Here is a 57,671-nt window from a genome sequence, read left to right as displayed (position 1 = left end):
AATGGGGGAACATTTCTCGTTTATTGTTTCTGAAAATGAAAAAGCTCTTTTGAAATATGAGGAAGAGTTAGCATCACCACTTTCTATTTCAGAGGTAGTTGAAAAGAAGGAAGAGTTAACGGAAGCGAAAAATCGTGAGGCAAGTAAAGAGTCTCATGTGAGAAATGAATTTATAAAAGGCCTACAAGCTATATTAGATAACGCGTATTTAATGCCATTTGAAATGAGAGAATTGGCAAATGCGTACTTAGAAACGAAATTAACAAAGTTTAAAGTCGGTTTGCTATTTGCGAAAGGAAAGACGGAGCAAGAAAAACAAAGGCGTGTAGAGGCGTTTTATTCTGCCCTTCAAAAGACTGTTGAAACGCAGCTTGATTTTCATGTGAAGGAATTTATTGTAGCCTTCTTAAAAGAAGAAGGATTGTTCACGGAGGAAATTGGGAAAGACATATATGGGTTAGAAATTGCTTTCGGACCAGAAATGTTGGCTGAGGTAATTAAACAAGGCGCAGGTTTCACAGGTGATTACTTACTTCTTTATACAGCGGATGTAGCGAATGAACTAAAGAAGCGTTATTTTATAAAAGCGCAGCAAATTTTTGATAAAAGTGCGGTCGTTTTAAAGCAAAAGGTGAGAGAAGCAGTTGCTCGTATTGAAGAAGAGATTGAAACACATACGATGCTGCAAACGGCGAAAGAAACACAATTACAATACAGTAACAATTTGGAGGCATATGAAGACTATTTACGAAATGTTTGGCACGATCATGTTGCTATGCCTGAAGGGCTGCAAATAGATGAGATATTGCAAAGGGAAAAGCAAATTGTTAGTGAGAAATTTACACTACAAGAGCAGGAAATCGTAAACGATAACGTAGCGGTTCATGAAGAAGAGCTGAAAGGAACGGCGGCTTTAAATATTCAGCGGATATTAGAGAAAGTGAAAAAAGCTGAAACGATATTAGAGCCATTGCCAGCGCTGAAACATGTACAGCAAGAGGTAATAGAGAAAAGAAGACGTGTGGAAACAAAACAATTTACAGTAGCGTTATTCGGGGCATTTAGTGCTGGAAAATCATCATTTGCCAATGCCTTACTCGGTGAGAAAGTACTTCCTGTATCACCAAACCCGACGACGGCAACGATTAATCAAATTTTGCCGGTTACAGAGGAAAAACCACACGGAACAGTAATGGTTCAATTTAAATCAAAGCAAGCTTTATTAGAAGATATGAAAGCTGTTTATAAGCTATTTCATTATGAGATTACTACGTTAGATGAAGCGTTAGCACAAATTGATAAAGTTATGAAGTATCCTTCACCAACTGGAAAGCAAAAAACAACATTTAGCTTTTTACGAGCGGTACAAAAAGGGTATGATACGGTTTCTTCTCATTTAGGAGAGCAAGTACAAGTTACATTAGAAGAGTTTTCTGATTATGTAGCGAATGAAGAAAAATCGTGTTTTGTTGAGTACATGGAGCTTTATTATGATTGTGCATTAACAAGGCAAGGCGTAGCGCTTGTAGACACACCTGGAGCGGATTCTATCAATGCTCGCCATACGGATGTTGCATTCCAGTATATTAAAAACGCAGATGCTATTTTATTTGTAACATATTATAACCATGTATTCTCTCGTGCTGACCGTGAATTTTTAATTCAGCTTGGTCGTGTAAAGGATACTTTTGCCCTTGATAAAATGTTCTTCTTAATTAATGCGGCGGATTTAGCAGAGTCTGAAGAAGAACTTGAAATGGTAAAAGGTTATATCGCAGATCAGCTACTGCAATACGGTATTAGAAATCCGCGTTTATTTGCAATTTCAAGTTTATGTGCGCTTGAAGAGAAACAAGGAAAGAATGTTGAAAAAGAGAAGTATGGTATTTTACAAAACTCTGGGATTACTAAGTTTGAGGAATCATTTACATCCTTTATGATGAGAGATTTAATGCTTGTTTCTGTGCATGCTCTATATGGTGCGTTGCAAGGGGCAAATCAGCTTTTAGTAAACATGATAAAGGGTGCAAAGCAGGGAAATGAAGAGAAAGAGAAGCAAACGAAAAAATATGAAGCAGAGCGTGATCAACTACTTCATATCATTTCTTCATATAGTGTACTTGCTGAAGAACAGGCGATGCAAAATGAAGTGAAAGAGTTGCTTTATTACGTGCAACAGCGTCTATTCCTACGCTATAACGATGTGTTTACTGAATTTATTAATCCGGCGTCACTTCGAACGGATGGAAATGTGAAAACACAATTGCAACAGTGTGTTATGGAATTAGTAGCATTTATTCAGCATGATTTATTGCAAGAAATGCGTGCGACATCATTACGCCTTGAAAAATGGATAGATGAAGCGATGAAGCGTGCAAAGGACGAAATTGTAGTGAACTGTAAAGTAGAAAATGAATCAATTTCTATGAATGGAACAGTGGAGTATGAATATAAAGATATTACACATAAAGAACCGTTTCCTTCAGTTGAAATAAAAGATTTCAAAAAAGCATTGGCACATTTTAAAAATGAGAAAAGCTTTTTTGAAAAGAATGACAAAGCTTTTATGCAAGAAGACGCTAAATCTGTATTAGAACCGCTCGTATCAAACTATGTAGCTGATGAAAAAGATTTATTTGTTCATCATTATAAGCAAGAGTGGGATATGAAGTGGAACTTATTCCAAAAAGTGATGCAGCAAGATGTGATGAACTATTATGAAAGTATATTGTTTGCACTGGCTGAAACGATTGATGTATCTCTATATGAACAAAGTAAAGAACAATTGCAAAAGCAGTTAGTAGAGATTGAAAAAGAAATTTATGTTATATAGTCGTTAGGAGAAAAAGATTCGTTCAATTTTCTTTTGCAGTACAGTATCTAAAGATTTTACAAATCCAGCAAATTCATCGGTAGAAATCATATGAGTAAGAACGAGTCGTCTGCCATCTGGTGTTTCACCGCATAAGACGAATGAAGAAAATTCATATGTTTTGTTTTCAACTACTAATTTTGGATAGGAATACGTGTCGCTTTTCTTCTTCTTTCCATCAATAGAGATGACGTTGCATTTTTTCTCATTGTTGTCCATGGTGAATCCCTCCTTTCTATTACTTATGGTAGACAAGGAGGGTTTAGAACAATAGAGAAGGGGGAATTTTTTATGTCTGTTGTAATAGAACGTATTCCAAAAGAGGCTATACCGAAGTCTCTATTGTTACTTGCTGATCCAAGTGAACGGCAAATAGCTACGTATGTACAAAGAGGATTAACATACGTAGCTAAGCAGGGGGGAAGCGTTATCGGTGTATATGTTCTTTTGGAAACAAGGCCAAAGACGATGGAAATCATGAATATTGCGGTTGCAGAGTATTTGCAAGGAAAAGGGATTGGGAAGAAGCTATTAAGGCATGCTGTAGAAACTGCTAAAGGATACGGTATGTCAAAACTTGAAGTTGGTACAGGCAATTCTAGTGTTTCACAACTTGCTTTATATCAAAAATGTGGATTTCGTATTTTTTCTATTGATTTTGATTACTTTTCGAAGCATTATGAAGAAGAGATTATTGAAAATGGGATTGTATGTCGTGATATGATCCGGCTTGCAATGGAATTGAATAAAAACGTATAACTATTTAGGGGGAAGAGAAGATGGAAGTACATAAAGCAATTACAGCACATTCTCGTAAACAAAATGAAAGTGTAAAAGCATGTTTACAATTAGATGCACAGCGTGAAGCAGCTATTGAAGCAGCCGTATCTCTTGCGTCAAATGGGAAAGAATTTTCGGTTGATGTCATTAATGTTGTAACGAAGCAAATTAATGATCTTGCAAAAAATGGTGTTACCTTGCAGCGTAAATATGTTACAGAAGAAATGGTTATGGAGTATGTAAGTCGTTTGAAAGAGAAAGAAGGTCGTTAAAGATGATAGTTACAGTCGAATGGTTACGTGAGCATATAGAAGATGAGAATGTCCGTATAATCGATTGTCGTTTTGATTTAGCGAATCCTAATTGGGGTAGAGAAAAGTATGAAGAAGGACATATTCCTCATGCGTTATATTTTGATTTGAATTTAGATTTATCAAGTCCTATAGCAGAACATGGTGGCCGCCATCCTTTACCAGATATTGAGGAGTTTGCAGACAAGCTTTCGGAGGCTGGTATTGATGAGCATACGACAGTAATTGCGTATGACAGTCAAGCCGGTGCAAATGCTGCTCGTTTATGGTGGTTATGTAACTATGTAGGACATGAGAAAGTATATATATTAGATGGTGGTTTCCCGGCTTGGAAAGAGAATGGACTACCGACAACAGCGGAAATTCCTGTTGCTATACGAAAAACATTCAAAGCTAATATACAAGATCATATGCTTGTAACGATGGAAACGGTCAGAGAGAATATCCGTGCAGGTGCGGATGTTACATTAATTGATTCTAGAGAGCCGAAACGTTATGCTGGTGTAGAGGAACTTGTCGATCATAAAGCAGGACATATTCCAACAGCGGTAAACCATTTCTGGAAGGATGGAATGTTGCAATCAGGACAATTTAAGAATGAAGCTGGGCAACAAGAACGATTCCAAAATCTGTCGAAAGATAAGGAAACAATCGTATATTGTGGTTCTGGTGTTACGGCATGTCCAAATATCGTTGCATTAAAATTGGCTGGATTCCAAAATGTAAAATTGTATGCAGGTAGCTGGAGTGATTGGATTTCTTATCCAGAAAATCAAATTGCAAAAGAAGAAGATTAATCACTTGCATGCAAAAATAATTTGTATTAAAATAAGGTCACAAGCAAGAGATTGCTCGAAAAACTTTGTATTTTACACATTAGAAACAATGTGATAATATAACGACAAGTAAATAATACATCCTGCGGTGTGCGTAACTTATTTATGTCTAAAACCGATGTTAGTTATACGGAAGCTCAATATTTAGCGACCATCATCAAGCCTTCCTTGTGGAGGAAGATGTACGGTAACTGTGAGGGCATCCACCTGCGAGTAGCGGGTTTTTGGACATTTACGAGGAGCGGCACGTGCGGGGGTCTTATTTCAACTAACCTTATATAAAATTCCTACGGTGTACGTAGCTTATGCATGTCTTAAACCAATAAGTTTAATATGGAAGTTCAATATTTAAATGTAGCTAACATGCCATCTTTTTAAGAAGGAAGTTACAAACATTTGTGAGAGCATCCACCTGTGAGAGCAGGTTTATGGACATCTAGAGAGAACGGCATATGTGGGGCTATATAAAAACCTTACGTTTTATACGTAAGGTTTTTTTGTTGCATAGATATATCAATATTATCTTGATTCACCTGTGAAGTTTCCGTAATAAATGTAGCACTTTCTGTCTTCATCAATCTCTCTTGAATCTAAGGAGAACTCCATAGACATGCCGTCTCGCTGAATATATATAATATCTGAATGAAGAGATGGTAAAATTTCTTCATAGTTCCATACATCTTGACTATCTACTATGTTTGAACTCGTTTCACTTAGTTCTCTAATTTCAAAACCGATGTAGGAGTATGTAGGGTCTGAAGGGTCATTTGTGAAAACTTCTTTTTGAATATAAATAACTGCTGTTCCGTCTGGATCAACCGAAGTTGCAGTAACAACATAAGTATTTTTCTCTTTAATAAAATATTCACAAGTCATGCGTGCGATAATTTCAGAATTAGAAATATTGGCGTAGTTCCATAAAGCAGGATACCCTTTTGTTTCATCATTAAGTCGATATTCTAAGCGCATTTAATCCCTCTTCTTCCTTTTTCTTCTACTTTATCATGCTATCCTATATAATAGGAATAGAATTTAAAAAGGGGAGTGCGAAGGTGACAAAAACGAAATGGCTAGTAGGTGGTGTCGTAACGTCTTTAATGACTGGCACTTTATTTGGTTGCGCACAAGATCTTCCCCCAAAACCGAATGATAATAGTTGTTCTGATTGGGATTGGGATGATGAACTTGGGGTATGGCAGTGTGATGATAGTAGTTCAGGTTATCGTGGGCATTACTTCTATGGTGGGCGATACTATCAAAATAAATCCACTTTTAAAAATTCATCGGCGTTTAAATCGTATCAATCGTCTGCTGAATTTAAAGGTGGAATTGGAAGCGGTTCAAAGGGAGGATTTGGGGGCTAAAATATGTCGCAATACATAAGGGATCGAAAAGAATTTTATTTAAAATATCCGAATTTTTGGTCGGATTTATATGAATGTGAGTATAGTTTGTTTCATGTTTTTTCTATAACAAATCAGACTTTGGAACAATTACACTTAGCGACTGAACGAATGGGTAAAATATTTTTTAAGACTGCTAGACTTTTGCGAAATTTAAGTGACGAACAGCTTCTTGAGCTTGGTTTTCCTCCTGCGAGCTTATCATTCATTAGAATGAAAGGGCTTTATCCTGAATCTGTAATTTCGCGATTTGATTTTGCCGTAACAGAGGATAACCAAATCAAAATGCTTGAGTTTAATAGTGATACACCAACTTTTATTATGGAATGCTTTCAAATGAATGGGAAAGTATGTGAAAATCTAGGCTATGATGATCCAAACTCGGATCAAGAACGATTGCTATCTTCTGGTGTAACGAAAGCAGTAATGGAAGCGACAAAGGGATTAGATAATCCAAATGTTGTTTTTACAGCACATCATGAACATATCGAGGATTGGAATACCATTATGTATTTAAGTCAGCTATGCCATGTTGAAAATAAAGTAGTGCCAATGTCAGAACTTAGAATTACAAAGGATGCTCTAGTCGATAAAGATGGGGCGAAGATTGATGTTTTATATCGCCAAACATATCCGATAGAAGATTTAATTGAGGATCAAGATCCTGAAACAGGAGATTTGGTAGGTGTGGAATTGTTACAACTTGTAAAAGCCAGAAAGCTTTTTATAATAAATCCTTTGTCAGCATTTTTACTTCAGCCAAAATCAATTCAGTGTCTTATTTGGGGGTTAGCAGAAGAAGAGGCCTTTTATACAAATGAGGAACAACAGTGGATTAAAGAGTATATGTTACCTACATATTTAGAACCAGATTTATTTTTAGGAAAAGGTTCTTTTGTTCAAAAACCTTCATTTGGGAGAGAAGGAGATACAATTACGATTCGCGATAAAGACGAAAATATTATGCTTCAAAATGCACACCAAACATATAAAGCGTCACTGCCGATATTTCAAAAGTATATCGAACTGCCAGTCGTATCCTTGGAAACAGAAAAAGGGATCGAGAAACTGTCATATGTGTTTGGTTCGTTTTTAATTGCTGGAAAAGCGAGTAGTATCGGTATTCGTGCGGGAGAAAAGATTACAGGAAATGAATCGTACTATTTACCGGTAGGTATAAAAAGGAGGGGAAAAAATGATTAATTTTTTATTATATTTAGTAGTAACACTCGGCCTTTTATGTATAGGTCTGTTCTTGATGGAAGTGACAACGAAAGTAAAGGAATTTAAATTAATGGCTCAAGGAAATAAGGCGGTAAGCTATGTGCTTGGAGGACGATTACTTGGGTTAGCTGTTGTTTTATATTCGACAGCAGCTAATTCAATTTCACTTCTTGATATGATTTCGTGGGGAGCAGTTGGGATTTTGGCTCAAATTATCGTCTTTTATTTAGCTGAGTGGCTTACACCACGCTTTAATATAAACAAAAGTCTCGAAGAAGATAATCAAGCAGTCGGTCTTTTTCTTATGTTTTTATCGCTTTCAATTGGGATTGTAATCGCTGGTTGTATAACTTATTAAAAACTTTACGTTTAAACGTAAAGTTTTTTATTTTATCCCGTAAAAGCCCGATTGGTGAGGGCTGATTAAAGTTTCACTTTATATATGTTAGTTTGCCATACCTTTTGAAAAAATTGTAGGCTACGGTTGACATCTATTTTAAATAAGAGTAACATTTTCAATGTAATGAAAATAAGTCTCTGTTAGGTGAGGCTCCTGTATAGAGAAATGCTACTGCCCAAAAATGTCGAGAGACGCCAATGGGTCAACAGGAATGATCGAATTAAGGTTTTTCTTAACGTAGCTGGTAATGTACCTATGCTATACAGTGCTAAAACTCGGTGAGGGAGAGGTCCGTAGATTTCTAATTATATTAGAAATCGTTTATTTGTGTATGTAATGGCCGCTACTCTCTTAAGGGTAGGGGCCTTTTTTGTTACCAAGCTATGAGTAATTTCATAGTATAAACTATAAAATTAAACGAGGAGGTGAGGAGCATGTCAAATTCTGACTCGGTTCCGTTACCCATATACTTCAAATCAAAAATATATGATGTAGGCAGGAAACGATTTGTTCCTCCCTCTATATTTATCACAATGTAGCGTTTATAAAGCGCGAGACACTTTCACAGTAAAGTGGATAAATTGAGAAACAAAGCGTTTCTTCCTATGTTCTAAAGGAGGAGACGATAATATGTTATATGCAAACAAAACTGTGGGTAACACGTCATATAAACTAAGTAAAAAATCAATAAAAGAACAAACAATGCTCCAAAAAAATAAAGATTTATTAATTGAAATTGCAACAAGAGATGTAAAATCTGTATTTGCATATTTTAAAACAACAAGAGACGGACTATCAATGAAAGAGGCACAAAAACGTATTCAAGTATATGGCCGAAATGAACTAACTTCAAAAAGAGCACTTCTTGCAGAAGTAATGATGAAGCTAGGTGGCATGATTCCAGGTTTTTCAAAACAACGTGTGTGTGATGAATTACAACGTGAAACGATTACTGTATCTAGAGTAGAATGTTCTAGTAGTACAGGGCTAAATAGTGAACTGAAAATGATGGAGATACCTGTGCAAGAACTTGTACCTGGAGATATGATTTTTCTTTCGGCTGGAGATGCTGTGCCAGCTGATGTACGTATTATTTATGCAGATGATTTATTAGTGAATGAGTCTGTGTTAACGGGAAACGAAGCGAATATAGAGAAGTTTGAGAGCTGCTATCACCTTGAACGTAAACGATTTATTCCATTAAAACGGATGAAAGATTATAATCCACTGGAGCTTGAAAATGTATGTTTTAAAGGTTCGCATATCGTTAGTGGAAATGCAAAAGCTATCGTTGTTTCTACTGGAAAAAATACGTATTCAGGCATCTTGCATACCTGTTGTAGTAGAACGTCTTAATGTGTTAATGATGCTAAATATACAAAAACAATGTATAATAGACAAAGTTGAGCAAAAACGTAGAATGGTAATCTATTTATATAACCTTACGTGATAACGTAAGGTTATTATTTTTTTAATAGGAGAGGAATTATGAAAAAAGTATTATTAGTTGATGGTATGGCACTATTATTTCGTGCTTTTTACGCAACAAGTGTCTACGGACAATTTATGAAACGACAAGATGGAACCCCTACGAACGGGATTCATGGTTATATGAAACACTTATTAACAGCTACGCAAGCGATCGAACCAACACATATCGTTACATGCTGGGATATGGGAAGTACGACATTTAGAACAGAATCGTTCTCGAATTATAAAGCAAATCGTGCAGCGCCACCAGAAGAATTAATTCCTCAATTCGATTTAGTGCAAGAAATGACTGCGAAATTATCCATTCCAGTTATCGGTATGAAAGGCTACGAAGCCGATGATTGTATCGGTACGCTTGCAAAACAATATTGCAATGAAGCTGAAGTTTATATTTTAACAGGTGATACGGATTTACTTCAACTTGTTGATAAGAACGTTACAGTTATGCTTCTGCGTAAAGGAATTGGAAATTACGAATATTACACACCGGAGAAAATCATGGAAGAAAAAGGTGTAGAGCCGTGGCAAATCGTCCATGCAAAAGCTTTCATGGGAGATACAAGTGATAATTATCCAGGTGTAAAAGGTATCGGTGAAAAAACAGCGTATAAGCTTATTCAAGAGCACGGAACAGTATCAGCTGTACTAGAAAATGTAGGATCATTAACAAAAGCGCAGCGTACGAAGATTGAAAGTGATTTAGAGAACTTAAATATTTCGTTACAATTAGCCCAAATTCACTGTGAAGTTCCAATTTCATGTTCACTAGAAGAAGGGTTACACACAATGGATGAAGAAAAACTTAGATTTGTTTGTGAAGAAATGAATTGGGGAAGACCTGAAATATTAATAAATATGCTATAAATAGTTTGGAAAGAGGGATGTTGCATAAGTCGAACTTTGACTTGGTGACACCTTCTTTTTGTTTTTGTAAACAGTATTATAGTAAATAAAATTATGTCGAACTCAATTTTAAATATATAAATGTTTCGACAAGATATAATGATAAAAGTTGATGAAAATAGTAACTTTTATAATGAAGTGAATTAATTTTAACATAGTTTTATATAATCACTTTTTTGTGTTCACAAAGTTGTCAGAAAATAAATGGAATTTTCATATGAAGTTCAAATAGAATTCACAACAATCAATTATTATAAGAACACACAGATAATTCTTTATCTTTTATATAAATCATCCCCCAAGGAGGACAATGAAAATGAGAAAAAAAGTGAGAAAATCTTTTAAACAATTATTAATTGAAAATAAACAATCACTATTAAATAATAAAGAAAATATGAAAGAAATTGAAGAGAGAATTGAGAAACGACATGTAGCATATAGTGGTGCCAGTAATTAAATAAAATAAAAAAGATAGCCTATGTAGGCTATCTTTTTTATTTTATATTGAAAAAACGCTATTCAGCTCTTTAATTTTGTAAATATGCAAGATATTTTTATAGCGTTTTTCTATCAATATTACTCATTTTTCGAGGTTGAAATTGGTATATACCAATTTTTGAGATTCGCTATTCATAATATTACAAAAAATGTTACAATACACTCAAATTTATACTATAAAATCATTTTAATATGAAAAATTGGAATGAAAAGAAAGGAGAGGAATATGAATAAAGATGTCGCTTTGAAATGATTATTATCATTTCATTAGGAGTTGATGTAAAACGATGAAGAGATACGAAGAATTGGACTCTATAAGAGGGATTTCTTCATTAGTAGTAATGATTGGTCATCATTTAATGATTTTTTCAGCATTTCAAAATTACAGTTATGAAGATAATAAACCATTTGTTGTGTATCTATTAAAAGAAACGCCTGCTCGTCTAATTTTTAGTAGTGGTAATGAATCTGTTATTATCTTTTTTGTTTTGAGCGGATTTGTTTTGTATGAATCTATTCAAAAAAACTATAGTAGCTATGGATCATACCTTTTAAAACGTATATGCAGAATATATATTCCTTATATTGTGGCAATAATTATAGCTATTATATGCCAGGCTACAATTAGTGAAAATGGTATTTCTTATTTAAGTGAATGGTTTAATCGCTCATGGACGATTGAAAGCTCTTCAAGCTTAATGGCACAACATATTTTATTGGTTGGGAAATATAATACAGATGCATATAACGGTGTGATTTGGTCACTTGTCCATGAAATGCGAATATCAATAATTTTTCCGTTAATTTTGATGATTTGCTTACGAAAAACGTTGAGGTGTTCATTACTATTATTGTTTAGTTTTAGTATATGTTCTGTAGTAATATTATTTTTGTTTCGCTCGGGCTTAACATTAACAAGCTATGCATTAACATTGCATTACACGGTGCTGTTTTTACTAGGAGCACTAGTTGCGAAGTATAAAAATAATTTAATAGTTTTTTATAGTAATTGTACTAAAAACACGAAAATTGCATGGTTTTTATTTGCGAGTTTACTTTTTATGTATGAAGGGCTTATTGGAGAAATGAAAGTGCTCAATAATTTTATATTTCGAGACTACGTAGTGGCGATAAGTGCAAGTCTATTTGTCATATTAAGCTTGTCAATATCAACTTTGTCGTCCTTGCTACGCAATAAATACTTGTTATATTTGGGGAAGATTTCTTACAGTCTTTATTTATACCATATTATATCGTTGTTTTCCCTTATATACATGCTCCATGAAATATTACCGTTGCCTATTATTTTAATTTTTTCACTTGTTTTTTCGTTTATACTTGCAATGCTTTCGTATGTATATGTAGAAAAGTTTGCATTCGGAGTTGGAAAGTATGTAACAAAACAAGTGGATAGAAGAGAGAAAGGGTTATCTGTAAAGAGTGAATTGCAGGATGTTATTCAGAAAAGGGCGGTGAAATAATTGAAGCAAGAAATGAGTATAAAAGATTTTCAACAATTATTGAAAAGAAGATTCGTAACGATTATTTTAACGATGTGTTGTTTAACCGCTTCTTTAGTTCTTATCTCTATGTATGTTTTAAAGCCGTCATATCAATATTCAACGCAAATTCTTGTTGGGAATTTAGATGAATTTAATAAGGAAAATTCAACAAATAAAACACAAGAGAATAAGCAACTAGTAACATCGTATGTTGATATTTTAAAAAGCCCATTAATTATTTCAACAGTCAAAAAAACTTTGAAATTAGAGCAATCAAGTCATGAATTAGCACAAAAAATCTCGGTTGTGAATACGGACAACTCACAAATTGTAACTGTTACAGTAAAAGATTCCAATCCGAAAATCGTGAAAGACATTGTAAAGACATTGGCAGAGCAATCACAACAAAGTTTTCAACAGTACACAAATGTACAAGGTGTGAAAGTGTTGACGGATCCTCAGTTACAGGAACAGGCTGAAAAATTGTTTCCTAAATTTCAACTGATCATTCCTATTTCTTTAATTGTTAGTTTTTTTGTTGGGATAGGTTTAGCTGTATTTCGAGATTATTTTGATGAACGTATATACACGGAACAAGATTTAGAGAAAATAACAACAGTCTCTGTTATTGGTCACATAAATATGAAACCGAATAGAAAAAAGAAACCTACAGATGTTGATAAACAATCATCTATATATCGAGGTGAACATGTCGATGTTTAGGACAAAGAAACAGCTGCAATTCGATCTACATGATGATCTGATGAAAGAGCAGTTTTATACGGTGTATCACGAGCTGAAAAAATCTGGGAAACAACTGTTCACAGTTAGTTCAACGAAGGACAGAGGGGTTGTTGCCTCGCTTATAGTAAATATGAGTCTAGTGTTTGCGGAAATGAAGAAAAAGGTGTTACTTATTGATGTGAATTTTTCTGACCCTAAATTACATGTATTATTACAAAGTGATCACATGATAACAGTAAACGATATAATAAGCTCTTCCCCCTGCAATTATGAATCTTTTTCTAGTAATTTGTCTAAATACTTATATTGTATTCCTGCAAAAAAAACAGTACACACAGGGACGCCCTTAGTTGCTATGGATGAATTTGATAATGCGATTGCTAAGTGGAAAGAAGATTTTGATTACATTTTCGTTTATTCTTCTGAAGTATTTGAACTTCCTGCTACGCACATAATTGCAGGGAAATGCGATGGGGTGGTTTTAGCAGTTAAAAAGCGAAAAGATTCACTACGTACAGTGCAAAAAGTAATAGCGGATATAAATAGGAAAGAATGTGAATTAATAGGTATAATTTTATATTCTTGAATGTGGGGGTAACGATCCATGATTCGTGAAACAAATCAAGCCAAGTTGTATACGATTCCGGCTCAAGAAAAGCCTAGCATATTGAATCGAAGTGTAAAACGCTTGTTTGATATTATATTTTCAATCATATTGTTACTATTAACAATACCAATTATGTTGTTCTTTTGTATTATGATTACCTTAGAAACATCAGGGGCTCCAATATACTTTCAAGAACGTTTAGGTATAAACGGGAAGAAGTTTAATGTATTTAAATTAAGGTCGATGGTAAAGGATGCTGAAATGAACGGACCACAATGGGCAAAAGAACATGATCAAAGAATTACAAAAGTTGGATTGTTTATAAGAAAAACGAGAATTGATGAATTACCGCAACTTTTAAATATTTTAAGAGGAGATATGTCTTTTGTAGGCCCTAGACCAGAGAGAGAGTTTTTTTATAATGAGTTTGATGCGTATATTCCAGAGTTTAAGGAACGTTTAATAGTAAAACCAGGATTAACAGGATGGGCACAAATAAATGGAGGGTATAATCTTGATCCAAAGGAAAAGTTGAGGCTGGACATGGAGTATATTGAAATGAAAACATTTCGGATGGACATCCGTATTTTATGTAAAACCGTTTTAATTGTATTGAACGGTAATGGTGCAAGATAAATATATATGTAAACAAACAACATATGTAAGTAGGTTACTTGCAAAGGAGAACTTGTATGGGTAGATCTATTCTAAACAATATTATCCATCTATTTTATAGTACGATTTTAGCTAACCTTCTTCAGGCCGTCAGTTTAATTGTTTTAGCAAACTTTTTTAACGCACAACATTATGGGATGTTTAGTGTTGCCATAGCAGTGACGTTTGTTATGTTATTCTTTACAGACTTAGGACTTAGTAATACGTTTCTTCGAGAAGGGGCAAAGGATGGAGCAGATTTAGAGCAGATTTTATCATCGTATATAAAAATAAGGATGATTCTACTTATTTTTATTTCTATCATCGGTTATATTGCTATTCATTATATGTATGCGGATAAAAATTTAATTTATATGATGATAAACGTAATGTTTTTCATGTTAATAGGATTAACTTGGCAAAACATAGGGATTGCCTATTTTCAACTGACGGAACTTATGAAGTATATAGCGCTCATAAAAGTTGTATCAGCATCAGTTGTCATTATAATTACATGTTTTTGTATTTTCGGAGAGTTACCGGTGTATGTAACAGCTCGCTTATATGCTTTTGGGTATATGATCGGTGGTTTATTCAGTATATATATCATGAGAAGAAAGACGAAAATGAATATGAAAGTCTTAATTCATAAAGCGTTATTTTGGCAATTAACTCCCTTTATTATTAGCGGTTTTTTAATAATGAGTACGCCACAATTAGCGCCTATCTTGCTTAACTATACATTGCCATTAAGTATGGTAGGTATTTTTGCAGTGGCGTACCGGATGCCGGCAGCTTTATATCAAGTACCAGGGGTAATTGCAGGTGCATTTTTTCCGGTGCTCTTTAAGCATTATAACCAGAATAATATAGAAGAGCATACGAAATTAAATTTGCTTCAAATTAAATCAATGGCGATTGTAGGAATATGTATGACGATCGGTTTATATCATTTAGCACCATACTTTATTTCTATATTTTTTCATGAAGAATGGAGCAATGCAGTAGAACCACTCCAAATATTATCATTTCTTATTGTGCTACAAAGTTTAAATATTGCCATTGCTGACGGTTTAACGACGAGTGGATGTCAAAATAAGAGGACTGTTGTGCAGTGTGTAGCGTTGGTGATAGGTGGGGTTATGCTTTATAGCTTTAGTAGTCTTGGTGGAGTGATAGGAGCGGCATACGCTATGGTTTTATTTGAAATAGTCGCTTTAGTGGGATATATAGCGGTAAGTGTAGTGAAGAAAAAAATTATATTCCAAATTGTAATACCGTATACACTTTATTTTGGTGTAACCTTTATTGGAGTGCAATATATATTGCATACATATCATTTAATTGCGCTTGTTCTTAATATACTAATTGTAGTAGCAGCCATATTCCTATATGATTATGAGCTAAAAAAACTTCTTCTTTCTTTTATAAGAAAAATACGCAAAAAGGATTATATTACGAAACAGGGGATATAGCCTATGGAAAATAATATGAAAGTATCGATGGGATGGATTATTCTTCTAATATTATTTGTTATGTTAAGTAAATACAATTTATATATTGGATTTTCATTGAAAATATATATGATTTTTTTAGTCATATATTTTTGTTTAACAATTAAAGACTTTCATATTCAAAAGTTATATTTTCATGAAGTTATATTTTTACTGTTTTATTTCATTTATTGTTTAAGCGGAATTCTTTCTATGTATTTAAATGCTAGTATTCGTATGATTTTTGGCGTGCTACTCGTTTTAGGATGCTATTTTATAATGAGAAATTTATTGGGGAATACTGAAATAGTGGTACTTGAATCATCTATTGCTTATGTAGGAATAGTATTTAATGTTGTAAGTCTACTACTCTATATAATCGGTTTACAATACTTTAGTTTATACGGTGGAGAAGAGAGAGAAATTTTTGCTGGATTATTAGTTGATAGAGGATATCCACGGTTAATTGGATTGCTAGATGATCCTAACATTTTTATTTTCTATAATACAATATTTTTTATGTACTATATGACGAATTTGCAAAATATCACTAACATCTTAGGGTTAATTTTATGTGTTACGACGAGTCTATTAACCTTTTCAAGAGGGGGAATATTAGCGCTTGTGCTTGTCATTTTTGTATATATAAGTATGTCTAGTTTCGCTAAAAAAATAAAAATAATTATGAGTTTAGTATTGTTTAGTGTAGTTATTTTTAGTTTATCGAATAGTGTAATGGGGGGCCAATTAGATGACATATTAAATAAACGAATTTCTGATTTTTCCCATGATAATGGAAGTGGTAGATTTACATTATGGGAAGCTGCTTTTAAATATTATTTATCCAATCCATATATCGGAATCGGTGCGTTTAACTTCTCGAATTATTATGAGTATCAATTTAATGAAAAATTATATGTACACAATACATTTTTAGAAATTTTGTCTGAGTCGGGTACAATTGGTTTTCTTCTATATAGTGCGTTTTTATTCATATTAATGTTTAAGTTAGCGCAGCATACTTTGTTTCGTGAAAAACCATATCTTCTATTGACTATGATTGCATTTTTATTTCAGATGATGTCATTGTCACTCATTATTAACGAAGTGTTCTTTTTATTTTTAGCAGTTGTTGTGAAGTATATTTCAATATATGAAGGAAGGGGAAAGATAGATGGTAAAATGTCTATCAGCACATAATAAGCCGCCTTATGTTTCTGTAATAACACCTTCTTATAATAGTATACGATTTATAGGTGAGACAATTTTATCTGTACAGAATCAATCGTATGAAAACTGGGAAATGATTATCGTTGATGACGGTTCAACCGACCAATCTGCGGAAAAAATTAAAGAGATAATAGAAGGAGACTCACGGATTAGGTTATTATCATTAAAAGAAAATGTTGGTGCTGCTAAAGCTCGGAATTTAGCGATCCAAGAGGCGAGAGGAAGGTACATTGCCTTTTTAGATAGCGATGATATATGGTTGCCGCATAAATTGAAGACACAATTGTTATTTATGGAAGAAATGAATATTGCTTTTTCATATGCGTCGTATAGTTTAATTGATGAAAACGGTAATGAATTAAATCGTGAAGTGAGTGCACCAAAATCTGTTGACTATCATTATTTAGTAGGAAATACAATTATCGGTTGTTTAACAGTGATGATTGATCGTGAAAAAATTCCATATGTCGAAATGCCTAGTATACAGCCGGAAGATACAGCGTTATGGCTGAACTTATTACATGAAGGGTATGAAGCAAAAGGGATACAGCAAGTGTTAGCAAAATATAGAATTGTTACAAATTCTGTTTCTAGAAATAAAATTAGAGCAGCTTTCCGGTATTGGAAATTGTTAAGGGAACAAGAACGACTGAATTCGGTGCAAATTTTTTACTATTTTAGTAAGTATGCTTATCATGCTTATAAAAAAAATAAAATTAATGTAGTTGGGAAGACGCAATTATGAATATACTGTTGATGACAGATAAATTGATAACTGGCGGAGCCGAGAGCTATTTTTGTAAATTGGAAAGTAATTTGCGTTATGATGATTTTAAGATTTATACAGCTGCAGGTGATGGAGAACTATATGAATCTCTTACTAGAAAAGAAAATTTTATATTACTTAGTCGATGGAATCATTTGAGAAATATTTATTATTTACGAAACGAAATTTGTAAACGAAAGATAGAGCTTATTCATGCAAATAGTTTGCGAATGGTATTATATGCTTTTCTAATTCAAAAGTTTATTAAAAAAAAGATGAAAATTGTTTATACGAAACATAATGTAACGATATTAGAAAAGAAAATGCCAACGCTTTTTCGTTATTTCATGAATAAATATGTGAACAATATTATTACAGTAAGTGAGTTTGAGAAGAATAATTTAATTTCAATTCATGTAGCAGAAGAAAAAATAAATACAATTTATAACGGTGTCGATATTGAAAAGTTTTTATTCCAGCAGAAAAAGAAAGAATCTACATATAAAATAGGGATATTAGCTAGATTATCCAAAGAGAAAAACCATCAACTATTTGTCAAAATTGCAAATGTGTTGAAAAAGAGAAATGATTTTATGTTTTATATTGCTGGTGATGGACCAGAGAAAGAATCGATTATGAAAGAAATAGAAAAATATGGGTTGCAACAGAGTGTAAAGATGTTAGGGAATATTTCAGAACCACATGAGTTTATAGGGAATATGGATGCCTTACTTTTATTATCTTTTCGTGAAGTGTTTCCAATGGTAGTAATTGAAGCGATGGCTACAGGGACACCAATTGTTTCAATAGATGTTGGTGGAATACATGAAGCGGTAATAGATGGAGAATCAGGTGTTTTGATATCTGAATATTGCGAATCGGAATTTGCAAGTGCGCTTGAGGAACTACAAGGTAATGAAGAAAAGGTAAATGATATTAGATTGAAAGCACGAGAGAAAGCAGTGAGGTATTTCTCGTTAACTAAAATGATAGAAGAAACGAAAAATATATATGAATTAAACAAATGACCGGGTAGGTCGTTTGTTTTTTTTATTATAGAAACTTTTAAGAGAGAACTCACATATTATATGAAAAAGGTAATATGAGGAGTGAATTTATCTTGTCAGAATATATTTCTTCCCAAGAAGATTGTGCGCCAGAAGGTAGCGTTCACATTGATTGTTTTGGCGCAGTTCCAAACTCGGGAAATGATAGCTCATTAGCAATTCAGCAAGCTATTGATTATTGTGTAGCGAATCGAATTTCGACGGTTAGAATTACAGGGGTAAATACGTACAAAATTGTAAAGCCGATTGTTATTAAATCAAACGTAAGATTAGAGTTAGATCCTACCGTAACGCTGCAAATTGATGGGGATTTTAATGCATTTGAGCTACAAAGTAACGCTTCGATAGTTGGTGGTACTATTCAAGTTATAAATTCATTGTTTCAATCTGCTGTTATTTATGTTTCTGGTTCACAACAAATCGAAGTACCTAATCAATCTGTTATATCGAATATAAATATAATAAATACAACTCCATCGTATAAAGGAAAAGGTATACATTTTTATTGTCAAAAGGCATGGGATTATATTAGTTTCTTTCAAGTTAAATTTATTCAAATTAAAAACTTTCAAACTGCAATATATTTGAAAACAGAGTATATAGATGATATCAATACACCTTGCTGGATTAACGCCAATGTATTTCAATCAATATTTATTGATGGATGTGTGTATGGGATTGAAGTAGATGGAAATAGTGATTTGCCAAATGAAAGTTCAGGAAATACGTTTCATGATATTCAAGTGCAATGTAGACAACAAACGAAAAAAGCAATTCGTTGCTCAGGTGCGTATAATACATTTGATTGTATGATTTGGGATACGTACCGGATGAGTAGTGAACAGATTGTCATTGAATTTTCTTCTAATTCGCATCGTAACTACCTTTTTTCAAATTTACTTTCTACAACTATTGTAGATAAAGGACAGTACAATGTTTGTAAGTCTACCTATGAAGAATCTCTTCGAATTCAGTTACCGATTACGTTAAATAAACCACATTTAATAGGGAATCAAGATGATATTTTAGTAAATGCTCAGCAGAAGTATACGATTAAGCAAGTAAGTGGGAAAGTGCCTTACGGGGGGAATCTCGCAAATTGCTTTAATTTAATAGATGAACAAAGTGTAAACTATATTGACGTTCCAGATAGTAATCCAGTTGTAATTGAACTGGATTTTACGAAAAAACCAATACAAATGTTAAATTGTTTTGGAATGTATTTTGGGTGGGGAGAGAGCCCAAAGAAAATTAAAATTGAATATGCATTAAGCGCAACTGGAAGTTGGGTTATCGCGTTGGATGTTCCATTAAATGTTGGCGATACAATTATATCGAATATGAAGGCGAGTCAGTTATATAAAGTTAGAATTACATTAAGTGGTTATTCTCAAGATCATAAGCGTTTTCGAATTAATCGTATTTTTGCAAGGTCTTCTATGGAAAACGGGAACGCTTGGTTAGCGACAACTGGTGGAAGAATGTTTGGAGATATTGAAATAGAGGCAAGTAAAGGTATAATCATGAAGACTGCTAGTGGAGTGAAATGGAAAGTTACTATTAATGAAGCTGGCCAACTTATTACGACTAAGATAACTTGAGATGTTGTTTAATTGTATATCCTTGGACGAGTTACAACGTAGTGGGATATAGGTAATGAAAAAGAGATTGTAATTTGGTTTCAACCAAACTACAATCTCTTTTTTGTTTCAATTACTTCCACCAAATCCAAGTCCAAAGGTAATTTCGTACATTTCGAGGAGTAATGCGAATGAAGCGTTCACCGTCAAAGAAGCAATTTAAATTTGGAAGTGTTTCATCTGGATTTTCTGGAACAAAAGTGACGATGTTTTCGTTACTTGTAACGGTTACTGTAATTGGTGGGTCGGTAGGCGAGACTTGAAGTTGTAACGAAATATTGGCCGTATTTTTAAACTCATTAGTAACAGGTGGACCTATTACTTGTACTGTGAATAACACGATAATTGTTTCGTTTGGTTCCAAATTAGTAGCGACTAGGAAACCGAAATTCGGATTCGCTAGTGGAGAGCGTTCGCCATTAATGAAGACAGTGCCATTTATAAATTGTAAACCTGCTGGAATGGTATCTTGTAAAGAAATATTTGAGAGTGAAATTTCGGAAGTATTTGTAATACGCACCGTGTAATCAAAATATTGATTTAAATAAGCTGAGCTGACGGAAGCACCTTTCGTGACGGTTGCAGTTACAAATTCAACTGGTATACGAACAATATTTGAATTAACAATGAAAGTAATAATTGGATCCTGTGGCGTCAACTGGAAAGCAGCGGTAACTGTTGCAGAATTTACAATTGTACTGTTTGAAGGAATAGAAGTTACGAGAACTTGAAATGTTATAGTTGCTACTGAATCTGCAGGTAAAGAGCCGATATTAATACCAGTGTCTGGACGAATATTTGGAACTGGAGTACCGTTAATTGTTACACTGTTTTCTATAAATGTTGTACCAGCTGGAATTGTGTCTATAACAGAAGTACTAATTGTCGGAATTGGGGAATGATTAAATACCGCTAATGTGAATGTAATGATATCTCCTATAACGACAATAGATTTGTCAGCTGTTTTTTCAATGCGAACCATCGGATCAATAACTGTCGTTGTAACGGTATTTGTTTGTTTTGTAATTGTAATAGGTGGTTTTGTTGGATCAATGATAACGGTATAGGAAACAGAAGCATCATTATTAATTGTAGATTGAAGAGTAGAAGAAGATATTGTCACTTGGAACGTAATAATAACAAATTCATTAGGAGCAAGATTTCCTAACGTAATACCATTTTCAGGATTCTCATTAGGCTGATTGATTCCGTTAATCGTAACACTACCAGCAACAAAAGTCGTATCTATTGGTACGGCGTCTATGGCAAGAAGGTCTTCAATCGTTACATTACCGCTATTCGTAATCGTAATTGTATACGTTAAAGTTTGACCAGGTAAGGCATTCGTTACATCAACAGATTTTATGGCAATGACATTATCATTTTGGACAGTAGTTTTGACAGTATTTGTTGTAGTCGTATTTGTAACAGGTACGTTATTTGGGTTGACTATATAGTTAAAAGTAGTAATTGCGTTGTTGTTTAGTTCATTTGGTGTTGGAATAGAAGTCACAGTTACTTGGAATGAAACGATAGCATCTCCACCAATAGTTATAGTACCAATTGGTATGCCGCTTACTGGATTCACTCCTGAAAGAGTTTCTCCGTTTACAATGACGCTATTTTCTATAAACGTAGTACCTTGAGGAATAATATCTTGAATGATTACATCATTTACTGCAACATTGCCGGTTTGATTTAGTGTAATCGTATACGTTAACGTATCACCAACCGTTGCAAATGCAAGGTCAACAGCTTTATTACTATTCAAATTCGCATGATTAATTTCTGTTAAAGCAGCTGATGAAATAATAGTTTCGGTAATAGGTGGTCGATTTGGTACCGTGTATTCATATTCAATTGTACTCGTGTTAGAGATTGGATTTGTTTGTGGAATCGAAGTAACCCGTACTTGGAATAGAATGGTTGCTGTCGTATTAGGCGGAATGTTATCAATTTGTATACCGTTAAGTGGATTGTCATTTGGCCGAGCGTTGCCATTCACGATAACACTATTCTCTATAAAGCTCGTATTTGCTGGGATGATATCTGTAACAATAATGTTTTCTACTTGTATATTCCCATTGTTTGTAATGGAAATAGTGTAAGGGATAATAGTTTGTAGGTCAGCATATTGGATAGGTGTTGTTTTTGTCGCAATTACATTAGCAGAAATAACTTCAGTGAAGGTAATATTGCTAGTGGATATTTGTTCTTCCACGTTTATTGTATACCGAGAAGTTGATTGATTTTGAACATGGCCGCTAGCAGGAAGAGCTACGACGGTAACAGAAAATGTGACTGGGATAGAAATATTAGGAGCAATCGTTCCCACAAGTATACCTGCACTTGGGTTGGCATTAAGCTGAGGAATGTTATTTACTAAAACGCTACCGTCAATAAAGGTTGTTCCATTAGGAATATTGTCTGTAAATACAACAGCAGTCGCATCCGTATTCCCTGTATTCGTTAAAGTTGTTGTATAAGTTAAAATGTCACCAATCGTTACAGAGGTTAAATCAACAGTTTTAAGTGAAACGATGTCAGCATCATTAATTTGAACAAAAGTAGTATTGGAAGTAGTAGATTTTTGAATTGGTGCAAAGTCAGGATTGAAAATAAAGTCGTAGACGACGTTTGCAGTATTAGGTGTTGGATTTACAGCAGGTAAATTCGTAACGGAAACTTGGAATGTTATTGTAGCCATTTGACCTGCTGCGACATTAGGAATGGAAAAGCCGATATTCGGATCTGCTGCAGGAAGTACAGTATTATTAACTACTACACTTCCTGGAATAAATACTGTTCCATCCGCTATAGTATCTGTAAAAAAGATGGAGTTAGTTGTAGCCGATCCATTATTTTGAATGAATACTGTATATTCAATGGTTTCATCAATGTTAGCTAATACAGTATTAGTGGACTTTGTAGCAATAAGAATAGCATCAATAAATTGTATGTTTGTAGCATTGGAAGAGGTCGTTTCTGAAATTGGTGGTGTGCTTGGGTCTGGTCGATACTCATAGTGAATGACGGCGATATTATTAATGTTATTTTGTGGCGGTATAGAGACTACGCTTACTTGGAACGTAACAATAATCGTATTATTTGGAAGAATTATATCAAGATTGATACCTGTAATTGGATTTTCGTTAAGTCTTGGTACGCCATCTACAAGAATGCTATTTGGAACGAATGTGGTGCCAGCAGCAATTGCGTCAAGTAGGAGAGTATTTGTAATAGGTATTGTACCAGCGTTTGTAACTGCGACTGTATATGTGATGATTTGACCGATACGTGTAATGGTTCTATTGGCGGATTTAATGGCGCTAACATTTGCCGTCCGCACTTCAGTATTTACTGCATTTGATAACGATCTACGCTGAATAATTGGAGAACTAGGGTCAATTTGGTATTCGTACGAAGTGTTTGAAATATTAATGACTGTATTGCCCGCTGGTATATTTGTAAGTTGTACTTGGAATGAAAGAGTGACTGTTTCATCTGGTTGTATCGTGCCGAGAATTACTCCATTCTCTGGGTTCGCACCAGGCTGAATGACATTATTTATTGCTAAGCTATCTTCAATGAATATAGTACCCTCCGGAATGTTATCAATGAACACGGTATTGTTAGCTGGAACGGTTCCTATATTTTGTAGTGTATTTGTGTAGGTAATCATTTGCCCGATTGATACGAAAGTTACATCCGCGCTTTTAACAGAAATAATATTTGCGTTTTGAAGTGATGTTGTAATAATGTTAGAATTTGCAGAGCGATTTACTGGTGGGGCTGTAGGGATACTTACATATTGGTAAGTTGCTGAAGATTGATTTACAATTTCGGTTTCAGTAGGTGGATTATTTGTTTGCACTTGAAATAGTATCGTTTTGGAACTGTTTGCTGGAATTGTTCCAATCGGTATTCCGTTTTCAGGATTTACACCAGGCTGAAGGACACCGTTAATTGTGACACTATCGGGAACGAATGTAGTCCCAGCTGGAATAGAATCTGTGAAATTAATATTTATTGCGTCAACATTACCGATATTTTTCACTTCAGAAATATAAAGTATAGTTCCGCCAATATCTACAGTTGTTGGATTGGATGTTTTTGTAATTGTCAATTGTGCTTGCACGAAATTTGTAATGACGATATTACTAGTAGATGTTTCAGTAATAGGTGGTTGCCCTGGGTCTGGTTGGATTGTATATGTTGTATTGGATTGATTTGTAATCGATTCTTGCGAGAATGAATCGTTAATAAGAATTTGGAACGAAATAAGGTGAGTAGCGTTTGCTGCTAAAGTAGGTAAAGTAACACCTACATTTGGATTGGCATCAAGTATAGCTGTTCCATTAAGTGTAAAACTATTTTCTACGAATGTAGTATCTTGGGGAATCGTATCTGAAAATATGAGATTCGCAGCTGGAATATTTCCGGTATTTTCTAGTGTTATTGTGTAAGTCAAAATATCACCTGTTGTTGCTTGAGGTGCATTGACTGCTTTTAAAGAAAGGATAGTCGCATCCGAAATTTGTGTGAAAGCAGGATTAGACGTAATTGTTCGAGAGATGATAGGAGCAGTTGGATCGGCGATAAAAGTATAGTCAATACGGGCTGTATTAGAAATTGGGTTCACGCTTGGTATAGATTGAACGATAACCTGGAATGTTACAGTGACGATTTCTGACGGTGTGATGGAGTTTAATGGTATTCCTACGTTAGGATCGGCACCTGGAACAGAAACACCATTAATGGTAACGCTATTCGGAATAAATGCAGTTCCTTCTGGGACCAAATCTGTTAAAGTAACTGTATTTGCAGTAGTATTTCCGTTATTTTGAACGACTACTGTGTAAGTGATTGTACCGTCAGTAGATTGTACGAGAGAATCTGTACTTTTAATTACGGATAACGATGCATCAACAACAGCTGTATTAACCGTATTAGACGAGGATGTTGCTGTAACAGGAGGTTGACTTGGATCGACAATATACGTGTAACTTGTAAGTGCTTGATTTATAATCGCTCCTTGCGGTGGAATAGAACTTGCAAGAAATTGGAACGTAATAGTAGCGGAATCACCTGGTGCGATAATACCAACTGGAATACCGAGAGTTGGACTTGCATCTGGAAGTGAAATCCCGTTGAGCGTAACACTATTTGGAACAAATAATGCTCCTTCAGGAACTCCGTTAATGAGTAATACAGAGTTTGCAGGGAAGTTTCCAGTATTCGTTAATGTTGCTGTATACGTAATTACATCCCCGATAGATACAATTGAACGATTTGCTTGTAAAACAGTTGTAACAGTCGCGTTATTAATTTGTGTTGAAGCGCTATTAGAATTTATCGTGCCTGTAACAGGAGGAGAGGCCGGATCAACGATGAATGCGTATTGAATAGATGCTACGTTTGTAATCGGATTTGAAGGTGGAGTTGATGTAACTATGACTTGGAAAGTAACAGTTAAGGAACTACCTGCACTAACTGTTCCGATATTAACTCCGTTATTTGGATTTGCGCCTGGAATGGTATTTCCATTTACAGCAAAACTATTTTCGACAAAGGTCGTTCCAGTTGGAACTGGGTCTGAGAAATTTACATTCGTAGCGTTTGTATTGCCGTTATTTTGAATCGAAACTGTATAAGTGATCGTATCTCCAATATTTGCAAAGGCTGTATTAGCAGTTTTTACAGCTGAAAGTATGGCTGTATTAATAGAAGTAACGAAGACATTCGTTTCCACATTGCCAGGCTGAGCCAGTAATGCATTGCCTACGTTATATTGGAAGTTAACAAATCCTAAGTTTTGGAGTTCAGGTGTGAACGTTGTAGGATTACTTACGATTTGTACTTGGAATATGATTGTAACAGTTTGATTTGGATTGATTGTATTTATGCCAACACCGTTAATAATCGAAGCGGATGGTAATGGAGTGCCATCAACAATAACTGATTCTGCAACAAATTGTGTCCACGATGGTAAAGGGTCTGAGAATATAGCGTTGTTAGCAGGAATATTACCTGTGTTCGTAATAGTCGTTGTATACGTAATCGTATCACCAATCGTTGCAAAAGTTTTGTCTCCTATTTTAATCGTATTTAAAATAGCACTTTCAATTTTTGTTATAACGTTGTTAGAAGTAATATTTTTTGAAACTGGAGGATTAGCTGGATTAACGATATGTTGAAAGCTAACGCTAGCTTGATTAGTAATTGGATTTATAGATGGAATTTCATTGGCATTAATATGAAATGCTACGATGACAGATTCGTTTGGCGCGATATCACCGATTGGAACGCCTGTAATGATATCTGCATTTGGGATGCTAGTTCCGTTCAGTGTAAAGCTATTCGGTTCAAAGGAAGTTCCGTCTGGAATAAGGTCGGTAAAAATAACATTCGTTGCACTAACATTTCCGCTATTTGTAATCGTAACGGAGTAGATAATATCTTGCCCAATATCTACTGTTGACACATTTGAATTTTTTTGTGCAGTAAGGATAGCACTATTAATTTGCGCTGTCGTTGTATTAGATTGATTAGAAGTTGAAATGAATGGCTGATCAGGATCAACAATATAACGGTAAGTGGTAAGAGCCGAATTAGAAATAGGATTGTTGATTGGGAGCATTGAAACGATGGCTTGGAATGTGACAATTGATGTGCTTCCACCATTAATGGAGCCGATATTTACACCAGTAGATAAATCAGCGTTTGGAATAGTTTGCCCATTAACTGTGAAACTGTTCGGAACGAAACTTAAATTGCTATCAAGAATATCGATAACAGTTACGTCCGTTGCAGCCACATTCCCGGTGTTAGGGAGGTTAAGTGTAAATGTTATTGTATTACCAACATCCGCAAAATTAAGATCTGTTGTTTTTGTACTATTAATAGTTGCGTTGTTTATTTGAAGAAGCGTCGTGTTAGAATTAGCTGTACTTGAAACGGGAGGACTATTTGGATCAACAGTAAACTCATAATTCGTGGATGCGGTATTCGGTGCTGGATTAATAGGTGGAATGTTGTTCACCACAACTTGAAAGACGATACTATATATTTCATTAGGCGGAAGTGCTGCAAGTAATACACCGGTATTTGGATTCGCGTCAGGTTGTAAAACACCATCAACAGTTAATGTGTTAGGAACAAATGTGAGTCCGCTCGGTAATACATCCGTGAATACAATGTTGGCTGCATCTGTATTTCCTATATTCGAAATAGAAGTAGTGTAAAAAGCAGTTTGCCCAATATCTGCAAAAGAGACACTTTCATTTTTCGTCATGGATAATATAGCTTCGTTAATTTGTGTTGAAACAGGATTACTAATTGAAGTTTCTGCATCAGGTGGTGAGACTAATTGATACGATGTTGATGAGAAATTTACAATTGGGTTTTCGGTTGGTAATGACGTTACAGTAACTTGGAACGAAACTGTTACTGTAGTCCCAGCTGTTATAGGTCCGATATTTACACCATTCGATGGATCCGCACCACTTTGAGGAACTCCATTAATAGAAAATGTGTTTGCAATAAATGTAGTTCCACTTGGCACGGTATCTGTGAATATAACATTTTGTGCAGATGAGTTTCCATTGTTTGTTAAAGCGACAGTATAAGTGAGTGTGTCTCCAATACGACTAAAGGATTTATCGACTTGTTTTAATGAAAGAATGGTAGCTGTATTAATCGTAGTAAACACTGTGTTTGAAGCAACGTTTCTTGAAACAATAGGTGCATTGGGATCAGCAATAAATGTGTAAGAAGCAGTAGCGGAATTGGCAATAGGATTTTGAACAGGGGTAGAAGTAGCGGTAACTTGAAATGCTATAGATATTGAGCTGTTAGGAGCAATTGATCCAATCGTTATGCCTGTATTAGGATTCAATCCAATTTGTGTGAGTCCATTTATTGTAACGCTATCAGTAATAAATGTTGTACCATTTGGTATAAGATCCGTGAAAGTAATATTAGTTGCATTTGTATTACCGTTATTCGTTAAAATTGTCGTATAGGTTATGGTATCGCCTAGTGTTACAAGGGTTTGATCGACCGATTTTACCATCGTTATCATAGCATCTAATACTGGGTTTGTGACAATATTCGTTGAAGTAGAAGTAGTAGCAGGAGTTCCGTTTGGATCAACAGTATAAGAATATAAAATTGTATCGTTACCCATAATTGAGCTTGAAGGAGGAACAGAAATAACATTTACTTGGAAGGTAACAGTTACTGTTTCACCAGGCGCGATATTTGGTATATTTACTCCGAGTGCTGGCTGTGCACCAAGCTGTTGGATGCCATTTATTGTGACGGAATCTGGTATAAAAGTAGTACTAGGAGGAATTGCACTTGTAAAAGTTATATTTGTAGCTGGTGTATTTCCTGTATTTGTAATAGTTGTTGTATACGTAAGTGTATCCCCGACGGAAATAATAGATTTATCCACACTTTTTTGGGTTGTTAATATCGCACTGTTAATAGTTGTCGAAACCGTATTAGATACATTCGTTTGTGATACGGCAGGTTGGCTAGGGTCGACCACATGTGAAAATTGTACAGAACTAGAATTAGAAATTGGATTTATACTTGGAATGTTTGTAACAAGTACGTTGAGAGTAATCACGGCCGTTCCATTTGGATTTATATTTTCAATCTGAATCCCGTTAGCTGGATTTCCGATCTGCTGTGTACCAGAATCGTTTGTAAGAGTGCCAGATATGAATGTCGTTCCGTCAGGTAAAATATCTGTGAAAATTATATTTTGTGAAGTGACATTTCCAGGGTTACTTAATGTAATTGTATAAGAAATTGTATCGCCAATTGTTGCGAAAGTTTTATCTACAGATTTAACAAGTGTAATTTCTCCGGAATTTATTTGTGTCGAAACCGGATTGGAGGTCGTACTTCTTGAAACGAGTGGTAAATTAGGTCCTGTCATAAATTGATAATCAATGGAAGCGCCATTTACAACTGGTGAGTTTGGCCCCCCAGGTCCAATTGTGAAAATTGGATTTGGAATGCTAACTACTTGCACACGGAAGGTAATGTTTGTAAAATCTCCTGCAATAATATCCCCAATTGGTATCCCATTCGCTGGATTTACCCCAGGTAATAAAACCCCGCCTACTCGAACGCTATCCTCTATAAACACTGTATTATTTGGAATCGGATCTGTAAAAATGATATTCGTAGCAGTTACGTTTCCTATATTATCCAATAAAATAGTATACGTTAAAAATGAATTTCCAGGTGCTACGTCAGAAAATAGTCGATCCACACTTTTCGTTGCTTGAATAATTGCTTCATTAATTTGAACTAAAGTTGGATTACTTGTAGCTGTTTCTGTCACAGGCGGCTGGGTAGGATCAACAATGATCGAGTATGTTGTGCTAGATTGGTTCAAAGTTGGATTGGTAGCTGGTATTGAGCCAACGATAGCTTGAAAGCTAATTGTTGTCGTTCCTCCAACTGGAATTGAATCTAAAGAGATCCCGCTATCTGGTCTAAATCCAAGTTGTGGGATGGTATTAATTTGTACGCTATCAGGAACGAATGAAAGTTCAGGTGGTAATATATCGATAAAAACAGGTGTGTTTGCGGTAGTATTTCCGCTATTGGTGAGGGTAGTTGTATACGTAATTGTATCTCCAACAGCAGCAAAAGCACTGCTTGCAGTTTTTGTTGCGATAACAGAAGCAGTATTTACTTGTGTAAAAGTTTTATTAGATTGAACTGTTCGTGAAACTGGCGGTTCGTTTATATCTACAATAAAGCTATATTGAAGCGATGATTTGTTCGGGATTGGATTCGGGGTTGGAAGTGTTAAGATGTTTACTTGAAAACTGAGTGTAATCGATGCATTTGCATTCAAGTTACCAATATTGATACCATTTTGTGGATTTACATTCGGAACGGTTACACCGTTTATTTTAAAACTATTTGGGACAAAGGTAGTACCATTTGGAATTGAATCTGTAAATACAATGTTGTTAGCAGTAGTATTTCCTGTGTTTGTAACAGATGAAGTGAATGTAATTGTATCACCAATTGTAGCGAAAGTTGTACTAGCACTTTTATTTATTACTAAAGTAGCGTCAATAATTGGTGTAACTGTTGTATTTGTTACGGTGCTACCAACAGCAGGAGATTGGTTTGGATTCACGGTATATTCATAATTTACAAGAGCATTATTTGTTAATGTGCCACTAGGTGGTATCGCTAAAATTTGTGCTTGAAAAGTAATGAATACAGTATCTCCTGGCGAAATATCTGCCAAGTGAACACCAAGTGATGGATCTAATCCTGGTTGTGGAACATTATTGATCGTTACGGAGTTTTGGATAAATGAAGCTCCTGCGCCAAGCCCATCCGTTAAAACAGTTGCACTAGCAGGGATATTACCTGTATTTGTTACTGCAATCGTATAGGTAACGATATCACCAATTGCAGCTGTCGGTGTATTCACAGACTTCGTAGCGACAATAGTAGCGTTATTAATTTGAGTTGTTATTACGTTACTTAACGTATTAGCGGATGCTGGAGGTAAGTTAGGATCTACGACATACTGGTACGTTGTATTGCTTTGGTTCGGGATTGGATTTGGGTTCGGGATAGAATTTACTTGTACTTGGAATGAGATAATTGTATTTGCATTCGAATTTATTGGGTCGATTGCAATTCCGCTTGCTGGATTGACATTAGGCAGTGTATTCCCGTTTACAGTAACACTATTAGGAATGAACGATGTCCCGTTTGGAATTACATCTGTAAATATTACATTTGATGCAAGTGTGTTCCCGTTATTCGTTAAAGTAGTTGTGTACGTAATAATATCATTTACGTTAGCAAACTGTTTATCTGCCGATTTCACAGCGGCAATCGTAGCATTATTAATAGTTGTCTGTACAGTGTTAGAAGCAACCATCTGCATTACAGCTGGTTTGGATGGATCATACGTATATTGGAATGTTGTGCTTGATTGATTTGTAATTGGGTTTACAGCAGGGATAGTTGGTACAAAAACTTGGAATGCAACGGTGCGTGATGAATTCGCTCCTATCGTACCAATTGAAATGCCGGTAGCAGGATTTGCGTTAGCTACAGGGACATTATTAATCGTTACAGTATTAGGAATGAAGAGGGTACCCGCTGGAATGATATCTGTAAACGTTACATTAGCAGCAGGGATATTCCCGTTATTTGTTAAAATAGTCGCATATAGTATGACATCACCAACATCAGCGAAGTTTGTACTCGTTAGTTTTGTAGCAACGATATTAGCAGTATTAATTTGTGTAGTTACTATATTGCTAGCAGCGTTTCTAACAAGAGCAGGTAAATTTGGATCAGCGATAAAGCTATATTGAAGTGAAGCGCTGTTTTGAATTGGGTTTGGTGAAGGTAGCCCATTTGCACTTATTTGAAAAACAATCGTTGTAAAACCACCTGAAGGAATGGAGCCGACTTGAAGACCGGTACTAGGGTCTGCACCTAGTTGTAAAGTACCACCTATAAAAATACTATTTGGTACGATAGTGGTGCCATTAGGGATTATATCGGTAACAATAACATTACTCGCTGTAGTATTTCCAAGATTAGCTAAAGAAATTGTATATGTGATTGGTTGCCCGACATCGGCTATAGTTAAATCTACTTCTTTGACAATAACTACATTTGCTAAATTAATTTGTGTACTTACAGTGTTACTTACAGATGTTTCTATAGTTGGCGGGTCGCCCGGATTTAGAATAAAACTATACTGTGTACTAGATGAATTTATCGTTGGGTTTTGTGTTGGTACAGAGGTGACGGTTACTTGATAAGAGACAGTAAGTGAGCCATTAGCAGCAATGGAAGGTAGTGGAACACCTATATTTGGATCTGCGTTATTTTGGAGTACACCATTAATAAGAAAAGTGTTTGGGATAAAGGTAGTACCGTCTGGATTCGTATCTACGAAAGTAGGACTATCAGCAGAAACACTTCCTGCATTCGTCAAAGTAACAGTATAAGTTAATATATCCCCTACGGTAGCGAACGCTCGGTCCACTGTTTTGGCTGAAATGACATTTGCATCGTTTACTTGAGTAAATGTAGTAGTTGAAGTAGTGTTCTTACTTACAGGTGAAGCGTTTGGATCAACGATAAAGTTATAGGAGATGGAAGCGCTATTTGAAATAGGGTTTGGATTTGGAATGCTAGTTATTACTACTTGGAATGAAGCTGTAATTGTAGTATTAGCATTGATGCTACCAATATTGATGCTAGCTGGTGTAACGCCTGGCTGAGTAACACCGTTAACTATAACGCTGTTTGGGACAAAGGCGGTTCCATTCGCAATTGAATCGGATAGTAATACATTGTTCGCTGCAACATTTCCATCATTAGTGAGAGAAAAGGTGTAAGTTAATACATCACCAACTTCCGCAAACGTTTTATCTACAGATTTATTAGCATGGAGATTTGCTAGTCTAATTGTTGATGTAACAGAATTAGAATTTGCTGTTTTTGAAGTCGGTGGCAGACTTGGATTTACAGTATATAGATAAGAAGCAAAGGCATTATTAATGATAGGGTTTTGGGCGGTAATATTGATGACTGTTACTTGGAAAGAGAGGGTAAAAGTAGCCCCGCCAGGAATTGTGCCGATAGGTAATGCAACGAGAGAATCTACATTTTGCAAAACTCCGTTTAGTGTTACAGTACCAGGATTTAATATCGTTCCATTTGGAAGTGGATCTGTTAGTTGTACGTTATTAGCGGCTGTATTTCCGCTGTTTGTAATAAGGATTGTATAACTTATCGTTTCGCCAATTGTGGCAAATTGTTTGTTAGTTGATTTTGTTAATGTTACATTCGCATTGTTAATTTGAGTGGAAACGAGATTAGAAGAAATGTTTTTTGTAACGGGTGATTGGCTAGGGTTGACGGTATATTGATAAGAAGCACTTGATCCGTTAGATACGACATTTGACGCGGGTATTGTATTTACTACTACTTGAAATGCAACATTTTTTGTTGTGCCGCTTGGGATGGATCCAATATTCACGCCGTTAGCGGGATTTGCGCCCACTTGTGTCGTGCCATCTATTGTTAAACTGTTTAGAACGAAAGTTGTTCCAGTAGGGATGACATCTGTAAAAATAACATTGTTCGCATTTGTATTACCTGTACCTGTAAAGGAAACGGTGTACGTTAGTGTGTCACCAATATCTGCAAAATTTTTATCTACTGCTTTCGTCATTGTTACAGTAGCATTATTCACTTGAGTGGAGACAATATTTGTCGTATCAGTCCCACTTACTGCTGGTTGATTAGGTACAGGAATGTATTGATATGTTGTTGTTCCACTATTTAATATTGGGTTTGTTTGGGGGATAGAAGGAACGAGCACTTGGAATGAAACAGTAGTAGTGGAATTTGCTGCAATCGAACCAATTGGTATACCATTAGCGGGAGTTGCTCCAGCTTGAGTAACTCCGTTAACGGTTACACTCCCTGGAATGAAAGTAGTTCCGCTAGGAATCGGATCCGTATATATAACGTTCGTTGCCGCGATATTTCCTATATTAGCTAAGGCAATGCTGTAAGTTAACGTTTCACCAATATCGGTAAAAAGTTTGTTAACTGATTTTGTTCCATTAATATCTGCAAGGTTAACTTGTGTTCCAGCAGAGTTGCTTGTTGCAAGACCGTTAAAGGTTGTTCCTCCGGCGATTGGTGTATATTGAAATGTAATATTAGCAGTATTAGAGATAGGATTTTGACTTGGAAGAGAAACGACAGTAGCTTGGAAAGTTACTGTACGAGAAGCACCATTATTAATGGTTCCGAGAGATATACCAGCGGCCGGATTTGCGTTCGTTTGTGGGACATTATCTATTGTTACAGTGCCAGGTATAAAGGAAGTACCGTTAGGGAGGATGTCTGTAAAAATAACGTTATTGGCAGGAAGAAGTCCGGTATTAGGGATAGTAACTGTATAAGTGAGAACGTCTCCAATTGCCGCAACACTTTTATTTACGCTTTTCGTTGCTTGAATATTAGGTGAATTTATGTTGATTTGTAAACCGACTGTATTCAACATATAAGCGTCTCCGTTAGTCGTTAAACGGATTGCGGCGGACACTTGAGAATTTGTTAAATAAGGAGAAATATCAATAGAAGTAATGTCCCAACCTTGCCGGCCTGCGGAGATATTTGTGCTTGTAGCGGCACTTTGATTGCGCGTTCCAAATGTCCCAGTTGTATCTAAGTTTCCTGCAGCATTATTCACTTGAGAACCGAAGAAGTTATTTACAGCATTATTTGGCCCAGATAAAGCATTTAATGAACTGAAATTTGGTCCAAATAGCGCTTGATCCCCTGTTATATCTGCATCTCCTTCAATAGAACTTAAAAATAATCTCCCGCTTACAGGTCCTCCTGAAGGTGTTAAGAATCCAGAAACAGCTACATCTGCACTACCAGTATCAGCAGAAACACGGTTTCCAGCTACGTAAATTGTTAAGTTTCTTGCTGGTAATGTCCCGTTTTGATAAGCGACGATAAGCGTCCATCCAGCTGAATTAATTGTTCCATTAGAAGCATCTATAGGATCTACAAGTCCAGGGACAGCTCCCGTAGTATAAGAACCAGAGCCTCCAGCTTGAATAAGGGTTGTTACGTCTGCTGAACGAGTGTAAAAGCCAAATGTAATAGAATTTGAAACGAAAGTTTGATTTGAAGCTGTAACAGCTGAAGGAGTAATCGAGTATGTTGAAACAGGTGTTGTAAAAGAAACTGGATTTCCTAATACACTCGTAATGTTTTGATCACGAGATAAATAGTTTCCACCCCAAACGAGTTCTGCGTAAAGAATCGTACTACCAGCAGGGATATTTAAAATAGCGGTAGAACTATTTTGTGTATAGTTTAACGTTGTACCAGCAGGAAAAGTAGGTACTTGTAAAGCAGTATTCGTAGTTGCGAATGCACCAATTGCCCCGATTGTACCAGCACGGTTTTGATTACTAATTTTACTTAAGCCTAAAGTATTTCCAGTAATAGCGAGTGCGCCGTTAGTGGTGGTAGAAAATCGATTCGTAATGGGCATGTTGTCACCTCATTTACAATATAGTCTTGGTCAAAATAACATATGTATGTGACAAATGAATGGAAACATGTACAAGTTGATTTAGTAATAATGATTTAAATGTCTAGATAAGGGGATGGAGTATGATTGAATTGGAAATTAGGGTGGAGCGTCTTAGTAAAGAACAAATAGGCGATATTGTAGCATTATCTTCTTATATTGGCTGGGATTATAACAGAGAAGAAATTGATACAGTTTTTAACTCAGGTATTGTATACGGCGTATGGAATGAGCGAAAGGAACTTATTGCTAGCGCAGCAATAATATTATATGGGGAGGCGTTGGCATCTATCGGAATGGTAATTGTACATCCAGATTATAAGGGGAGAGGGATTGGAAAGATAATAACGGAAGCGTGCGTTACAAGCGTATCAGCTCAAACTCCAATTATGCTTATTGCTACGGATGAAGGGAAGCCTTTATATGAAAAGTTAGGATTTAGGGCAGTAAGTTATGTTTCTAAATACATATGTAACTCATACAATGCGAAAGATTATTGTGTAAGAAATGAAGATTATGTGATGAATTATGAAGAGGGTGATTTAGAAAAAATAATAAAAATAGATGAATATGGGTTTGGAACAAATAGAAAAGAGTTTTTAAAGAAAAGAATTATGCAAAGTGAGCAGTGTGTCGTTGTAAAGGATACGGAAGAAAATATAATAGGATATGGTTTAAGTATACAAACGCCAGAAAATAAAATAATAGGACCAGTCGTTGCTAAAAATAATGCGATGGCAATGAGAATGGTACATGATTTAGCAAGAGGGCATAATGGAAAATTAAGAATGGATGTACCAGAAGGAAAGAACGATTTCATGAAAGAATTAGAGATTGCTGGTTTTAAAAAGGTGAATACACCACCAATTATGATGAAAAATAGTAATCGGTTAATAAAAAGAAATAGTGAACTATATAGTATTGCAGCACAAATTTTTGGATAAAAAAGAATCCTTTTAAATGAAGGATTCTTTTTTTATCCCGCTATTTGCCGGACAGTAAGACTCCCACCCCAAAAATTCAGTGGAAGCAAAGAAGTTAGGTGGGGGATCAACAAACCACCACTGATTAAAGTTTCACTTTATCCAATTTAATCACGATATTGGTCATGAGTTGGCTGAAAGAGGTCTTCCTCGATATCTCTCACCATAGAAAAATTATCAACGTTATAATGACCGTGTAAAGTTTTATTGTGATGACCAATAATTTGTTCTGCAGACAATACGTTAGAATCAGTTGTTGAATGCCCGTTTTTAATTAATGTAACATCAAATCCTTGTACAGTTGCTGTCCTAACGGCAGTGTCAATACAATGTTCTGTTTTACATCCGCCTATAACAATATGATTAATGTTTTCTTCTTTTAAAAGCTCAAGTAAAGAAGTGCCGTAGAATGAATTGGTTGCTGCTTTATTAATAAAGATTGCAGACTGGGGTACTTGAATTTGATTATGTACTTCAAATCCTTCGCCACTACCAGAAGCAACATCGATATCTCTTACGAAAACAATAAGAGCATTTGAATCTATTGCTTTCTGCAGGGCTATATTTAGTGTAGATAATAGCTCGGTTTTACGAAAAACTTCATTTTCTTGCTCATTTCCATCAATTAATTCTTGCTGAGCGTCGATAATTAATAGTGCTTGTTTCATCGTGTCTCCCCTTTAATATGAAATAAGTTCCACTGTACATATTCCTTCAGATTGTTAGGAAATCCTCTATTGCAAGCGAAGTAGAAGATTGATTTACAAAGTTGTCAAAGAAATTTCATTCTCATAGCGTGTAAAAACATGTATGATAGGAGATGGAGAATTTTTGAGTAGGTGGGAATAACATGCAAACAGTAGAAGATTATCTTTCATTCTTACATACGAAAGGATTTAAATTATCAGAGGAAGCACAAGGGTTTATTATGTTTGGACAAGGATATACTGGTGCGTCTGATGGGATTGTGAACGCAGCAATAGAAGCGACAATTAAACATCAATTGCAGTTTGATGGTAGTTATTTCGTTGCGTTATTAGAACGATTGAAAGAGGAAGAAATTACAGATAAAAAAAGCGCTAAGGCTTTCATGCGGAAGTTACAAGCGTAACTTCACGCAGCCTGCGCTTCTTTTTTTGTTTTGGAAGGTAATTCAACAAAAATCATGCCTAGAAAAATACATAGACATCCGATAATAGCAGAAATAGAAAGTTGTTCATTTGCAACGAGAACGCCTGTTAATGCAGCAAAAACGGGCTCCATTGCGAAAATAATTGCTACTCTCGTTGGAGAAGTGTGTTTTTGTGCCGATGTGTGAATGAAAAAAGCAATAGATGTTGCAAACAAGGCAGTTAGAAAGAGTGCGAATAAAAAGGATTGATTCGTCCATAGTGATACTGAAAATAACTTTTCCAAATCTTCAAACAAGAAAGCGCAAATAGAAGAAAATATACCAACAGCTAATACTTGAGATGTGCTTAATAATAAAGGTGATATTTTCTTAGAAAAGAAGCCGTTAATAAGAATATGGGCAGCGAAAGCGACTGCACAACCAAGAACAAGTATATCTCCTATATTTAATTGGAAAGAATCAGCAGCTGTTAATAAGTACAAACCTGTTGTAGCTACAGCAATACCAAGTACGATGAAAATGGTGGCTTTTTGTTTTAAAAAGATAAAGGATAAGATTGGGACCATAACAATGCTTAGCCCAGTTAAGAAACCTGCCTTTGAAGAAGTTGTATAGAGTAAGCCAAATGTTTGTAATAAATAGCCGACAAATAAGAAGAACCCAACTATTAATCCAGCTAAACTACTATGTTTTAATTCTTGTTTTGAAGTTTTCTGTGAGAAAATAATTTGAACGAATAATAAAATAATTCCAGCGAATAAAAAACGAATACCATTAAACGTAAATGGACCAACGAAAGACATAGCGTTTTGAACGACAACAAACGTAGCTCCCCAAATAAAAGAGACAAATAATAAAGCAAGAGGAGCAATCCACTCTTTTTTCACACTCATACCCCCGTTAATTTTGTAAGATAGCTTTTCTAGCTAATTCATCAGCTACTTTATTTTGACTACTTGGAATCCACTTAATAAAAAAGAGATCGAAGTTTTTTATGTACTGTAGTGCTTCATCTAAAAGAGGTGCAAATATTTTATTTTTTGCGTATTCCTTTTCAACAGCCTGCTCAACAAGCTGCGAATCTGTACGAAAAGAGACAGTGCTATAATTATGCTCGATGCAATATTTTAATGCTAGAAGTAAAGCGCGGTATTCTGCTTCATGATTGGACATTGTTCCAAGTGGTACTGATAATTGTACAGGTGGCTGAACGCCTTTAATAAACACTCCTGCACCAGAAGGACCAGGATTTCCTTTTGATGCACCATCAATATATACTTCAATCAAAATGAGAAACCTCCAAATTATAAGATGATCCCCTACTTAAATATTTTTTTGAAGTAGGGGATAGAGTAGTTATCCGATTGTGATGCTGTAACGACATGTAAATGTTTCATTCGCTTGTAAAGATTGAATTCCCTTTTTGTCCTTGAAATCTTTTGCTGGATTTACTTCATCAGCGATTCCATACCAAGGTTCAATACATAAGAAAGGTGCGTTATTCCCTGGTGTCCATACGCCGACAAAGGGAAATCCATCAAATTCTACTTTTACAAATTTATTATGTTTATGAGAACGAATCGAAATTTCATTCGTATTCATATGTTCAAAAATAAGCGCATCATTTTTGAATAAATCATATGTAAGTGGCAATTCAGTCGTATTTTCAGCGATTAATTGCTTTTTGTTTGAAAGATAAGGTCCTTCTAATACGCTTGTTTCTAAGCGTTCCAAACCATTAAACGATAAGTGATAATCTGTAAATGATTCACCGTCCAATAAAGGGAAGTTGAATCCAGGATGTGCTCCGATTGAGAAGAACATTTCTTTAGAAGTAGGATTGTTTACTTCATATGTTACATGAACACTTTGTCCATCTAGCTCATAAGAAACGAGTAATTCGAATTCGTATGGGTATTTTTTTAATGTTTCTTCATTACTAGTAACGATATAAGTGATTTTTGTTTCGCTTTGTTCTTTCACAGAGAAAGTAAGATCACGAGCGAAACCGTGTTGTGTTAATGAATATGGTTTACCGTCTACGTAGTATGTATTATCTACTAATCGGCCGACAATTGGGAACAAAATTGGTGCACGGCGTCCCCAATAAGTAGAATCACCTTGCCATAAATATTCTATGTTGTCTTCTTTTAAGCGAACGCTCTGTAATTCTGCACCTTTGTCAGAAATGGAAACGATCACTTTTTCATTTTGAATTGTTGCTGTCATGAAGTGAAACCTCCTAAATCTTTCATATATTTTATTATACGTTGTCTAAAAGAAAAAAGGTAGTTCACGATAGGAATCTATTGACGAAAGAGGGGCTACCACGTAAAATATAATCTTGTTGCTTAAAAAACGAATAACGTGGTTCGAAACCATCCCACGTAAAAAAACTAAGGAGATTTTGTCATGAATATTAGAACATTAGTCGGTAATGGTATTTTAGCGGCATTATATATTGCTGTTTCTATGCTTATTCAGCCATTTGGCTTTACGAATGTACAGTTTCGTATTTCAGAGATGTTTAATCATCTCGTTGTATTTAACAAGAAAGCAATTTACGGAATTGTATTAGGTGTATTTTTAACGAATCTCTTTTTCTCACCTATGATCGCTTATGATTTAGTATTTGGAGTAGGGCAATCTATTCTTGCATTAGTTGCAACGATTATTTCTATGCGATTTATTAAAGGTGTTTGGGCTCGTATGATTTTTAATACAGTTATCTTTACGATTACAATGTTTATGATTGCAATTGAACTTCATCTTGCATTTGATCTACCATTTATGTGGACTTGGTTAACATGTGCAGCAGGTGAATTCGTAGTAATGGCCATTGGTATGCCTGTAATGTACTGGATTAATAAGCGAGTACAATTTGAAAGATTTATGTAATAGATGAAAGAGCCATTCCTTATATAGGATGGCTCTTTTTGTATGTGATTATATTGAATATAATACTGTGACTCTTGATAAAATATAATAAAATAAATTGAGGCTTCAATTAGCCGGATAAATAAGAAGTCTTACATAAGGGGAATGAAGTATGAAATATAAAATTCATTGGTTGTATAAAACGAAGCGCGGATTGCAGACGGAATTAACGACAGAGTATATGAACATAGAAGAAGTACTTCAATTTGCAGAGGATTTTGAGAAAACAGGAAGAGTAAAAGAATTTTCATTTTATGATGAAATGGACGCGGAATGGTCATTAAAAGAGATGAAAAAGTTAAGTAAGCAAGTAGAGGAAGAGCCCCAAGAAATACTCGTTTATTTTGATGGGGGGTATGATGTGCAGACGAAAGAGGCCGGCGTTGGTATATGTGTGTATTATAAAAAAGGAAATACAAACTACCGTATTCGCCGCAATGCATATATAGAAGGTATATATGATAATAATGAAGCGGAATATGCATCATTATTATACGGTATGAATATACTCGAGGAATTAGGGATTAAGTATGAAGCAGTTACACTTCGCGGAGATTCTCAAGTTGTACTGCAGCAATTAGCCGGAGAATGGCCTTGTTATGATGAGCATTTAAACCATTATTTAGACCAAATTGAGCAAAAGGCGAAGCAAATGAAATTAAAACTTATATGTGAGCCGATATCTAGAAAACAAAATAAAGAAGCACATCAATTAGCTACGCAAGCATTGGAAGGAACAGTTATTGATAGTCATAAAGAAATAACTGAATAGAGAGGTGCAAAGGTGGATAAAAAGCAACTCATTACAGAGGTAAATGACTTATTAGAAACGTATTGTGAAGGCTGTTTTTTGCGAGAACATAATCGAAAGACAAATAGTAAATATTATGCCCATTCATTTTGTATAAGGCAATGTACAGTTGGAGAAACATTGAAAAAGTATGGAGAACAGTTGTCATGAAAAAACATCCAGAGAAAATTCTCTGGATGTTTTTTAGTGTCTTGCTTCGTTTAGTTGATGCTCACATTTATTTAATTTCTTTTCCTCATTCATTAAAAATGGCTCATCTAAATCAGTTGCAACAGATTTCATAATTTCAAGCTGAGAGCGAGCTGCTTCTACAGCAGTAGTAGCATGCTCTAATGTATCTGGATCCATTGAAATTGTTGCTGATCCTACCATTTTTTGTGCTGTTTCTACACGGAATTTCACTTCTTCAAAATCATTTACTTCTGATCCCATTAATAATTCCTCCTTTGTATAGTGCGCATTTCACATAGTTTTTGCTCTGTAAAACGGAAATATACAAAGGAATAACAAAGGAGGTTACCAAGTAAGGCAACCTCCTGTTATATGTTGGATTAAAGTTTTACTACGTTAGCAGCTTGAGGTCCGCGGTTACCTTCAGTAATGTCGAAAGATACTTCTTGACCTTCTTCTAAAGCTTTGTAGCCGTCGCCTTGAATAGCAGAGAAATGTACGAATACATCGTCAGCGCCTTCCATTTCGATAAATCCAAAACCTTTTTCGTTGTTAAACCATTTTACTTTTCCTTGCATGTTACAATTCCTCCTAAAAGCGTTTACTATTTTCATTTAGTGAAATTCATTAAAAAAATAATATAAACTAAAAATGCTATATTCTTGAATATTCTGCTAAATGATTAATTTAAATATACACGAATTGGGAGAATTTAGTCAAGTAAGCGATTTTATTTTTTTGTATTTTTAAATAATTTTCCAGTCAAATTTTTAAATAGGTATAGGACAGGCCGAGTATGTAATATTCTTAATTGAATGCTATACATAATGAGGTGAAAGAATGAATAAGTCTTACTTATTAGATAATGAAGGAATGAGAACGAGAACCGACATACCGGATTGGGTTGCAAAAGAATTTGAGATTTTTTCAAATGTTGTGTTAGAACCAACTTTTCCATGTTATTTCGGTTTAACAGCTTTGAAAAAGAATGAACTTCGTTATTCATTTCTTTCTCATAATGATTGGAGTCATTTGCCGCATACAATGTTATCTTTTTTAGAGTTAATGAAAGAGAGACCGATTGTAAGAAGGGGCTTTTTCCTTTTTGTAGAACCGGAATGTGAAGAACAATCACTCGAATATTACCGTGATTCTTTTTGGAAAGTGTTACAGTATTTACATGAAAACGATAATCAAGCATGGCCAAAGCAAATTCCTGAAGACCCAGACCATTATTTATGGGAATTTTCATTTGGTGGTGAGCCAATATTCGCATTTGGAAATGCGCCAGCTTATAAACAACGAAAAACTAGACATTTAGGGAATTCTCTCGTTATTGGGTTTCAGCCACGCACTATTTTTGATGGATTAGAGGGAGATCGTCCTAAGGGAGCATATTCAAGACAAATGGTCCGTGAGCGAGTTGAAAAGTGGGATCAATTGCCGAAACATCCTAACATTAGTCATTATGGTGACCCAGAGCATCGTGAATGGAAACAATATTTCATAGGAGACGATGTAGAGCCAATAAAAGAGAAATGTCCTTTTCTTCATAGGATAGAAAAGTAAGAGCCATCATCTAGATGGCTCTTTTGTATATTTTGGATAAAAAAGGGTATTTTATTATGAAAGCTAGTCTATTTTTTTAATTACATCATTAACTAGTAGTAAAGAGAGTAGAAAGGATAGAGCGATGATTGGAGCAATTATACAGCAAATCGTATTAGGTATATCATTAGCTGCGCCAGTAGGGCCGATTAATATTGAAATGTTAAAACGAGGAATTGAACGTGGGTTTTGGCACGCTTGGGTTGTTGGAATTGGTGGAATGACTGCAGATGTTTTATTTATGCTTCTCATTTATTTCGGTCTATCTTCTGTGTTTATGTATACATATGTACAAGCCCTCATGTATTGCACGGGTTTTTTCTTGTTATTTTATTTAGGATTTCAAAGTGTAAAACAAGGAATTTTCGACTCGAATATGGAATATAAAAAAGAAGAGGTAGGTGGCCTTAAGCAATCGTTTATGGCAGGATTTTTAATTGCGATATCCAATCCATTAAATCTTGTTTTTTGGTTTGGTATATACGGAAGTACACTTAGCTCATTACTTACGAAGGTAACGAAACAAGAAGCTTTTTTGTACAGTCTTTGCATTATTGTTGGTATTATTTTATGGAATTTAAATATTGCTTTTTCTGTACATTTTGGAAGAACTTTATTAAAACCAAAAGCGCTTGGCTACATAACGGCCGGAGCAGGTATTATTTTAGTAGGTTACTCTATACATTTTGCATACAAAGCTTTACAGTTGTTCACATAAGATTGAAGGGGAGATTTTTATGTATCGAACCACTATTGACGGAAAAGAAATTATAATTACGTTAGCGCCAAAAATCCGAAAAGAAATTACTGATAGAAATCCACTATATGAAGCGGTATTTCATAATGCTGCAAGATTGTTACAAACAAAGCAACCGACGTTTGCAGTAAATCATGAAATATTTGGGCTCATTATTGGAGAAGTGCAAAGAGGAGAAGTAACAGTGTTTGCAGTGGAACATATTATTCCGAAGCAAAATATATTTGGACCAAACAATTTTTTCTCGACAATAGAACAGCAGGCAAATTTGTAAAGTGAATAGAATAAGAATAGAAAAGAAATAGTCGTAACGATATGTTGCGGCTGTTTTTTGGGAAAAGGGGGAAACAAGATGAAGAAAGTGGGGAAAGAGTTCTTTTTACAACATGATATTGTTATTATGTATAGCATTCTATTTATTTTCATTATTATTTTAAAAATGCAATTTTTTACGTGGTTTGGCATGTTAGCATGTATGTTTGGGATTGTTTTCTATACACTTAATGAATATATGACACATCGTTTTTTATTCCATATAAAGCCACCTAAAAACACATTTCTATTAAAAATGTTAAGAAGATTGCATTATGATCACCACGTATATCCAGATGATTTAAAACTTTTGTTTTTACCTGTATGGTTTAGTATACCTAGTTTTACTATATATTTACTTATAGCATATGGTATTACAAAAAGTGTTACTATTACACTTTCATTTGGAATCGGAATGATTATTATGCTGCTCGTTTACGAATGGAAACATTATATTGCTCATAGACCGATTCGTCCCGTCACTAAGTTTGGAAGATGGCTAAAAAAACAACATATATTACACCATTATAAAAATGAAAAGTTTTGGTTTGGTGTTTCAAATCCAGTATTTGATTTTATATTTGGAACACTGAAAGACGGAAAAGATGTTGAGCTAAGCGAAACGGCTCGTAATTTAGAAAAGGAAAAAAAGACAAAAGTAGTGCGTTAAGCACTACTTTTGTCTTAATGAGGATAAATAAGTAAAGTGTCACTTTATTTTGAAAAAGTATATTAAAAATTTAGGGGAAATTGCCGAAAAATGTCTATCAAAAAATCTTTGCATGAATGCATGGATTGACTAAAATGAATATAAGTTTCTGAATATTTATAAAATTTAGTCTTTAGGTATGCAAGGGGGAAGTGTATTTCAAGTAAGAGAGGGGATCGGTTAATGAAACGAGACGATACGTCAGCACGTAAGTTGCAAAATGAGGTGAATTATACAGAGGTCGTTCAGTCGGAAGAATTTCAATTGTTATTAAATACGAAAAAGAAGTTTATCATTCCAATGAGTATTTTCTTTTTTAGTTTTTTTATCGCATTACCTATTCTAACATCGTATTCAAAGGTGCTTAATACACCTGCATTTGGAGACGTTACATGGGCGTGGGTATTTGCTTTTTCCCAATTTATCATGACATGGGCACTATGTATGATTTATAGCAAAAAAGCAGAATCATTTGATGAAATCTCCCGGAAAATTCTGCAAGATATGCAAAAAGGGAGGGGCTGAACTTGAATACGACTGCATTTGCACTATTTGTAATTATTGTTCTTGGTACGCTCGTCATAACCTATTTTGCATCGAAAAAAACGAAAAATGCGAGTGAATTTTATACGGCTGGAGGGGGATTAACTGGTTGGCAAAATGGTCTGGCCATTGCTGGAGATTACATGTCTGCTGCTTCATTTCTCGGTATAGCTGGAGCAATCGCATTAACTGGGTTTGATGGATTCTTTTATAGTATCGGTTTTTTAGTTGCTTATTTAGTTGTACTATATCTTGTTGCAGAACCGCTTAGAAATTTAGGAAAGTACACTTTGGCGGATATGATTGCAGCACGCTTTGATGCGAAAAAAGTTCGCGGAGTTGCAGCTCTTAATACGATGACGATTTCTATTTTTTATATGATTGCACAATTAGTTGGCGCGGGTGCACTTATTAAATTATTATTAGGGATTGAATATACGACATCTGTATTAATCGTTGGAACACTTATGACGGTGTATGTTATTTTTGGTGGTATGACAGCAACGAGCTGGGTACAAATTGTAAAGGCTGTATTACTTATGGCTGGTACGTTTATTATTTCTGTTATCGTTTTCGCAAAATTCAACTTCAGTGTGACTGAAATGTTCGCTCAAATGAAAACAGCTACACCTTTAAAAGATTCATTTTTAAATCCAGGTGTAAAGTATAAGGATGGTCTTGATACACTGTCTTTAAATTTAGGACTAGTACTTGGTACAGCTGGATTACCACATATACTTGTCCGCTTTTTTACAGTACGTGATGCAAAAACTGCACGTCAATCTGTCGTATATGCGACGTGGTTAATTGGTGCATTTTATATTATGACGATTTTCTTAGGATTTGGTGCGGCAGCGTTTGTAGGAAATGAAGCGATTATTAAAGCGAACCCAGCTGGTAATATGGCGGCACCTTTATTAGCCAAAGCGTTAGGTGGAGACTTCTTATTTGCTTTCGTATCAGCAATTGCTTTTGCAACGATTTTGGCTGTAGTGGCAGGTCTTGTATTAACAGCAGCATCAGCATTCGCTCATGATTTTTATAATGAAATCATTCGCAGAGGGAAATCAACGGAAAAAGAGCAAGTATCTATGGCTCGTTATGCATCTATTGGAGTAGCGATATTATCCATCATACTTGCATTATTTGCCCAAACATTAAACGTAGCATTTTTAGTATCATTAGCATTTGCAGTTGCAGCGAGTGCAAATCTACCAGTGATTTTATTTACAATATATTGGAAGCGTTTTAATACGACGGGTGCTATTTCTGGTATGATTGTGGGTCTCGTATCAGCTATTGTTCTCGTAGCGTTGAGTCCGAATGTTTGGAACCCTGTAGCTGGAAAAGCTATTTTTGTTGGGGAAGCGATATTTCCATATACGACACCAGGAATTATTTCAATTCCGCTCGGATTTCTTGCAGCATATTTAGGAACTGTTTTATCTAGTAAGAAAGAAGATGCAGCGAAATTTGATGAAATTCTCGTAAAATCTAATACTGGTCACGGTATTAGTGATGTGTCTTCACATTAAATAAAAGAGGAGCTTTTCGATAGATAAGAAAAGCTCTTTTTTCTTTTGTCATTTTCTTGTAAATATTACTGATTTGTAAGTAGGATTTGTCTTAATTTTGTGGAATGAAAATAGCAGGGAGAAATTTAAGTCATCATGGCACCAGCGCAGCTTTTGTGAAAAATAAGTTGTTATGGAAGGTGGAAGTAATGATGAAAACGAAGCAAACTGATGAATTATTAGCAAAAGATGAGCAATATGTTTGGCACGGAATGCGTCCCTTTAGTCCAAATAGTACAATGGTAGGGGCAAAAGCTGAAGGGTGCTGGGTTGAAGATATACAAGGAAAAAGATATTTAGATGGTATGAGTGGCCTTTGGTGTGTCAATAGTGGATATGGAAGAAAGGAGCTCGCAGAAGCGGCTTATAAGCAATTACAAACATTATCATACTTTCCAATGTCACAATCCCATGAGCCAGCTATAAAGCTTGCTGAAAAGTTAAATGAGTGGCTTGGGGGAGAGTATGTTATTTTCTTCTCAAATAGTGGTTCAGAAGCGAACGAAACAGCTTTTAAAATAGCAAGACAATACTATGCTCAAAAAGGTGAACCACATCGTTATAAATTTATGTCACGTTATCGTGGGTATCATGGGAATACAATGGCGACAATGGCAGCGACGGGACAAGCGCAGCGTAGATATCAATATGAACCGTTTGCTTCAGGTTTTTTACACGTAACACCACCGGATTGTTACCGTATGCCTGGGATTGAAGGGCAGCATATTTATGATGTAGAATGTGTGAAAGAAGTCGATCGTGTTATGACGTGGGAATTAAGTGAAACAATTGCCGCTTTTATTATGGAACCAATTATTACAGGCGGGGGCATATTAATGCCACCACAAGACTATATGAAAGCTGTTCATGAGACGTGTCAAAAATACGGTGCCTTGCTTATTAGTGATGAAGTAATTTGCGGTTTCGGTCGTACAGGAAAAGCATTTGGGTTTATGAATTATGATGTGAAGCCAGATATTATTACAATGGCAAAGGGCATTACGAGCGCATATTTACCATTATCTGCAACAGCTGTGAAAAAAGAAATATATGAGGCTTTTAAAGGTAAAGGAGAATATGAATTCTTCCGCCATATTAATACATTTGGTGGAAATCCAGCAGCTTGTGCATTAGCACTTAAAAACTTAGAGATTATGGAAAATGAAAATTTAATCGAGCGATCTGCGCAAATGGGTTCCCTTTTATTAGAGCAACTAAAAGATGAAATTGGGGAACATCCGCTTGTTGGGAATATTAGAGGAAAAGGCCTATTAGTTGGAATTGAATTAGTAAATGATAAAGAGACGAAAGAGCCAATTGATAACGACAAAATTGCAAGTGTTGTAAATGCTTGTAAAGAAAAGGGCTTAATTATAGGACGCAATGGTATGACAACAGCAGGGTATAATAACGTCTTAACATTAGCACCGCCGCTTATTATTTCAAGTGAAGAAATTGCCTTTGTTGTTGGAACGTTGAAGACGGCGATGGAACGTATTTAATAAATAGAGAGAGGAGCGAGCTTTAATATAAGGCTCGCTTTTGTTTAGTAGGAGGGGACTTTTAATGGATAAATATGATCCGAACAAACATTATCACATCGGATATTATGAAGACGGATATGATTTAGAAGTGACGGCGTACAAAAGAATACATGAACCAGTTTGGGATGCTTATCTTCCGCACTATGAGGTAGACGATTTTTATAAGAAAGTGGAGGAAATGAAACTGGGTGAATATATAGATGATTATGGTATTAAGGTGTATTCATTTAGTAATGATATCAATGATGAAGAAGCACGAACTATTTTTGAAAAATGGTTAAAAAAGAACGAGATTGTTTAAAGATAAAACAAAAGGGAGATTGCTATCTTATAAGATAGCAATCTCCTTTTATTATAGTAAACTTATTTACTTGCTTTCATTGCTTTATCTTTTGCACCAAACGTGTATTTTAACATTGGTGGTGTAATCATTGTAGTTAAAATAACGACAATAACGATTGCTGTAAAGTAATCTTGTGCCAATAGACCTGAAGAAAGTCCTGTTCCTGCGATGATAAGTGCAACTTCACCACGAGAAACCATTCCAGCACCGATAATTGCAGAAGACTTAGCGTCAAATCCAGTCATTCGTGCACCGAATCCACAGCCGATTAATTTCGTTAATACAGCGATAACAGTTAATGCTAAGATGAACCAAATTTGATTGCCAATACCGTCAAATGTAATATTCATACCGATACTAACGAAGAATACTGGAACGAACATAGCGTAAGCAATTGGTTCTACTTTCTTTTCTACTTCATGTTTGTAGTTTGTTTGAGAAATTGCAATACCAGCAGCGAAAGCACCGATAATACCAGCAATTCCTAATAGTTCGCCGAAATATGCGAATGAGAAACAGATGATAAGAGCTGCGCTCACGATAGACTCAGATACGCGCAGTGGTGACAACCAACGCATAATTGCTGGAACACCTTTCCATCCGATTAAAATAATAGAAGCGAAGAATACTACTTTCTTCAAGATAATCATTGTTAAGTTAACATCATCAGTGCCTAAGAAGCTCATTGCGAATGCTAATAAAATAACAACAAGAATGTCATCAAATACAGCGGCTCCAAGCATCGTCGTACTTTCACGTGTTTTCATTTTACCTAAATCACGAAGTGTTTGTACGGAAATACTAACACTTGTCGCACATAGAAGTAATCCTAAGAATACAGCGTTTCCTTGTTCCATTCCCATAACAAGGCCAGAAACGTAACCACCTACGAATGGAAGAATAATACCTCCGAGTGCAACTGCTAAAGAAGAATTACGATTTGCGTTTAATTCTTCTAAGTCTGTTTCAAGTCCAGCCATAAACATTAAGAGAATAACCCCGACATTACTTAATTGAGTTAGAAGCTCTGAATTTTCAATCCAACCTAATACAGCTGGACCGATAACGATACCGACAATTAATTTACCTAGTACAGAAGGTTGACCTAATCTAACACTAAGATCACCAGCAAGCTTTGTACTTAATAAAATAAGTGCAATTTGAAAGAAAAATTCGAATTCCATCTGATCCTCTCCTCATCATTTTTAGTTTTATCATACGATTTCTCGGAATTTGCCTAATGAAAATATGTAAAACCCATTAAACAAAAGGGTCTAATTACAAGTTCTTTTGAACTCGTAACTTGAACCTGTAATTAATATATAATATATTTTGCAAAAAATCAATGAAAAAATGGGAGCTTTTTTAGAGAGAGACGGTGTTATTAGGTATATACATATAAGAATAGTGTGTGAATTTTTATATGTATGAAATAGTATGAAGTCCTTTTTCATTACAAATAATAAAGCCTACATACTATTTCACGAATTATAAATGTGAAAAGGAGGTTTTATCATTTGAATTCATTAAAAAATAACTTGTCTATTGTTGCTTTAGGTGGAGTAAATGAAATAGGAAAAAATATGTATGCTATTCAATATGAAAATGATATTGTCGTCATTGATTGTGGGTCTAAATTTCCAGACGAAAGTTTATTAGGGATTGATTTAATAATTCCAGACGTCACATATTTGCAAGAAAATAAAGAAAAAATTCGCGGTTTAGTAGTAACGCACGGGCATGAGGACCATATTGGCGGAATACCATATTTTTTAAAACAACTAAATGTACCAATCTATGCAACAAAGTTAACGTTAGGTTTAATTGAAATTAAATTAAAGGAACACAATCTTCAAAATGATACGGAATTAATCGTTATTCATTCAGAATCAGAAATTGATTGTGGTTCTATTAAGGCAACCTTTTTTAAAACGAACCACAGTATTCCGGATTGTCTCGGTATTGTTTTTCATACACCAGAAGGCACTGTAGTACATACAGGCGATTTTAAATTTGATTTAACACCAGTAAATAATCAACATCCTGATATTCATAAAATGGCTAAAATAGGAAGTGAAGGTGTACTAGCTTTATTATCTGAAAGCACAAATGCAGAACGCCCAGGTTTTACTCCATCAGAAAGGTCAGTAGGAGAACGGGTAGAGGAAATATTTATGAAAGCAAATAGAAAAGTAATTATTTCTACATTTGCTTCTAATGTGAATCGTGTTCAGCAAATAGTTGAAGCTTGCATAAAAACAAATCGAAAATTGGCTTTGCTCGGGAGAAGTATGGTAAATGTAGTAGAAGTTGCTCTGGAGAAAGGTTATTTACATATTCCAGAAGGTATGTTAATTGAAGCAAATGAGGTAAATCGTTTAGATCCAAAGCAGGTTGCAATACTTTGTACAGGAAGTCAAGGAGAACCAATGGCAGCTTTAGCGCGTTTAGCTAGTGGAAACTATAGACAAGTGGATATTTTACCAGAAGATACGGTTATTATAGCCGCGACCCCTATCCCAGGAAATGAACGTAACGTTTCTCGAATTATCGATAATTTATTTGCATTAGGAGCAAAGGTGATTTACGGATCAGGTAGTTCTACTGGAGTGCATGTATCCGGTCATGCATATCAAGAAGAGTTGAAGTTAATGCTTACATTAATGAAGCCAAAATATTTTATTCCAATTCATGGAGAGTTTAGAATGCTACATCACCATAGTTTGTTAGCAGAATCAATTGGTGTCGAAAAAGAAAATATCTTTATCGTTCGTAATGGAGATGTTGTAGATATTAGTAATGAAGTGGCCGTTCAATCTAGAAAAATACAGGCTGGAAATATATATGTAGATGGATTAGGAATTGGTGATGTTGGAAATGCCTTATTACGTGATCGAAAACAACTTTCAGAAGATGGAATGCTCGTAATAGTTATTACCTTTAATAAAGTGGATGGAGAAATTATTTCCGGTCCTGATATTATCTCTCGTGGATTTGTCTATGTTCGTGATTCAGAAGAATTTTTAAAGGAATTAAATAAATTAGCTGTTATTACAATTAATAATTTGAAGAAAGAGAATGTGAATAGCTGGGGTATTTTGAAAAGGGAGGTAAGAGAAGCGTTAGGGAAGTATATATATACAAATACAAAACGAAAGCCGATGATTCTTCCTATAATAATAGAGGTTTAAGAGTTAATAAAAAGAATTCTCGTAGGGGAATTCTTTTTTGTTTTGAAGACAGAATGAACATATAATGAAATAAATAGAAATGGAAGGAAATAAAAGATGTTATTAAATAAACGTTTTACAATTGGAGAAATGGCAAAAATGCATAATATAGCGGAATCTACTTTACGCTATTATGATGAGAAGGGAATTTTTCATCCGTCCACTGTCGACCCGCAAACAAATTATCGCTATTACACAATCGATCAATTTTCACTATTAGATACGATTAAGTTTTTACGCCAATTAAACATTCCATTAAAGGAAATTAAAAAATATATTGATGAAAGAAATCCAGCATATGCACTCAATTTACTGGAAAAACAACAAGAGATGATGTTGAAAAAACAAAGAGAAATTGAGTATGCTTTGGCGAAAATGGAGCATAGAATTCATTTAATTAAGGAAGCAACAAAAGCAAAAGCTGAACAAATGGTAATAAAAGAGATTCCGCAGCGAAAAATAACAGCTATTGCGGTTGCCCCGAATACGACGGATGATATGTTTGAGTACTACATTCATTCGTTGCAAAAAAATATGAGGCAAATGGATGATAGCTTATTTTCTGGAGATATCGGTGTAACAGTCGCGAAAAAAGGATTAATGCAAAATGAGTTTCAAGCATATAGCAGTGTTTTTATTCTTTTGGATTACATGCCTTTTGAAGTACAGAGTTCAGATGAAATTAAAGAAGGTATGTTTGCCTGTGTATATCATCATGGGCCATATGAAGAAACTGATGAAACATATAAGAAGCTAATGAAATATATTGATCAAGAAGGATACGAAATAAGTGGAGATGCAATTGAGATTGCATTAATTGATTGGTCTGTAACAGAAAATCCAGAGGAGCAAGTAACAGAAATTCAAATTCCTATAATGAAAAAACAAAGCAATAAGTTATAGGACTCGTATAATTACAAATGAGCATCAAACGCGATAATTAAGTCACCTATTTTTTAATTCTCTATTGACCTTAAAGTTACTTGAAGGTTTAAACTAAGAAAAGAGAGTTGAAAAAAAGGAGCATATTAGAGTATGGAAGCAACAGAAAAATTAAGAGAAAAACCAATTAAAAGTTTATTTATTTCTTATTTAATACCAGCCGTCCTCGGAATGGTATTAATGTCAGTGAATATTGTAATTGATGCGGTTATGATTAGTAGAGGAGTTGGGGCGAACGGTTTAGCAGGAGTGAACGTGGCTATTCCAGCCTTTTCGATTTTCTTCTCTATTTCATTATGGATCGGAATGGGTGGGGCAACGTTATATTCCATTGCATTAGGTGAAAATAAACGAGAGAGAGCAAGGTCTATTTTTACTCAATCAATGACGGTAGCAGTTGTTATCGTAGGGATTTTAGCAGCGATTTGCTTATGGAGAATAGAAGATTTAGCATACTTATTTGGTGCAAATGAAGTAATTTTACCATATGCGTTAGACTATTTACACGTATTATTAACATTTGGAATGATATACGTTTTAGAAAATATTTTAAGTACATTTATACGAAATGATGGAAATCCTAATTTAGCAATGGCTGGTCTTGTTGTAACGGCTGTATTAAACATAGTGTTTGACTATATCTTTATTTTTATCTTTGGATGGGGCGTTACAGGTGCTGCTTCAGCGACTATTCTTTCGGCAGCGGTTGGTTTCCTTGTATTACTAACGCACTTCTTTAGAAAAAGTAGTATTTTAAAGTGGACGAAATTTCATTTTGAATGGGATACTGTCAAACAAATTATGGTGATTGGTTTCCCAAGTTTTACAGCAGAAAGTACGGTTGCAATCGTAACGATTGGTTTTAATATCGCATTTGTCCAATATGCAGGAGAAGTAGGAGTAGCTTCCTATGCGATGGTGAATAGTATTCATGCAATGACATTACTATTATTCTTTGGTGTTGGAGCAGCATTACAGCCAATTGCTAGTTTTCATTACGGGGCAAATTTATCAGAGAGACTTCGTGAAGGACTGAAGTTTGCTGTGAAAATTGCTGTTGTCCTCGGAGGCATTGCGATAATTGTCGGATTATTCTTCGGGAAATATATCATTGGTTTATTTGATGTTCAATCTCCAGAATTATTGGAGTTAACCTTAACAGGTATTAGTTTATTCTTTATCCAATACGTATTTTTAGGTTATAACATTGTGTATGGAGAGTACTTCCAATCAGTGCGACAAACGAAGAAATCAGTACTTATTATAATGAGCCGAGGATTACTATTTATTATTCCATTGTTATGGATTATGCCGAAATTATTTGGTATAAATGGAATTTGGCTCGTTATGCCAGTTGCTGAAGTAATGACAGCAATTATCGTATTTACGATGAATCGTATGAAACATCCTGTTCCATTAAATATGGCAGGAGAGAAAGAAGCGATATGATAAAAAATCCCCTTAAGCAATTAAGGGGATTTTTTATTCCTTTAAACTAATCGCAAAAGATCCAGCCGTCTCTTGAACAGAAGCAAAGGCAACGTTTTTAATATTTGTAATTCCTTTTTCTTTTAATTCTTTATATAACCATTTTTCATCTTTATGTATTAACTTTAAGTTATCATATTGAATTTGTGAATCGACGATAAGTGCAATTGGTAATCCAGCATACTTAACATCTATGTTTAAATCTTTTGGAGTTAATGGTACAAGTTCTCTTTTTGGTAAAATACTAATAGCGCCGTTCGCTTCTAAAATAGCGTATTCAATTTCATGAACACTTGGATATCCTGCAACGCGAAGATTAGAAAGCAATTCTGCAATGGGGTATCTACTTTTTTGTAAGTTCTCAAAAATAATATCACCATGTTTAATTAAAATGATAGGGTGTCCGAGAATAAAACGATTTAGTTTGTTGAATAGGCTTAATTTTGTAAGGAGTAAATGTAAACATGTGATAACAACCATACCGAGAAATGCTTGTAAAGCACCAGAGACGGGTATGGCCTGGAAAGCTAAATAAGATAAAAAAATTATAGCCCCAAAATCATGAGGAGTTAGTTGCGCTAACGCGGATTTACCGAGTAACTTAAGCGATAGTAAAAATAAGATAAAAAAGAACGACACGTTACATAAAAAGAGAAGCAATAGAGACACTCCTTCGTGTAAAGTTGTACTTACTATTCCCGAAAGTAATATAAATATTACCTTTCAGAGGATAAATTAGGGTTTATTGGAATTTGTCTGTATACAAACAAATAAATGGATATTATCATGAAGGAAGTAAAAGAAAATAGGAGTATATGAATATGAGAAAGAAGAAAATAATGAAGGGCATTTTAGTTGTTATAATGATTTGCGCCGTGTATGCGGGGTTTTTACAATATCACATTTATAAGCATGGGCATATGAATGCAACATACGATGCTGATTACATAATTGTACTAGGATCGAAAGTAAATGGGACGAAACCATCTTATTCATTGCAATATCGTATTGATAAAGCAGCTGAATATTTAAAATCACATGAGAAAACAATCGCTATCGTATCTGGAGGACAAGGAAAAGGCGAAGACATTTCAGAAGCATTAGCAATGAAACAAGGACTAATAAAACAAAATATCGCAGAAGACCGCATTATAATGGAGGACAAATCTACGAGTACAGATGAGAATATTACATTCTCAAAACCGTTAATTCCAGCCGATATGAAAAAAGGTATGATCGTAACAAACGATTTTCACATGTTTAGAGCGAAAAAAATAGCGGCCAAACAAGGTTTACAATTAGAAGGTCTTCCGGCAAAAACACCGAAACCAATCATCGTTCCATCGAATGTACGAGAATATTTAGCAATTACACAGTATTGGTTTATGAATCGAATATAGTGAAAGTGATCCCGTCTGAAACTCAGGTGGGATTTAGTTTGAGGAAAATCTTACAAATATGTCACGTTCGTGAAAGGTAAAGCGATAGTTTCTAGAATGATTTCCTGACATAATGAAGGTAACAAAAACTATTTAGAGGTGAATCGGATGAAAGGAAATAATATTTTATCTTCGTTATGTTACTTTAGTATCTTTTTTGCACCATTTTTACTACCAATTATCGTGTACTTTGTTGCAGAAGATGAAGTGAAGTATCACGCGAAAAAAGCATTTTGGTCACATGTTTTCCCATACGCAATCTTATTTGGAGGACTAGCAGTATCAGGCATGTACGGTTTAGGTTTCAATCAATCTGACGGTGCTGGAATTGGAATGGCTATCACATATGCAGTGTTCATTCTTGTAGGGATTTACTACTTCATTTGGAATATCGTAAAAGGTATTAAAGTTTTGAAAACGGCGTAATAAGATAAGTATAATTTCATTTACCGTATTGATAAACGTTTTAAAAAGGAGCAATTCAAAAAGAATTGCTCTTTTTGTGCTTATAAGTTGTGAAAATTGAAAAAGATATGTTAATTTTTCATTATGAAGAGAAAAAAGGAGTGATTTTCATGAATGAGATCATACATAAGATGGAGCAACATGTTTCAGTTCGTAAATATAAAGAAGAATCAATTCCGAAAGATGTAGTAGAAAAGATGGTGCATGCTGCGCAACATGCAGCTTCATCACATTTTGTACAGGCGTATTCTGTTATATATGTAACAGATCAGGAATTAAAGGCTAAACTAGCAGAGCTATCCGGAAATCGCCATGTGAAGGACTGTGCAGCATTTTTTGTTTGTTGTGCAGATTTAAAACGACTTGAAATTGCATGTGAAAAACATAGTACAGAGATAAAGCATGAGGGAGTAGAAGACTTTATCGTTGCGACGGTAGATGCTTCACTTTTTGCGCAAAACTTAGCACTAGCGGCAGAATCATTAGGATACGGTATTTGTTATATTGGTGGTATTCGTAATAATCCGAGAGAAGTGAGCGAATTGCTTCATTTACCGGATAAAGTATATCCTGTATTTGGAATGACAGTCGGTGTACCAGATGAAGAACATGGAGTTAAACCACGTTTACCAGTAGCAGCAGTTCTTCATGAAAATGGATATGATGAACAAAAATATGATGAATTACTAAACGAATATGATGAAACGATGAACGCGTATTATAAAGAAAGACCATCAAACAAGAAAAACGTAACATGGACAGAATCAATGAGTTCGTTTATGTCTAAAGAAAAAAGAATGCATATGAAAGAGTTTTTAAGTGAAAAAGGATTAAATAAGAAGTGAGTAAAGAGGCAAACCTGTGATGCAGGTTTGCCTTTTTTGGAGGAGAAAGGTCATTGTCTTCGAATAAGTATAGAGGGAGGGGATAATATGAAAAAAGCTTTAATCTTTTTATTTGATGGATTTGCAGAATTTGAAGTGAATATAGCGAGTTTATTTTTGATCAGTAAGAAATTCGAAATAATAACAGCAACAGTAGATGGAAAAACAGTTACAGGAGAAGGCGGGTTTTTGTGTCAACCACATGTCTCTATGGAGCATATTGAAGTAGCGGA

50 protein-coding genes, 2 other RNA genes and 2 riboswitches (2 of these 54 running past the window's edge) are annotated in these 57,671 nt (G+C 35.0%); of the genes, 41 read left to right on the top strand and 11 right to left on the bottom strand.

Annotated elements, in window-relative coordinates:
• Positions 1-2,833, top strand: the 3' portion of a protein-coding gene (locus MKY38_RS14115) for a dynamin family protein (RefSeq protein WP_114555620.1). The gene continues 827 nt to the left of window position 1, outside the view; 2,833 of the gene's 3,660 nt are visible here — the last part of the coding sequence; its start codon lies beyond the left edge, outside the window; its stop codon occupies positions 2,831-2,833.
• Between the two features lie 3 nt (positions 2,834-2,836).
• On the opposite strand, the gene MKY38_RS14110 is transcribed toward MKY38_RS14115, so the two are convergent.
• Entirely contained in the window at positions 2,837-3,091 is a 255-nt protein-coding gene (locus MKY38_RS14110; RefSeq protein ID WP_000369740.1) for a DUF3931 domain-containing protein, read from the bottom strand.
• 72 nt (positions 3,092-3,163) lie between these two features.
• Here MKY38_RS14110 and MKY38_RS14105 point away from each other — a divergent pair, with 72 nt between their 5' ends.
• From MKY38_RS14105 to ssrS (MKY38_RS14085), 5 genes are all read left to right on the top strand, one after another.
• Positions 3,164-3,631, top strand: a complete 468-nt coding sequence (locus MKY38_RS14105; RefSeq protein WP_065223989.1) for a GNAT family N-acetyltransferase — start codon at positions 3,164-3,166, stop codon at positions 3,629-3,631.
• 20 nt (positions 3,632-3,651) lie between these two features.
• Positions 3,652-3,924, top strand: coding sequence for a YpbS family protein (locus MKY38_RS14100; RefSeq protein WP_000451818.1), 273 nt, complete (start codon positions 3,652-3,654; stop codon positions 3,922-3,924).
• 2 nt (positions 3,925-3,926) lie between these two features.
• Positions 3,927-4,760, top strand: a complete 834-nt coding sequence (locus MKY38_RS14095) for a sulfurtransferase (protein WP_078385340.1) — start codon at positions 3,927-3,929, stop codon at positions 4,758-4,760.
• Positions 4,761-4,876: 116 nt separating this feature from the next.
• Positions 4,877-5,059: non-coding RNA, 6S RNA (ssrS, locus tag MKY38_RS14090), on the top strand.
• A 21-nt stretch (positions 5,060-5,080) separates the two neighbouring features.
• Positions 5,081-5,264, top strand: a non-coding RNA gene (ssrS, locus tag MKY38_RS14085) — 6S RNA.
• Between the two features lie 54 nt (positions 5,265-5,318).
• Here ssrS (MKY38_RS14085) and MKY38_RS14080 read toward each other — a convergent pair.
• A complete protein-coding gene (locus MKY38_RS14080; RefSeq protein ID WP_001235526.1) occupies positions 5,319-5,768 on the bottom strand; it encodes a hypothetical protein in 450 nt (149 codons plus the stop codon).
• Between the two features lie 83 nt (positions 5,769-5,851).
• Between MKY38_RS14080 and MKY38_RS14075 the strand changes: the two genes are divergently transcribed.
• From MKY38_RS14075 to MKY38_RS14005, 15 genes are all read left to right on the top strand, one after another.
• Positions 5,852-6,163 carry a hypothetical protein gene (locus MKY38_RS14075; protein ID WP_000169030.1) on the top strand — a complete coding sequence of 104 codons (312 nt, stop codon included), beginning with the start codon at positions 5,852-5,854 and terminating at the stop codon, positions 6,161-6,163.
• Positions 6,164-6,166: 3 nt separating this feature from the next.
• The gene (locus MKY38_RS14070) at positions 6,167-7,405 is read left to right on the top strand and encodes a glutathionylspermidine synthase family protein (RefSeq protein ID WP_078385341.1); all 1,239 of its coding nucleotides are present in this window, start codon (positions 6,167-6,169) and stop codon (positions 7,403-7,405) included.
• Positions 7,398-7,784, top strand: coding sequence for a DUF350 domain-containing protein (locus MKY38_RS14065; RefSeq protein ID WP_000606869.1), 387 nt, complete (start codon positions 7,398-7,400; stop codon positions 7,782-7,784). Before MKY38_RS14070 ends, MKY38_RS14065 begins: the two co-directional genes overlap by 8 nt.
• A gap of 171 nt (positions 7,785-7,955) precedes the next feature.
• A riboswitch (M-box (ykoK) riboswitch) is annotated at positions 7,956-8,121 on the top strand.
• Between the two features lie 335 nt (positions 8,122-8,456).
• The gene (locus MKY38_RS14060) at positions 8,457-9,182 is read left to right on the top strand and encodes a P-type ATPase (protein WP_000964949.1); all 726 of its coding nucleotides are present in this window, start codon (positions 8,457-8,459) and stop codon (positions 9,180-9,182) included.
• 132 nt (positions 9,183-9,314) lie between these two features.
• Positions 9,315-10,181 carry a 5'-3' exonuclease gene (locus MKY38_RS14055; protein WP_065223992.1) on the top strand — a complete coding sequence of 289 codons (867 nt, stop codon included), beginning with the start codon at positions 9,315-9,317 and terminating at the stop codon, positions 10,179-10,181.
• 355 nt (positions 10,182-10,536) lie between these two features.
• Positions 10,537-10,677 carry an FbpB family small basic protein gene (locus MKY38_RS14050; protein WP_001228048.1) on the top strand — a complete coding sequence of 47 codons (141 nt, stop codon included), beginning with the start codon at positions 10,537-10,539 and terminating at the stop codon, positions 10,675-10,677.
• A 328-nt stretch (positions 10,678-11,005) separates the two neighbouring features.
• Positions 11,006-12,199, top strand: coding sequence for an acyltransferase family protein (locus MKY38_RS14045; protein WP_341049139.1), 1,194 nt, complete (start codon positions 11,006-11,008; stop codon positions 12,197-12,199).
• Entirely contained in the window at positions 12,200-12,943 is a 744-nt protein-coding gene (locus tag MKY38_RS14040) for a YveK family protein (RefSeq protein WP_065223994.1), read from the top strand. It begins immediately after the preceding gene.
• A complete protein-coding gene (locus tag MKY38_RS14035) occupies positions 12,930-13,550 on the top strand; it encodes a CpsD/CapB family tyrosine-protein kinase (RefSeq protein ID WP_114555618.1) in 621 nt (206 codons plus the stop codon). The genes MKY38_RS14040 and MKY38_RS14035 overlap by 14 nt, the downstream gene beginning before the upstream one ends.
• An 18-nt stretch (positions 13,551-13,568) precedes the next feature.
• Positions 13,569-14,207, top strand: coding sequence for a sugar transferase (locus MKY38_RS14030; RefSeq protein ID WP_000617648.1), 639 nt, complete (start codon positions 13,569-13,571; stop codon positions 14,205-14,207).
• 56 nt (positions 14,208-14,263) lie between these two features.
• Positions 14,264-15,700: an oligosaccharide flippase family protein gene (locus tag MKY38_RS14025; RefSeq protein ID WP_114555617.1), complete on the top strand. Its 1,437-nt coding sequence runs from the start codon at positions 14,264-14,266 to the stop codon at positions 15,698-15,700.
• A 3-nt stretch (positions 15,701-15,703) separates the two neighbouring features.
• On the top strand, positions 15,704-16,918 hold the full coding sequence (locus MKY38_RS14020) for an O-antigen ligase family protein (protein WP_341049138.1): 1,215 nt from the start codon (positions 15,704-15,706) through the stop codon (positions 16,916-16,918).
• Positions 16,893-17,693 carry a glycosyltransferase family 2 protein gene (locus MKY38_RS14015; protein ID WP_078384996.1) on the top strand — a complete coding sequence of 267 codons (801 nt, stop codon included), beginning with the start codon at positions 16,893-16,895 and terminating at the stop codon, positions 17,691-17,693. Before MKY38_RS14020 ends, MKY38_RS14015 begins: the two co-directional genes overlap by 26 nt.
• Positions 17,690-18,742 carry a glycosyltransferase family 4 protein gene (locus tag MKY38_RS14010; RefSeq protein WP_078384997.1) on the top strand — a complete coding sequence of 351 codons (1,053 nt, stop codon included), beginning with the start codon at positions 17,690-17,692 and terminating at the stop codon, positions 18,740-18,742. The genes MKY38_RS14015 and MKY38_RS14010 overlap by 4 nt, the downstream gene beginning before the upstream one ends.
• 92 nt (positions 18,743-18,834) lie before the next feature.
• Entirely contained in the window at positions 18,835-20,382 is a 1,548-nt protein-coding gene (locus MKY38_RS14005) for a hypothetical protein (RefSeq protein WP_000006038.1), read from the top strand.
• 112 nt (positions 20,383-20,494) lie between these two features.
• Here the strand turns inward: MKY38_RS14005 and MKY38_RS14000 are convergent, their stop codons facing one another.
• A complete protein-coding gene (locus MKY38_RS14000) occupies positions 20,495-35,527 on the bottom strand; it encodes a DUF11 domain-containing protein (protein ID WP_341049137.1) in 15,033 nt (5,010 codons plus the stop codon).
• A gap of 122 nt (positions 35,528-35,649) precedes the next feature.
• Here MKY38_RS14000 and MKY38_RS13995 point away from each other — a divergent pair, with 122 nt between their 5' ends.
• Positions 35,650-36,510: a GNAT family N-acetyltransferase gene (locus tag MKY38_RS13995; protein WP_341049136.1), complete on the top strand. Its 861-nt coding sequence runs from the start codon at positions 35,650-35,652 to the stop codon at positions 36,508-36,510.
• A 146-nt stretch (positions 36,511-36,656) separates the two neighbouring features.
• Here the strand turns inward: MKY38_RS13995 and MKY38_RS13990 are convergent, their stop codons facing one another.
• Positions 36,657-37,217 (bottom strand): cysteine hydrolase family protein, encoded by a 561-nt coding sequence (locus MKY38_RS13990; RefSeq protein ID WP_070179991.1) that lies wholly within the window; start codon positions 37,215-37,217, stop codon positions 36,657-36,659.
• Between the two features lie 182 nt (positions 37,218-37,399).
• On the opposite strand from MKY38_RS13990, the gene MKY38_RS13985 reads away from it, so the two are divergent.
• Positions 37,400-37,660 carry a DUF6123 family protein gene (locus MKY38_RS13985; RefSeq protein WP_001195212.1) on the top strand — a complete coding sequence of 87 codons (261 nt, stop codon included), beginning with the start codon at positions 37,400-37,402 and terminating at the stop codon, positions 37,658-37,660.
• Between the two features lie 2 nt (positions 37,661-37,662).
• Here the strand turns inward: MKY38_RS13985 and MKY38_RS13980 are convergent, their stop codons facing one another.
• The 3 genes from MKY38_RS13980 to MKY38_RS13970 form a co-directional block, all read right to left on the bottom strand.
• A complete protein-coding gene (locus MKY38_RS13980) occupies positions 37,663-38,568 on the bottom strand; it encodes a DMT family transporter (RefSeq protein WP_341049135.1) in 906 nt (301 codons plus the stop codon).
• Between the two features lie 13 nt (positions 38,569-38,581).
• The gene (locus MKY38_RS13975; protein ID WP_065224004.1) at positions 38,582-38,968 is read right to left on the bottom strand and encodes a reverse transcriptase-like protein; all 387 of its coding nucleotides are present in this window, start codon (positions 38,966-38,968) and stop codon (positions 38,582-38,584) included.
• A 69-nt stretch (positions 38,969-39,037) separates the two neighbouring features.
• Positions 39,038-39,910 carry an aldose epimerase family protein gene (locus MKY38_RS13970; protein ID WP_114555615.1) on the bottom strand — a complete coding sequence of 291 codons (873 nt, stop codon included), beginning with the start codon at positions 39,908-39,910 and terminating at the stop codon, positions 39,038-39,040.
• A 132-nt stretch (positions 39,911-40,042) separates the two neighbouring features.
• A riboswitch (PreQ1 riboswitch) is annotated at positions 40,043-40,087 on the top strand.
• 6 nt (positions 40,088-40,093) lie between these two features.
• Here MKY38_RS13970 and MKY38_RS13965 point away from each other — a divergent pair.
• The 3 genes from MKY38_RS13965 to MKY38_RS13955 all read left to right on the top strand — a co-directional run bounded on the left by MKY38_RS13965 (position 40,094) and on the right by MKY38_RS13955 (position 41,579).
• Positions 40,094-40,579 (top strand): QueT transporter family protein, encoded by a 486-nt coding sequence (locus tag MKY38_RS13965; RefSeq protein WP_001026471.1) that lies wholly within the window; start codon positions 40,094-40,096, stop codon positions 40,577-40,579.
• A gap of 151 nt (positions 40,580-40,730) precedes the next feature.
• Complete coding sequence (locus tag MKY38_RS13960; protein WP_065224005.1) at positions 40,731-41,390, top strand: ribonuclease H family protein; 660 nt, start codon at positions 40,731-40,733, stop codon at positions 41,388-41,390.
• 12 nt (positions 41,391-41,402) lie between these two features.
• Positions 41,403-41,579: a zinc-finger domain-containing protein gene (locus tag MKY38_RS13955; protein WP_000358801.1), complete on the top strand. Its 177-nt coding sequence runs from the start codon at positions 41,403-41,405 to the stop codon at positions 41,577-41,579.
• A 33-nt stretch (positions 41,580-41,612) separates the two neighbouring features.
• Here the strand turns inward: MKY38_RS13955 and MKY38_RS13950 are convergent, their stop codons facing one another.
• Complete coding sequence (locus MKY38_RS13950) at positions 41,613-41,861, bottom strand: DUF2564 family protein (protein WP_000534392.1); 249 nt, start codon at positions 41,859-41,861, stop codon at positions 41,613-41,615.
• A 119-nt stretch (positions 41,862-41,980) separates the two neighbouring features.
• Positions 41,981-42,178, bottom strand: coding sequence for a cold shock-like protein CspB (gene cspB / locus MKY38_RS13945; protein WP_001161731.1), 198 nt, complete (start codon positions 42,176-42,178; stop codon positions 41,981-41,983).
• Between the two features lie 262 nt (positions 42,179-42,440).
• On the opposite strand from cspB, the gene MKY38_RS13940 reads away from it, so the two are divergent.
• The 8 genes from MKY38_RS13940 (at position 42,441) to MKY38_RS13905 (ending at position 48,948) form a co-directional block, all read left to right on the top strand.
• Entirely contained in the window at positions 42,441-43,169 is a 729-nt protein-coding gene (locus MKY38_RS13940; protein ID WP_065224006.1) for a YqcI/YcgG family protein, read from the top strand.
• A 124-nt stretch (positions 43,170-43,293) separates the two neighbouring features.
• Positions 43,294-43,926, top strand: a complete 633-nt coding sequence (locus tag MKY38_RS13935; RefSeq protein WP_000578570.1) for a LysE family transporter — start codon at positions 43,294-43,296, stop codon at positions 43,924-43,926.
• A gap of 19 nt (positions 43,927-43,945) precedes the next feature.
• A complete protein-coding gene (locus MKY38_RS13930; protein ID WP_000286361.1) occupies positions 43,946-44,239 on the top strand; it encodes a hypothetical protein in 294 nt (97 codons plus the stop codon).
• Between the two features lie 78 nt (positions 44,240-44,317).
• On the top strand, positions 44,318-44,947 hold the full coding sequence (locus MKY38_RS13925; protein ID WP_000755397.1) for a sterol desaturase family protein: 630 nt from the start codon (positions 44,318-44,320) through the stop codon (positions 44,945-44,947).
• 222 nt (positions 44,948-45,169) lie between these two features.
• Positions 45,170-45,511 carry a DUF485 domain-containing protein gene (locus tag MKY38_RS13920; RefSeq protein WP_000817366.1) on the top strand — a complete coding sequence of 114 codons (342 nt, stop codon included), beginning with the start codon at positions 45,170-45,172 and terminating at the stop codon, positions 45,509-45,511.
• A gap of 2 nt (positions 45,512-45,513) precedes the next feature.
• Complete coding sequence (locus MKY38_RS13915) at positions 45,514-47,064, top strand: solute symporter family protein (protein ID WP_065224007.1); 1,551 nt, start codon at positions 45,514-45,516, stop codon at positions 47,062-47,064.
• A 191-nt stretch (positions 47,065-47,255) separates the two neighbouring features.
• The gene (locus MKY38_RS13910) at positions 47,256-48,605 is read left to right on the top strand and encodes an aspartate aminotransferase family protein (protein WP_070179992.1); all 1,350 of its coding nucleotides are present in this window, start codon (positions 47,256-47,258) and stop codon (positions 48,603-48,605) included.
• A 64-nt stretch (positions 48,606-48,669) separates the two neighbouring features.
• The gene (locus MKY38_RS13905) at positions 48,670-48,948 is read left to right on the top strand and encodes a DUF3986 family protein (protein ID WP_114555614.1); all 279 of its coding nucleotides are present in this window, start codon (positions 48,670-48,672) and stop codon (positions 48,946-48,948) included.
• Between the two features lie 62 nt (positions 48,949-49,010).
• Here MKY38_RS13905 and MKY38_RS13900 read toward each other — a convergent pair whose 3' ends face one another.
• A complete protein-coding gene (locus tag MKY38_RS13900) occupies positions 49,011-50,174 on the bottom strand; it encodes a cation:proton antiporter (RefSeq protein WP_065224010.1) in 1,164 nt (387 codons plus the stop codon).
• A gap of 333 nt (positions 50,175-50,507) precedes the next feature.
• On the opposite strand from MKY38_RS13900, the gene MKY38_RS13895 reads away from it, so the two are divergent.
• The 3 genes from MKY38_RS13895 to MKY38_RS13885 all read left to right on the top strand — a co-directional run bounded on the left by MKY38_RS13895 (position 50,508) and on the right by MKY38_RS13885 (position 54,611).
• Positions 50,508-52,181: a ribonuclease J gene (locus tag MKY38_RS13895; RefSeq protein ID WP_078385001.1), complete on the top strand. Its 1,674-nt coding sequence runs from the start codon at positions 50,508-50,510 to the stop codon at positions 52,179-52,181.
• 96 nt (positions 52,182-52,277) lie between these two features.
• Positions 52,278-53,123, top strand: a complete 846-nt coding sequence (locus MKY38_RS13890; RefSeq protein WP_070179993.1) for a MerR family transcriptional regulator — start codon at positions 52,278-52,280, stop codon at positions 53,121-53,123.
• Positions 53,124-53,255: 132 nt separating this feature from the next.
• Positions 53,256-54,611, top strand: a complete 1,356-nt coding sequence (locus MKY38_RS13885) for an MATE family efflux transporter (protein WP_000388393.1) — start codon at positions 53,256-53,258, stop codon at positions 54,609-54,611.
• A gap of 33 nt (positions 54,612-54,644) precedes the next feature.
• Here the strand turns inward: MKY38_RS13885 and MKY38_RS13880 are convergent, their stop codons facing one another.
• Entirely contained in the window at positions 54,645-55,310 is a 666-nt protein-coding gene (locus MKY38_RS13880) for a DUF421 domain-containing protein (protein ID WP_000923921.1), read from the bottom strand.
• 161 nt (positions 55,311-55,471) lie between these two features.
• Here MKY38_RS13880 and MKY38_RS13875 point away from each other — a divergent pair, with 161 nt between their 5' ends.
• The 4 genes from MKY38_RS13875 to MKY38_RS13860 all read left to right on the top strand — a co-directional run.
• On the top strand, positions 55,472-56,050 hold the full coding sequence (locus tag MKY38_RS13875; RefSeq protein WP_001227677.1) for a YdcF family protein: 579 nt from the start codon (positions 55,472-55,474) through the stop codon (positions 56,048-56,050).
• A 147-nt stretch (positions 56,051-56,197) separates the two neighbouring features.
• Entirely contained in the window at positions 56,198-56,515 is a 318-nt protein-coding gene (locus tag MKY38_RS13870; protein ID WP_000678055.1) for a DUF4870 domain-containing protein, read from the top strand.
• Positions 56,516-56,664: 149 nt separating this feature from the next.
• A complete protein-coding gene (gene nfsA / locus MKY38_RS13865; protein ID WP_065224012.1) occupies positions 56,665-57,399 on the top strand; it encodes an oxygen-insensitive NADPH nitroreductase in 735 nt (244 codons plus the stop codon).
• An 87-nt stretch (positions 57,400-57,486) separates the two neighbouring features.
• Positions 57,487-57,671: the start of a type 1 glutamine amidotransferase family protein gene (locus MKY38_RS13860; RefSeq protein ID WP_065224013.1), read on the top strand. 400 nt of this gene lie beyond the right edge of the window; only the first 185 of its 585 coding nucleotides appear in the window; it begins with the start codon at positions 57,487-57,489; the stop codon falls past the right edge of the window.

Source organism: Bacillus sp. FSL R5-0585 (assembly GCF_038004545.1).
GTDB classification, from domain to species: Bacteria; Bacillota; Bacilli; order Bacillales; family Bacillaceae_G; genus Bacillus_A; species Bacillus_A cereus.
The sequence above is the reverse complement of the archived record's forward strand: the minus strand, read 5'-3'. Positions and strand labels throughout refer to the sequence as shown.

Excerpts from the sequence above, each read along its gene's own strand:
- MKY38_RS14110 (WP_000369740.1), bottom strand. The coding sequence starts at position 3,091 with ATGGACAACAATGAGAAAAAATGCAACGTCATCTCTATTGATGGAAAG.
- MKY38_RS14105 (WP_065223989.1), top strand. The coding sequence starts at position 3,164 with ATGTCTGTTGTAATAGAACGTATTCCAAAAGAGGCTATACCGAAGTCT.
- MKY38_RS14100 (WP_000451818.1), top strand. The coding sequence starts at position 3,652 with ATGGAAGTACATAAAGCAATTACAGCACATTCTCGTAAACAAAATGAA.
- MKY38_RS14095 (WP_078385340.1), top strand. The coding sequence starts at position 3,927 with ATGATAGTTACAGTCGAATGGTTACGTGAGCATATAGAAGATGAGAAT.
- MKY38_RS14080 (WP_001235526.1), bottom strand. The coding sequence starts at position 5,768 with ATGCGCTTAGAATATCGACTTAATGATGAAACAAAAGGGTATCCTGCT.
- MKY38_RS14070 (WP_078385341.1), top strand. The coding sequence starts at position 6,167 with ATGTCGCAATACATAAGGGATCGAAAAGAATTTTATTTAAAATATCCG.
- MKY38_RS14065 (WP_000606869.1), top strand. The coding sequence starts at position 7,398 with ATGATTAATTTTTTATTATATTTAGTAGTAACACTCGGCCTTTTATGT.
- MKY38_RS14060 (WP_000964949.1), top strand. The coding sequence starts at position 8,457 with ATGTTATATGCAAACAAAACTGTGGGTAACACGTCATATAAACTAAGT.
- MKY38_RS14055 (WP_065223992.1), top strand. The coding sequence starts at position 9,315 with ATGAAAAAAGTATTATTAGTTGATGGTATGGCACTATTATTTCGTGCT.
- MKY38_RS14050 (WP_001228048.1), top strand. The coding sequence starts at position 10,537 with ATGAGAAAAAAAGTGAGAAAATCTTTTAAACAATTATTAATTGAAAAT.
- MKY38_RS14045 (WP_341049139.1), top strand. The coding sequence starts at position 11,006 with ATGAAGAGATACGAAGAATTGGACTCTATAAGAGGGATTTCTTCATTA.
- MKY38_RS14035 (WP_114555618.1), top strand. The coding sequence starts at position 12,930 with ATGTCGATGTTTAGGACAAAGAAACAGCTGCAATTCGATCTACATGAT.
- MKY38_RS14030 (WP_000617648.1), top strand. The coding sequence starts at position 13,569 with ATGATTCGTGAAACAAATCAAGCCAAGTTGTATACGATTCCGGCTCAA.
- MKY38_RS14025 (WP_114555617.1), top strand. The coding sequence starts at position 14,264 with ATGGGTAGATCTATTCTAAACAATATTATCCATCTATTTTATAGTACG.
- MKY38_RS14020 (WP_341049138.1), top strand. The coding sequence starts at position 15,704 with ATGGAAAATAATATGAAAGTATCGATGGGATGGATTATTCTTCTAATA.
- MKY38_RS14015 (WP_078384996.1), top strand. The coding sequence starts at position 16,893 with ATGGTAAAATGTCTATCAGCACATAATAAGCCGCCTTATGTTTCTGTA.
- MKY38_RS14010 (WP_078384997.1), top strand. The coding sequence starts at position 17,690 with ATGAATATACTGTTGATGACAGATAAATTGATAACTGGCGGAGCCGAG.
- MKY38_RS14000 (WP_341049137.1), bottom strand. The coding sequence starts at position 35,527 with ATGCCCATTACGAATCGATTTTCTACCACCACTAACGGCGCACTCGCT.
- MKY38_RS13995 (WP_341049136.1), top strand. The coding sequence starts at position 35,650 with ATGATTGAATTGGAAATTAGGGTGGAGCGTCTTAGTAAAGAACAAATA.
- MKY38_RS13990 (WP_070179991.1), bottom strand. The coding sequence starts at position 37,217 with ATGAAACAAGCACTATTAATTATCGACGCTCAGCAAGAATTAATTGAT.
- MKY38_RS13985 (WP_001195212.1), top strand. The coding sequence starts at position 37,400 with ATGCAAACAGTAGAAGATTATCTTTCATTCTTACATACGAAAGGATTT.
- MKY38_RS13970 (WP_114555615.1), bottom strand. The coding sequence starts at position 39,910 with ATGACAGCAACAATTCAAAATGAAAAAGTGATCGTTTCCATTTCTGAC.
- MKY38_RS13965 (WP_001026471.1), top strand. The coding sequence starts at position 40,094 with ATGAATATTAGAACATTAGTCGGTAATGGTATTTTAGCGGCATTATAT.
- MKY38_RS13960 (WP_065224005.1), top strand. The coding sequence starts at position 40,731 with ATGAAATATAAAATTCATTGGTTGTATAAAACGAAGCGCGGATTGCAG.
- MKY38_RS13950 (WP_000534392.1), bottom strand. The coding sequence starts at position 41,861 with ATGGGATCAGAAGTAAATGATTTTGAAGAAGTGAAATTCCGTGTAGAA.
- cspB (WP_001161731.1), bottom strand. The coding sequence starts at position 42,178 with ATGCAAGGAAAAGTAAAATGGTTTAACAACGAAAAAGGTTTTGGATTT.
- MKY38_RS13940 (WP_065224006.1), top strand. The coding sequence starts at position 42,441 with ATGAATAAGTCTTACTTATTAGATAATGAAGGAATGAGAACGAGAACC.
- MKY38_RS13935 (WP_000578570.1), top strand. The coding sequence starts at position 43,294 with ATGATTGGAGCAATTATACAGCAAATCGTATTAGGTATATCATTAGCT.
- MKY38_RS13930 (WP_000286361.1), top strand. The coding sequence starts at position 43,946 with ATGTATCGAACCACTATTGACGGAAAAGAAATTATAATTACGTTAGCG.
- MKY38_RS13925 (WP_000755397.1), top strand. The coding sequence starts at position 44,318 with ATGAAGAAAGTGGGGAAAGAGTTCTTTTTACAACATGATATTGTTATT.
- MKY38_RS13920 (WP_000817366.1), top strand. The coding sequence starts at position 45,170 with ATGAAACGAGACGATACGTCAGCACGTAAGTTGCAAAATGAGGTGAAT.
- MKY38_RS13910 (WP_070179992.1), top strand. The coding sequence starts at position 47,256 with ATGAAAACGAAGCAAACTGATGAATTATTAGCAAAAGATGAGCAATAT.
- MKY38_RS13905 (WP_114555614.1), top strand. The coding sequence starts at position 48,670 with ATGGATAAATATGATCCGAACAAACATTATCACATCGGATATTATGAA.
- MKY38_RS13900 (WP_065224010.1), bottom strand. The coding sequence starts at position 50,174 with ATGGAATTCGAATTTTTCTTTCAAATTGCACTTATTTTATTAAGTACA.
- MKY38_RS13890 (WP_070179993.1), top strand. The coding sequence starts at position 52,278 with ATGTTATTAAATAAACGTTTTACAATTGGAGAAATGGCAAAAATGCAT.
- MKY38_RS13885 (WP_000388393.1), top strand. The coding sequence starts at position 53,256 with ATGGAAGCAACAGAAAAATTAAGAGAAAAACCAATTAAAAGTTTATTT.
- MKY38_RS13875 (WP_001227677.1), top strand. The coding sequence starts at position 55,472 with ATGAGAAAGAAGAAAATAATGAAGGGCATTTTAGTTGTTATAATGATT.
- MKY38_RS13870 (WP_000678055.1), top strand. The coding sequence starts at position 56,198 with ATGAAAGGAAATAATATTTTATCTTCGTTATGTTACTTTAGTATCTTT.
- nfsA (WP_065224012.1), top strand. The coding sequence starts at position 56,665 with ATGAATGAGATCATACATAAGATGGAGCAACATGTTTCAGTTCGTAAA.